General features: G+C 51.4%; 48 protein-coding genes and 4 pseudogenes (1 of these 52 running past the window's edge). 38 read left to right on the plus strand and 14 right to left on the minus strand.

What is annotated here, in order from left to right:
- Positions 1–380: 380 nt before the first annotated feature.
- The 4 genes from HV037_RS05115 (at position 381) to tviD (ending at position 6,011) form a co-directional block, all read left to right on the plus strand.
- Positions 381–908 carry a hypothetical protein gene (locus HV037_RS05115; protein ID WP_019077624.1) on the plus strand — a complete coding sequence of 176 codons (528 nt, stop codon included), beginning with the start codon at positions 381–383 and terminating at the stop codon, positions 906–908.
- Between the two features lie 257 nt (positions 909–1,165).
- A complete protein-coding gene (gene tviB, locus HV037_RS05120; RefSeq protein ID WP_016157409.1) occupies positions 1,166–2,443 on the plus strand; it encodes a Vi polysaccharide biosynthesis UDP-N-acetylglucosamine C-6 dehydrogenase TviB in 1,278 nt (425 codons plus the stop codon).
- A 2-nt stretch (positions 2,444–2,445) separates the two neighbouring features.
- Positions 2,446–3,486 carry a Vi polysaccharide biosynthesis UDP-N-acetylglucosaminuronic acid C-4 epimerase TviC gene (tviC, locus tag HV037_RS05125; protein WP_103284190.1) on the plus strand — a complete coding sequence of 347 codons (1,041 nt, stop codon included), beginning with the start codon at positions 2,446–2,448 and terminating at the stop codon, positions 3,484–3,486.
- 29 nt (positions 3,487–3,515) lie between these two features.
- Positions 3,516–6,011, plus strand: coding sequence for a Vi polysaccharide biosynthesis protein TviD (gene tviD / locus HV037_RS05130; protein ID WP_181624250.1), 2,496 nt, complete (start codon positions 3,516–3,518; stop codon positions 6,009–6,011).
- 180 nt (positions 6,012–6,191) lie between these two features.
- On the opposite strand, the gene HV037_RS05135 is transcribed toward tviD, so the two are convergent.
- Positions 6,192–7,172: an IS5-like element ISKpn26 family transposase gene (locus HV037_RS05135; RefSeq protein ID WP_000019445.1), complete on the minus strand. Its 981-nt coding sequence runs from the start codon at positions 7,170–7,172 to the stop codon at positions 6,192–6,194.
- A gap of 44 nt (positions 7,173–7,216) precedes the next feature.
- On the opposite strand from HV037_RS05135, the gene tviE reads away from it, so the two are divergent.
- The 8 genes and pseudogenes from tviE to vexE all read left to right on the plus strand — a co-directional run bounded on the left by tviE (position 7,217) and on the right by vexE (position 16,114).
- Positions 7,217–8,947 (plus strand): Vi polysaccharide biosynthesis glycosyltransferase TviE, encoded by a 1,731-nt coding sequence (gene tviE, locus HV037_RS05140; RefSeq protein WP_181500355.1) that lies wholly within the window; start codon positions 7,217–7,219, stop codon positions 8,945–8,947.
- Between the two features lie 45 nt (positions 8,948–8,992).
- Positions 8,993–10,060 (plus strand): Vi polysaccharide ABC transporter protein VexA, encoded by a 1,068-nt coding sequence (gene vexA / locus HV037_RS05145; RefSeq protein ID WP_181500198.1) that lies wholly within the window; start codon positions 8,993–8,995, stop codon positions 10,058–10,060.
- A 9-nt stretch (positions 10,061–10,069) separates the two neighbouring features.
- Entirely contained in the window at positions 10,070–10,864 is a 795-nt protein-coding gene (gene vexB, locus HV037_RS05150; protein ID WP_016154312.1) for a Vi polysaccharide ABC transporter inner membrane protein VexB, read from the plus strand.
- A 25-nt stretch (positions 10,865–10,889) separates the two neighbouring features.
- Positions 10,890–11,384: pseudogene (vexC, locus tag HV037_RS05155) on the plus strand (Vi polysaccharide ABC transporter ATP-binding protein VexC); the annotation flags it as partial.
- 69 nt (positions 11,385–11,453) lie between these two features.
- Positions 11,454–12,434, plus strand: coding sequence for an IS5-like element ISKpn26 family transposase (locus tag HV037_RS05160; protein WP_000019445.1), 981 nt, complete (start codon positions 11,454–11,456; stop codon positions 12,432–12,434).
- Positions 12,435–12,578: 144 nt separating this feature from the next.
- A pseudogene (locus HV037_RS05165) lies at positions 12,579–12,785 on the plus strand (Vi polysaccharide ABC transporter ATP-binding protein VexC); the annotation flags it as partial.
- A 22-nt stretch (positions 12,786–12,807) separates the two neighbouring features.
- Positions 12,808–14,112, plus strand: a pseudogene (gene vexD, locus HV037_RS05170) (Vi polysaccharide ABC transporter inner membrane protein VexD).
- Between the two features lie 19 nt (positions 14,113–14,131).
- Positions 14,132–16,114: a Vi polysaccharide transport protein VexE gene (vexE, locus tag HV037_RS05175; RefSeq protein ID WP_137367395.1), complete on the plus strand. Its 1,983-nt coding sequence runs from the start codon at positions 14,132–14,134 to the stop codon at positions 16,112–16,114.
- A 228-nt stretch (positions 16,115–16,342) separates the two neighbouring features.
- On the opposite strand, the gene HV037_RS05180 is transcribed toward vexE, so the two are convergent.
- A complete protein-coding gene (locus HV037_RS05180; RefSeq protein WP_047414402.1) occupies positions 16,343–16,879 on the minus strand; it encodes a GNAT family N-acetyltransferase in 537 nt (178 codons plus the stop codon).
- A 1,201-nt stretch (positions 16,880–18,080) separates the two neighbouring features.
- On the opposite strand from HV037_RS05180, the gene HV037_RS05185 reads away from it, so the two are divergent.
- The 8 genes and pseudogenes from HV037_RS05185 to HV037_RS05215 all read left to right on the plus strand — a co-directional run bounded on the left by HV037_RS05185 (position 18,081) and on the right by HV037_RS05215 (position 25,965).
- Entirely contained in the window at positions 18,081–19,061 is a 981-nt protein-coding gene (locus tag HV037_RS05185) for an IS5-like element ISKpn26 family transposase (protein ID WP_000019445.1), read from the plus strand.
- On the plus strand, positions 19,043–19,285 hold the full coding sequence (locus HV037_RS24795) for a hypothetical protein (protein ID WP_326926179.1): 243 nt from the start codon (positions 19,043–19,045) through the stop codon (positions 19,283–19,285). The genes HV037_RS05185 and HV037_RS24795 overlap by 19 nt, the downstream gene beginning before the upstream one ends.
- Positions 19,209–21,503: pseudogene (pgaA, locus tag HV037_RS05190) on the plus strand (poly-beta-1,6 N-acetyl-D-glucosamine export porin PgaA); the annotation flags it as partial. The gene HV037_RS24795 and the pseudogene pgaA, both read left to right, overlap by 77 nt.
- Before the next feature lie 9 nt (positions 21,504–21,512).
- Complete coding sequence (pgaB, locus tag HV037_RS05195) at positions 21,513–23,534, plus strand: poly-beta-1,6-N-acetyl-D-glucosamine N-deacetylase PgaB (protein WP_016157399.1); 2,022 nt, start codon at positions 21,513–21,515, stop codon at positions 23,532–23,534.
- Entirely contained in the window at positions 23,531–24,865 is a 1,335-nt protein-coding gene (gene pgaC, locus HV037_RS05200) for a poly-beta-1,6-N-acetyl-D-glucosamine synthase (RefSeq protein ID WP_103284188.1), read from the plus strand. The genes pgaB and pgaC overlap by 4 nt, the downstream gene beginning before the upstream one ends.
- Complete coding sequence (gene pgaD, locus HV037_RS05205) at positions 24,862–25,368, plus strand: poly-beta-1,6-N-acetyl-D-glucosamine biosynthesis protein PgaD (RefSeq protein WP_016154304.1); 507 nt, start codon at positions 24,862–24,864, stop codon at positions 25,366–25,368. Before pgaC ends, pgaD begins: the two co-directional genes overlap by 4 nt.
- Positions 25,369–25,450: 82 nt before the next feature.
- Positions 25,451–25,681: a 4Fe-4S mono-cluster protein YjdI gene (gene yjdI, locus HV037_RS05210; protein ID WP_103284187.1), complete on the plus strand. Its 231-nt coding sequence runs from the start codon at positions 25,451–25,453 to the stop codon at positions 25,679–25,681.
- Between the two features lie 11 nt (positions 25,682–25,692).
- On the plus strand, positions 25,693–25,965 hold the full coding sequence (locus HV037_RS05215) for a GNAT family N-acetyltransferase (RefSeq protein WP_016157396.1): 273 nt from the start codon (positions 25,693–25,695) through the stop codon (positions 25,963–25,965).
- Positions 25,966–26,007: 42 nt separating this feature from the next.
- On the opposite strand, the gene HV037_RS05220 is transcribed toward HV037_RS05215, so the two are convergent.
- Complete coding sequence (locus HV037_RS05220) at positions 26,008–26,937, minus strand: LysR substrate-binding domain-containing protein (RefSeq protein ID WP_046276120.1); 930 nt, start codon at positions 26,935–26,937, stop codon at positions 26,008–26,010.
- Positions 26,938–27,328: 391 nt separating this feature from the next.
- On the opposite strand from HV037_RS05220, the gene HV037_RS05225 reads away from it, so the two are divergent.
- The 7 genes from HV037_RS05225 to HV037_RS05255 all read left to right on the plus strand — a co-directional run bounded on the left by HV037_RS05225 (position 27,329) and on the right by HV037_RS05255 (position 35,833).
- Positions 27,329–27,934: an ankyrin repeat domain-containing protein gene (locus HV037_RS05225; protein WP_016157395.1), complete on the plus strand. Its 606-nt coding sequence runs from the start codon at positions 27,329–27,331 to the stop codon at positions 27,932–27,934.
- 126 nt (positions 27,935–28,060) lie between these two features.
- Positions 28,061–28,849: a DUF2877 domain-containing protein gene (locus HV037_RS05230; RefSeq protein ID WP_047414397.1), complete on the plus strand. Its 789-nt coding sequence runs from the start codon at positions 28,061–28,063 to the stop codon at positions 28,847–28,849.
- Complete coding sequence (gene fdrA / locus HV037_RS05235; RefSeq protein ID WP_103284186.1) at positions 28,827–30,374, plus strand: acyl-CoA synthetase FdrA; 1,548 nt, start codon at positions 28,827–28,829, stop codon at positions 30,372–30,374. Before HV037_RS05230 ends, fdrA begins: the two co-directional genes overlap by 23 nt.
- Entirely contained in the window at positions 30,374–31,792 is a 1,419-nt protein-coding gene (locus HV037_RS05240) for a DUF1116 domain-containing protein (protein WP_016154297.1), read from the plus strand. Before fdrA ends, HV037_RS05240 begins: the two co-directional genes overlap by 1 nt.
- Before the next feature lie 118 nt (positions 31,793–31,910).
- Positions 31,911–33,461 (plus strand): xanthine permease, encoded by a 1,551-nt coding sequence (locus HV037_RS05245; RefSeq protein WP_103284185.1) that lies wholly within the window; start codon positions 31,911–31,913, stop codon positions 33,459–33,461.
- Between the two features lie 26 nt (positions 33,462–33,487).
- Positions 33,488–34,438, plus strand: a complete 951-nt coding sequence (locus HV037_RS05250) for a carbamate kinase family protein (RefSeq protein WP_016154295.1) — start codon at positions 33,488–33,490, stop codon at positions 34,436–34,438.
- A gap of 12 nt (positions 34,439–34,450) precedes the next feature.
- Entirely contained in the window at positions 34,451–35,833 is a 1,383-nt protein-coding gene (locus HV037_RS05255; protein WP_080859174.1) for an amidohydrolase family protein, read from the plus strand.
- Between the two features lie 45 nt (positions 35,834–35,878).
- Here HV037_RS05255 and HV037_RS05260 read toward each other — a convergent pair whose 3' ends face one another.
- Positions 35,879–36,766 (minus strand): nickel/cobalt efflux protein RcnA, encoded by an 888-nt coding sequence (locus HV037_RS05260; protein ID WP_103284184.1) that lies wholly within the window; start codon positions 36,764–36,766, stop codon positions 35,879–35,881.
- Between the two features lie 120 nt (positions 36,767–36,886).
- On the opposite strand from HV037_RS05260, the gene rcnR reads away from it, so the two are divergent.
- Positions 36,887–37,159 carry a Ni(II)/Co(II)-binding transcriptional repressor RcnR gene (gene rcnR, locus HV037_RS05265; protein WP_016154292.1) on the plus strand — a complete coding sequence of 91 codons (273 nt, stop codon included), beginning with the start codon at positions 36,887–36,889 and terminating at the stop codon, positions 37,157–37,159.
- Between the two features lie 53 nt (positions 37,160–37,212).
- On the opposite strand, the gene HV037_RS05270 is transcribed toward rcnR, so the two are convergent.
- A complete protein-coding gene (locus tag HV037_RS05270; protein ID WP_029139645.1) occupies positions 37,213–38,442 on the minus strand; it encodes an amino acid permease in 1,230 nt (409 codons plus the stop codon).
- 142 nt (positions 38,443–38,584) lie between these two features.
- On the minus strand, positions 38,585–39,040 hold the full coding sequence (locus tag HV037_RS05275) for a multidrug/biocide efflux PACE transporter (protein WP_016154290.1): 456 nt from the start codon (positions 39,038–39,040) through the stop codon (positions 38,585–38,587).
- Positions 39,041–39,141: 101 nt separating this feature from the next.
- On the opposite strand from HV037_RS05275, the gene HV037_RS05280 reads away from it, so the two are divergent.
- From HV037_RS05280 to kduD, 4 genes are all read left to right on the plus strand, one after another.
- Positions 39,142–40,026 (plus strand): LysR family transcriptional regulator, encoded by an 885-nt coding sequence (locus HV037_RS05280; RefSeq protein WP_103284183.1) that lies wholly within the window; start codon positions 39,142–39,144, stop codon positions 40,024–40,026.
- Between the two features lie 102 nt (positions 40,027–40,128).
- The gene (locus tag HV037_RS05285) at positions 40,129–41,307 is read left to right on the plus strand and encodes an acetyl-CoA C-acetyltransferase (RefSeq protein WP_103284182.1); all 1,179 of its coding nucleotides are present in this window, start codon (positions 40,129–40,131) and stop codon (positions 41,305–41,307) included.
- Between the two features lie 484 nt (positions 41,308–41,791).
- Positions 41,792–42,628, plus strand: a complete 837-nt coding sequence (gene kduI, locus HV037_RS05290; RefSeq protein WP_103284181.1) for a 5-dehydro-4-deoxy-D-glucuronate isomerase — start codon at positions 41,792–41,794, stop codon at positions 42,626–42,628.
- A gap of 57 nt (positions 42,629–42,685) precedes the next feature.
- The gene (gene kduD, locus HV037_RS05295) at positions 42,686–43,447 is read left to right on the plus strand and encodes a 2-dehydro-3-deoxy-D-gluconate 5-dehydrogenase KduD (protein WP_016154286.1); all 762 of its coding nucleotides are present in this window, start codon (positions 42,686–42,688) and stop codon (positions 43,445–43,447) included.
- A gap of 144 nt (positions 43,448–43,591) precedes the next feature.
- Here kduD and HV037_RS05300 read toward each other — a convergent pair whose 3' ends face one another.
- Positions 43,592–43,918: a cupin domain-containing protein gene (locus HV037_RS05300; RefSeq protein WP_016154285.1), complete on the minus strand. Its 327-nt coding sequence runs from the start codon at positions 43,916–43,918 to the stop codon at positions 43,592–43,594.
- A gap of 137 nt (positions 43,919–44,055) precedes the next feature.
- Here HV037_RS05300 and HV037_RS05305 point away from each other — a divergent pair, with 137 nt between their 5' ends.
- The gene (locus HV037_RS05305) at positions 44,056–44,763 is read left to right on the plus strand and encodes an aspartate/glutamate racemase (RefSeq protein ID WP_103284180.1); all 708 of its coding nucleotides are present in this window, start codon (positions 44,056–44,058) and stop codon (positions 44,761–44,763) included.
- Here HV037_RS05305 and HV037_RS05310 read toward each other — a convergent pair.
- Entirely contained in the window at positions 44,735–45,670 is a 936-nt protein-coding gene (locus HV037_RS05310) for a LysR family transcriptional regulator (RefSeq protein ID WP_016154283.1), read from the minus strand. The two genes, HV037_RS05305 and HV037_RS05310, sit on opposite strands and share 29 nt — an antisense overlap.
- Before the next feature lie 118 nt (positions 45,671–45,788).
- Here HV037_RS05310 and lysA point away from each other — a divergent pair, with 118 nt between their 5' ends.
- Positions 45,789–47,045 carry a diaminopimelate decarboxylase gene (gene lysA / locus HV037_RS05315; protein ID WP_016154282.1) on the plus strand — a complete coding sequence of 419 codons (1,257 nt, stop codon included), beginning with the start codon at positions 45,789–45,791 and terminating at the stop codon, positions 47,043–47,045.
- Positions 47,046–47,096: 51 nt separating this feature from the next.
- Here lysA and HV037_RS05320 read toward each other — a convergent pair whose 3' ends face one another.
- Positions 47,097–48,107 (minus strand): LacI family DNA-binding transcriptional regulator, encoded by a 1,011-nt coding sequence (locus HV037_RS05320; protein WP_008785715.1) that lies wholly within the window; start codon positions 48,105–48,107, stop codon positions 47,097–47,099.
- A 13-nt stretch (positions 48,108–48,120) separates the two neighbouring features.
- Positions 48,121–49,149 (minus strand): HTH-type transcriptional regulator GalR, encoded by a 1,029-nt coding sequence (galR, locus tag HV037_RS05325; protein WP_181500200.1) that lies wholly within the window; start codon positions 49,147–49,149, stop codon positions 48,121–48,123.
- Positions 49,150–49,755: 606 nt separating this feature from the next.
- On the opposite strand from galR, the gene aas reads away from it, so the two are divergent.
- A complete protein-coding gene (aas, locus tag HV037_RS05330; RefSeq protein ID WP_103284179.1) occupies positions 49,756–51,915 on the plus strand; it encodes a bifunctional acyl-ACP--phospholipid O-acyltransferase/long-chain-fatty-acid--ACP ligase in 2,160 nt (719 codons plus the stop codon).
- A complete protein-coding gene (lplT, locus tag HV037_RS05335; RefSeq protein WP_016154279.1) occupies positions 51,908–53,113 on the plus strand; it encodes a lysophospholipid transporter LplT in 1,206 nt (401 codons plus the stop codon). Before aas ends, lplT begins: the two co-directional genes overlap by 8 nt.
- A 100-nt stretch (positions 53,114–53,213) precedes the next feature.
- On the opposite strand, the gene HV037_RS05340 is transcribed toward lplT, so the two are convergent.
- The 4 genes from HV037_RS05340 to mutH all read right to left on the minus strand — a co-directional run bounded on the left by HV037_RS05340 (position 53,214) and on the right by mutH (position 56,208).
- Positions 53,214–54,254 carry an NADP(H)-dependent aldo-keto reductase gene (locus tag HV037_RS05340; RefSeq protein ID WP_016154278.1) on the minus strand — a complete coding sequence of 347 codons (1,041 nt, stop codon included), beginning with the start codon at positions 54,252–54,254 and terminating at the stop codon, positions 53,214–53,216.
- Between the two features lie 106 nt (positions 54,255–54,360).
- Positions 54,361–54,579, minus strand: coding sequence for a lipoprotein YgdR (gene ygdR / locus HV037_RS05345; protein ID WP_000758660.1), 219 nt, complete (start codon positions 54,577–54,579; stop codon positions 54,361–54,363).
- 144 nt (positions 54,580–54,723) lie between these two features.
- The gene (locus HV037_RS05350; protein ID WP_016154277.1) at positions 54,724–55,437 is read right to left on the minus strand and encodes a TerC family protein; all 714 of its coding nucleotides are present in this window, start codon (positions 55,435–55,437) and stop codon (positions 54,724–54,726) included.
- Positions 55,438–55,512: 75 nt separating this feature from the next.
- Positions 55,513–56,208 carry a DNA mismatch repair endonuclease MutH gene (gene mutH, locus HV037_RS05355; RefSeq protein WP_047499360.1) on the minus strand — a complete coding sequence of 232 codons (696 nt, stop codon included), beginning with the start codon at positions 56,206–56,208 and terminating at the stop codon, positions 55,513–55,515.
- A 684-nt stretch (positions 56,209–56,892) separates the two neighbouring features.
- On the opposite strand from mutH, the gene rppH reads away from it, so the two are divergent.
- Complete coding sequence (rppH, locus tag HV037_RS05360; protein WP_003825602.1) at positions 56,893–57,423, plus strand: RNA pyrophosphohydrolase; 531 nt, start codon at positions 56,893–56,895, stop codon at positions 57,421–57,423.
- A gap of 12 nt (positions 57,424–57,435) precedes the next feature.
- Positions 57,436–57,671: the 5' end (the start) of a phosphoenolpyruvate--protein phosphotransferase gene (gene ptsP, locus HV037_RS05365; RefSeq protein WP_016157379.1), read on the plus strand. The gene runs 2,011 nt beyond the window's last position; only the first 236 of its 2,247 coding nucleotides appear in the window; it begins with the start codon at positions 57,436–57,438; the stop codon falls past the right edge of the window.

A 57,671-nucleotide genomic window follows, 5' to 3' on the forward strand; every position in this document is an offset into this window, starting at 1 on the left:
AGGCTACCTTTAACCCCAGTATGTATGCTGGTAATTTGTAAGAAAATGTTTCCTTGTGTTTTGAGAATTTTCTCATTTTGAATAAAAGATGAAAGTGCGATTTCACAGGTGGTACTAATAATACAACCAATAATCGCATTAAAATGCCGATATCCATTAGTAATTCAAATCTAAGAATGAATAATTGATAGTTTTTAGCTATGAATGCCGAGGGGTTGATATCACATCCTTGTTGTGTAAAAGTTCATCTCATGTATTTAGCAATATTAATAAAATTAATTACTCGATTGTTAGGTATTTTTTAGAGGGTCGGTGTGCTTAAAAGTACGCACTTACCTTTCCATGGATGAAATAGAGTTTTTTGAGGTTATGGAGGCTTCATGAAGTATCAACATTTCTGGCCACCTAATGATATTTATTTTGGGGGGGGCGTCGCTAGTGTTATTGATGAAATGTCACTGATTACAAACGAAAGAAATTATTTATTCGTGAATCTTAATCAATACAGCTTACGTAGTACCTTGGTTTTTTTCTCACGTAATAAAGATATCAATAAAATTATAATCATCATTTCCAGCTCACGGTTGATGCCTTTGGCTCTTTTTTGGCTGGATAATATCAAAAATGTTATTGCTGTTTTCGATACCTCAACACCTGTGTCGGAGATGATTAAGAAAATAAGCCTATATCGACGAAATGGTGACAAGATAACGGCAGGGCGAAGGGAATGTAACTTTAAGATTAGCAACAAAGATATCATGAAGATGAAGTACTTCTTAACCGAAAGCGGTATGGAGGAGCTTCAGGATAGATTTATGAACTCGCCGTCAACATTGTATCGTTGGAGAAAAGAAATCGCTCTTAAATTCGGCGTGCGAGACCCTCGATATCTTCTATTGCCAGAATAAAAAACTATGCGTTTTCTCATTAAGAATTACAATTAAAGATCCGATCTTTAATTGTTGTTTTAGAACGGATACTGCATACGACCTCCATTTAACTAAAATTAGGAAATATAAAATTTCTAGCCTTGCTTAGACTAGAAACTGTCGTGATTTCGATAAGAATAGATACGCTGGCTAAGAACGTCAGGGGCGGTAGCGTTCCAGAAAACATCTGGGATTTATTTAAAGTTAATAATTATTAAATAAGGGACTTATCAGTAATGATCAGCAAAGATGATGTAAAAATTGCCATTATTGGACTCGGGTATGTTGGCTTACCATTGGCTGCTGAATTTGGGAAAATTCGTCAGGTGGTTGGTTTTGATGTTAATCATAAACGTATACTCGAGCTAAAAGAAGGGATCGATGTCAATCTCGAAACCACAGAAGAAGAGCTACGTGATGCTCGCCATCTGACGTTTACCTCATCAATTGATGAAATCAGAGAATGCAATTTTTACATCATTACCGTCCCGACGCCGATCAACGATTATAAGCAACCAGATCTCACTCCTTTGATTATGGCAAGTGAAACTGTTGGCAAAGTATTGAGGCCGGGGGATATCGTGGTGTATGAATCTACGGTATATCCAGGGTGTACTGAAGAAGAATGCGTGCCGATCCTTGAGCGTATGTCAGCGATGACATTTAACAAAGACTTCTTTGTCGGATATAGCCCAGAGCGCATCAATCCCGGCGATAAAAAATATCGTCTGACAACTATCAAGAAAATTACCTCAGGTTCAACTGCAGAAACGGCCTGTCTGGTTGATGAGATCTATCGACAGATCATCACGGCTGGAACGTACAAAACGGAAAGCATTAAGATCGCGGAAGCGGCAAAGGTGATTGAAAATACCCAACGCGATCTCAATATCGCGCTGGTAAATGAATTGGCGATTATCTTTAACCGATTAGAGATTGACACTGAAGCCGTGCTGCGAGCAGCGGGAAGTAAATGGAACTTCCTGCCATTCCGTCCTGGACTGGTTGGTGGTCACTGCATTGGCGTCGATCCCTATTATCTGACTCATAAATCTCAGGGCATCGGTTACTATCCGGAAATTATCCTCGCGGGTCGTCGACTGAACGATAATATGGGTAACTATGTTTCGGGACAGTTGATCAAAGCCATGATCAAAAAAGGGATTAATGTTGAGGGTTCTAACGTTCTGATTCTGGGGTTCACCTTTAAAGAAAACTGCCCGGATATCAGGAATACCCGCATTATCGATGTTGTAAAAGAGTTGGGCAATTACAGCTGTAATGTTGATATTTTTGACCCTTGGGTGGATGCTGAGGAAGTCGAAGAGGAATACGGGATTATACCTGTATCGGAAATCAAGGCGGCTTCTTATGATGCCATTATTGTTGCCGTTGGCCATGAGCAGTTTAAGAAGATGGGGAGTACTGATATTCGTGGCTTTGGAAAAGATAAACATGTGCTTTATGATTTGAAGTATATCCTTTCGCCTGAGCAGTCAGATGTGAGGTTATAATCATGACAGCCTATGATGAATTAAAAATACAACTCGTTCTTGAACCAAAACGTTGGCTTATTACTGGCGTAGCAGGTTTTATCGGCTCTGGATTATTAGAAGAACTACTCTATTTAAATCAAACAGTAATTGGGTTGGATAACTTTTCAACTGGCTATCAACATAATTTAGAGGATGTGCGTGCCGCTGTCAGTGAAGAACAATGGTCGCGGTTTACCTTTGTTCAGGGGGATATCCGGTCGTTTGCCGATTGTCAGGCTGTTTGTGAGAATGTCGATTACGTTTTACATCAGGCCGCTCTGGGAAGCGTACCACGTTCCTTGCAGGATCCTATCACGACAAATAGCGCTAACATTGATGGTTTTTTAAATATGTTGACGGCGGCGAGAGATGCACATGTATCTGGTTTCACCTATGCCGCAAGCAGTAGTACTTATGGTGACCATCCCGATTTACCTAAAATTGAGGAACGGATCGGCAGGCCATTAAGCCCGTATGCGGTTACAAAATACGTCAATGAATTGTACGCCGAGGTGTTTGCTCGCAGCTATGATTTTAACGCTATTGGCCTACGCTACTTTAATGTATTTGGCCGTCGCCAAAACCCTAACGGAGCATACTCTGCAGTCATTCCTCGCTGGATACTATCGCTTCTTAAAGATGAACCAATTTATATCAATGGCGATGGTTCAACAAGCCGGGATTTTTGCTATATAGAAAATGTGATTCAGGCCAATTTATTATCAGCAACGACTAATGATTTAGCCTCAAAAAATAAAGTCTATAATGTGGCTGTTGGAGACAGAACTTCGCTAAATGAGCTTTATTATCTCATCCGCGATGGGTTGAATTTATGGCGGGATGAACAAATTAGTGCCGAACCAATTTATAAAGATTTTCGTGACGGTGACGTTAAGCATAGTCAGGCAGATATTACCAGAATAAAAACATTTCTTTCATATGAGCCTGAGTTTGACATCAAAGAAGGACTTAAGCAGACTCTAAAATGGTATATCGATAAAAAGACTGCTTTGTATTCCTGAGTAAAACTACTCACTTTCCTTTCACGTGGATGAATTTAATGAAATCGTCAGGGATGTTTACGCTTACAGCCATTGGTAGTTGCCGTATTGTGAGTCCGGTAAAACGAGCTCAGCCTTATTTTAATTTCAAGGCTAATTTTAAAAGGATATATGGTTTTACGCATACGAGTAGCGAGGCATTACAGCAGGTTCGTTTTATTTTAGGCTTGATAGATATTCCTGAAAAGGTCCGGCCTTTTATTTTTAGACCTGCCGTAAATTATTCAAATACCGACGTTCATAGTCGTTCTGATTTCTATATCGTTGAGATTTCAAGTCAGAAGAAGATTATGGCCTATGGGTTCTGCTTACAAATAAATTATTTAACTCGTCATTTCTATGAGTTTTTTAGCCAAACAGAGCGGGCGCGTGTGTACTGGTCGCTGGCCACGCAAGGAAATCAACACAAACTGCTGGCCTATCTCAAAGACGATCCCTGTTTTGCCGGAATGTCGGAAGACGATCGTGCCTTATTAAGCAATATCAATGTCGAGCAGATGGATGAGCATGCTATCGAACAGGATATGATGGAAATCGTTCAGCTGCTTGGTCGCGATCGCGTTATGTTTATGGCCCATGTTGATGCCGTGACTCGTGCTGGAACCGTCATTCAGTCCCGCAGTCGGTTGATTAAAAATGTCGAGACCATCGCCACCAGGATGGATATTCCCTGCGTTAATCCGACAAATTTGATGGAAAAGTGGGGGCAGAAACGAGCCCTGGAAAAAAATGGCGACGATCTTACTCATTATACCGACATGTTTGGTGACGCGATCGTTGCGGCTATTTTTAAGGGAGTGATCAATAATACTAATCATCATCTTGATGAGGGGCGACAAGAGAAACAGGACCAAATACGTGAGATTACCCTATCGATCACTAAGCTGCTTGCCGATGGCGACATTATTACTGCATCACAGCAACTTTTTGCCGCATTAAGAAATCAGCAGCAAGAGCCTGTTCTAATCCAACTTCGGTCCGTAATCTTCAGCCGTTTAGGTTATTATGAACAGGCTTATCAGGATATTAGTGATGTTGAGAAAATTATCGGTACGACGGACAGTACATTACGTTGTCGGCTGAGGTCTCTGCATGGATTAGCGCGTTGGCGGGAAGCCTTATCGACGGCCGAGATGATGCTTTCCAATGAAATTGAAGATGAAGAAGTCCTTACCGTTGCCGCCGGCTCAGCCGATGCTTTAAAGCTGTTTGATAAGTCATATCAATACTGGAAACGTGTACTGTTATTGAATCCTGAAACCCAAAGCGGATGGGTTAATTTCCTGAGCAGCACGCAATATTTCAATGATGGCAACGCATTCTCCGAAGCTTTCCATGCCGGCATTCAATCGCAGCGCCTAAATGATGCGTTTATGGAAACAGCGTTATCTTTGGCAATCAAATTCAGTGATGAATTGATTTTCATGCATGCGCTCGAGCAGCTACTCCGCCATGAGTCAGAATTTGCGCTGACGGTATTGTCGACGATTCATGATACCGGTCTCGTTATCCGCACAGCTTTCTGCATCAAGAATATGAGCTATCATCAGGCGCTTAGCACCTCGTATAAAGATAAACTCCACGACGTTTTTGAGGCATGGAACAATACTGCGCTGTCGCTACATTCGGTTGATGATTTTGTCTCACTGAGTACTTCGCTGGTCTACAGCTACTCTGCATTTATGGTTTATCCCCATGCACGTATTTCTCGCTTTAATAATGAAGTTAAAATGGCATGGCGCGAGAAATTAAGAGAAATGTATGAGCGTGAGGATTATGAAAATATCCTGGCAGGGGCGAAAATAGTGTGGCCACTTCTGGAGTTCGATCCCGTTAGCACCGTATATTGTGCAAGAACGCTGGTGAATCTTGGTGCCTGGAAAGACGCGTGCACGTTGGCCCATATGACCTTGATTCGTAATTCGAACATTACCAGCCTGCAGTCGATTATGTTACGCAGTATACGTCATATTAACGACATTCCGTTCCTCATTGATTTGATTGCTAACGTCATGAGCATTTCTCCATCATTCCAGAATGCCTCGATGAACGAGTTGTTTGAGAAAGAGTGTCGCAATGTTGCAACCAGAGCCCTTAAATATGTACGCCAGAAGAAAACGGAAGGGCGTCTGGATGAAGCATTGTCTGTATTGATTAGCTTGAAACGAATTGATCCTGATGTTTCTCGCCTGATGCGTGAATATAAGCAAATTATCAGATTATTTAATGAGTCACTGAAGGATGGCGGTAGCACTATCGCGTCTTATGAACATCTAGATTATGCGAAAAAATTACTCGTTTTTGATAGCGAAAATGCCTATGCCTTGAAATATGCCGCATTAAATGCAATGCATTTACGCGACTACACCCAGGCTTTGCAGTATTGGCAGCGACTGGAGAAAGTGAATGGGCCAACGGAGCCGGTGACAAGGCAGATCTCGACCTGCATAACCGCATTACAAAAAAATACATCAGGGAAGTCGTAATGATTACGCAGGAAGAAAAGTTAGCTGCGCTAGGGAAGGTGCGAATAAGCAGGTCATTTCTTCCCAAGCTGACTCGCTGATTAAAATTTCGCGGATCTGGGCCGATTTTTTTCCCGCAAACACATCGAATCAGCCTATTTAGGCTATTTTTTCCACCATTTCTGGCGTTATTTCCGGTTTTTACTGAGATCTCTCCCACTGACGTATCATTTGGTCCACCCGAAACAGGTTGGCCAGGGTGAATAACATCGCCAGTTGGTTATCGTTTTTCAGCAGCCCCTTGTATCTGGCTTTCACGAAGCCGAACTGCCGCTTGATGATGCGAAACGGGTGCTCCACCCTGGCACGGATGCTGGCTTTCATGTATTCGATGTTGATGGCCGTTTTGTTCTTGCGCGGATGCTGCTTCAAGGTTTTTACCTTGCCGGGACGCTCGGCGATCAGCCAGTCCACATCCACCTCGGCCAGCTCCTCGCGCTGTGGCGCTCCTTGGTAGCCGGCATCGGCTGAGACAAATTGCTCCTCTCCATGAAGCAGATTACCCAGCTGATTGAGGTCATGCTCGTTGGCCGCGGTGGTGACCAGGCTGTGGGTCAGGCCACTCTTGGCATCGACACCAATGTGGGCCTTCATGCCAAAGTGCCACTGATTGCCTTTCTTGGTCTGATGCATCTCCGGATCGCGTTGCTGCTCTTTGTTCTTGGTAGAGCTGGGTGCCTCAATGATGGTGGCATCCACCAAAGTGCCTTGGGTCATCATGACGCCTGCTTCGGCCAGCCAGCGATTGATGGTCTTGAACAATTGACGGGCCAGTTGATGCTGCTCGAGCAGGTGGCGGAAATTCATGATGGTGGTGCGATCCGGCAGGGCGCTATCCAGGGATAATCGGGCAAACAGGCGCATGGAGGCGATTTCGTACAGGGCATCTTCCATGGCACCGTCGCTCAGGTTGTACCAATGCTGCATGCAGTGAATACGCAGCATGGTCTCCAGCGGATAGGGCCGTCGGCCATTGCCCGCCTTGGGATAAAACGGCTCGATGACAGCGGTCATATTCTGCCATGGCAGAATCTGCTCCATGCGGGAGAGGAAAATCTCTTTTCGGGTCTGACGGCGCTTAGTGCTGAATTCACTATCGGCGAAGGTGAGTTGATGGCTCATGATGTCCCTCTGGGATGCGCTCCGGATGAATATGATGATCTCATATCAGGAACTTGTTCGCACCTTCCCTAGGGAAAACGCTTTTAACATTGAAACAAGAGAAGAAGCTTGCGCAAGCTGTTGCGTTAATTGACAGCGAATTACCGGCTGAGGCTTTAACTTCATTAGCGATGCTAAAAAAAGCAGAATTTCTTCATGATTTCAATGAAACGGCGCGTGCATACGCTCTCTACGAAACGCTGATTGCACAAAACAATGATGAAGCACGTTATGAGTATGCGCGTCGTTTATATAATACGGGGCTAGCCAAAGATGCGCAGCTAATTCTTAAAAAGGTTAGCACCGGCGTGCAGAAAAAATATAACAATTATTTAGGCAAAATAAATAAGATCTGCGATTTGCTTGAACGCCTTGAAGGGGAAGCGATCCCTGTGGGGACCAACACCCGTATTATTGCAATGAAGCATGCCATCTTGTTCTATCGAAATCGTCAGCCGCGGCAGCTTCCCGTCGGATCTTTTGGTCGCCTTGCGCTCTGTACAGGCTCGCTAGGTAGCGGCGGTGCAGAGCGTCAGATTTCCAGGCTGGCTATTGAGATCGCCAGAAAATATCGGCAACAGGGGAAAATTGGCGGCCTGAAAGTAGAAGAGCCGGTAGAGCTCATTATTCGCTCCCTGGCACCGGAACTCAGGCAAGACTTTTTCCTGAAAGAAGTGCTGGAAGAACAGGTCGAGGTGCTTGAAATCGCGAAGATTACCGGAAACTTCTTTGACGATACGACAATAGAATCTCCGGAGTTGCGCTTATTGCTCTCTCATCTGCCGCCGGTGTGTAACTACGGTATCAAGCATCTGGTCCCCCACTTATGCGAGCGCAAGCTGGATTATCTCTCCGTTTGGCAGGATGGCGCTTGTCTGATGATTGCGCTTGCAGCGCTGATTGCTGGCGTGCCCAGAATTCAGCTGGGATTACGTGGCTTACCGCCGGTGGTGAGAAAGCGTCTGTTCAAGCCGGAATATGAGCCTCTCTACCAGGCGCTGGCGGTCGTGCCTGGCGTTGATTTTATGAGTAACAACCATTGTGTGACCCGGCATTATGCCGACTGGCTAAAGTTGGAGGCGAAGCACTTCCAGGTTGTATATAACGGCGTCTTACCGCCATCTACCGAACCCTCTTCTGAGGTGCCACATAAAATCTGGCAGCAGTTTACGCAAAAAACACAGGATGCGGACACGACTATTGGTGGCGTTTTCCGCTTTGTAGGCGATAAGAACCCTTTTGCATGGATTGATTTTGCAGCACGCTATTTACAGCACCACCCCGCCACACGCTTTGTGCTGGTAGGCGATGGTGATTTGCGCGCTGAAGCGCAGAAACGCGCCGAACAGTTGGGGATTCTGGAGAGAATACTATTCGTTGGCGTCTCGCGTGACGTGGGGTATTGGCTGCAAAAAATGGACGTATTTATTTTGTTTTCGCGTTATGAAGGGCTACCCAATGTGCTCATTGAAGCACAAATGGTCGGGGTGCCGGTGATTTCAACCCCTGCAGGTGGATCGGCAGAATGCTTTATTGAGGGTGTTTCGGGTTTCATTCTTGATGATGCACAGACGGTCAATCTTGACCAGGCTTGCCGCTATGCAGAACAGTTGGTCAATTTATGGCGCAGCAGAACCGGTATTTGCCAACAGACGCAGTCATTTTTACAAGAACGCTTCACCGTGGAACATATGGTGGGAACGTTTGTACAAACCATTGCCTCTCAGCCTCGTTAATTAATGGGCAGCATTTTTTCAGCTATTTCATTTATAAAATAAGTTATGAAAAAAATTATTATATTATTAACGACGTTTTTTCTGCTTTCGGGATGCACTATTCCCAGGGCGGTATTTAAATCCAGCCTGATTAATCAGGACGATCCTCATTATCATCTGGTTGAAGTCACACCGACATTAAAACTGAGTGATGCCGATACTGTGCCGAAAACTATTGTCGATCCGGTCTTTGCCGAAAATAACTGGCACTGGACATCTTTGGCTAAAGGCGATGTGCTGCATATCACTATTTTATCCTCGGGCGGGGCGGGGTACTTATCCAATAACGCGAGCGGCGACCGGGCGGATTTTGAAAATATTCTTGTGACTGACGGTAATATCGTTCAGGTGCCTTATGCCGGGATAATCCCGGTTACCGGGCTGGATGTGACACAACTGGCTGAAGAGATCAGAAAGCGACTTTCGCGCGTTGTCCTGAATCCTCAGGTGCTGGTGACGCTTACCGCCCGCACCGGAGCCATGGTGACGGTCGAGGGCAGCGGGAAAACGGGTCGCTACCCTCTCGAACAGAGTATGAATCGTCTTAGTCATTTTTTGGCAACGGCGGCGGCAGTAGAAAATACCAGCGCAGAGATGATGGAAGTTCACGTGACGCGCCAGCAGCATTATTTCAACGCGCGACTGTCAGATATTTATCAGTATCCCGGGTTGGATATTGTCTTACAGCCGGATGACCGTATCACTCTGCGTCAAGTGACCGAGTATGTTAATGTGCTCGGCGCGGCGGGTGTTCAGGGAAAACATGCTCTGGTTCAGCGTCATTCCAGCGTAGTGGATGCTTTGGCGCTGGCGAAAGGATTAAACGACAATCTTGCCGATCCGCAGGCGGTTTTTCTGTACAAGCATGACGAAGCGGAACAGGCGAAACAGCAGATGCGTAAGCTGAATATCTATCATATCGATATGAGCCAACCTGACTCGGTGTTTTTAGCACAGGCCATGCGGGTGGAAGACGGCGATGTTATCTATATCTCGAACGCCTCTTTGACTGATTTCGCTAAGGTGAAAGCCGCATTCGATAGCTTTTTGATCCGCGGCTCTAACTCTTTCTAACGTCGCCATATGAATATTTTGAAAAATAATACTTATTATTTTATGAAACTCATTACCGTCTGTGAGTTAATCATTTTGTTAATGTCACGCGATATCAAAACACGCTATAACGGTAATTTGCTAAACTATATGATGGTGCTGGCCGTACCACTGGTATGGATAACCATTACCGTTATTTCTTTTCAATATTTAAATCGCACCGTACCAATATTTACTGACGATATCAGCTTTGTTATTGCAGGTATATTACCGTATCTGTTATTTCGTTATACCATTACCGCAACCATGCGCACCCGTTCATTCTTTACATCGCTGGCGGTTGTCTCGCAGGTTAAGAAAAGACATGTGATTTTTGCTCTTGCCGCAGTCGAATTTGTTAATGCGGTTATCATTTATATTATTGTTTCATTAATTAACTTTCTTATCTTCTCCCGTTGGGAAGCCCAGAAACCGATCCTGATTTTTGAAGGGATGGTTATCGCATGGCTTCTGGGATTATCGTTTGGTTACTTTTGTGACGCACTGTCTGAACGGTTTCCGCTGGTCTACAAAGCCGTTCCTGTAGTGCTAAGACCGATGTTTTTGATTTCAGCTGTCTTTTATACGGCGAATGAATTGCCCTATTCATTATTAAGCATATTCAGCTGGAACCCTCTACTTCATGCTAATGAGATAGTCAGAGAAGGAATGTTTGAGGGGTATAACTCCTTGTACCTTGAACCTCTTTACCCTCTGGCATTTTCCGCAACGTTATTCCTCGCGGGCATCATTTTTCACCTGATTTGTGACACTGAAAATCACTGACTTTAGCTTCAGGAGAGACGCGTTCGTGTTCGGTTTATTAGGTTGTACACGCTATTTTGAGTCTGATAAGGGCCCGCGGGTGGTCCTTGATAAAACAGATTTTGTCATGGATTACCATGAGCATATCGGTATTCTGGCGGCCCCTGGTTCAGGCAAAACGACGCTAACCCGATTGCTGTGCGGTATAGATGCTCCTGATGAAGGGGATTTTATTGGGCTACGGGGTGATGCGCTCCCACTGGGGGCAAATGCTTTTGTTCTGCCGGGGTTAACCGGCGAAGAGAATGCGCGCATGATGGCCAGTCTTTATGGCCTGGATGGCGATGAATTTTCACATTTCTGCTATCAATTGACCCAGCTTGAACAGCGCTATACCGACAGGGTGAGTGAATATTCTGTCACGATGAAAGCGCATCTGGCATTTGCCATTAATTTACTGCTTCCCTGCCGCCTTTATATTGCCGATGACAAGCTGTACACCGGGGATAATGCCACACAGTTGCGTATGCAGGCGGCGCTAGGGAAGGTGCGAACAAGTTCCTGATATGAGATCATCATATTCATCCGGAGCGCATCCCAGAGGGACATCATGAGCCATCAACTCACCTTCGCCGATAGTGAATTCAGCACTAAGCGCCGTCAGACCCGAAAAGAGATTTTCCTCTCCCGCATGGAGCAGATTCTGCCATGGCAGAATATGACCGCTGTCATCGAGCCGTTTTATCCCAAGGCGGGCAATGGCCGACGGCCCTATCCGCTGGAGACCATGCTGCGTATTCACTGCATGCAGCATTGGTACAACCTGAGCGACGGTGCCATGGAAGATGCCCTGTACGAAATCGCCTCCATGCGCCTGTTTGCCCGATTATCCCTGGATAGCGCCCTGCCGGATCGCACCACCATCATGAATTTCCGCCACCTGCTCGAGCAGCATCAACTGGCCCGTCAATTGTTCAAGACCATCAATCGCTGGCTGGCCGAAGCAGGCGTCATGATGACCCAAGGCACTTTGGTGGATGCCACCATCATTGAGGCACCCAGCTCTACCAAGAACAAAGAGCAGCAACGCGATCCGGAGATGCATCAGACCAAGAAAGGCAATCAGTGGCACTTTGGCATGAAGGCCCACATTGGTGTCGATGCCAAGAGTGGCCTGACCCACAGCCTGGTCACCACCGCGGCCAACGAGCATGACCTCAATCAGCTGGGTAATCTGCTTCATGGAGAGGAGCAATTTGTCTCAGCCGATGCCGGCTACCAAGGAGCGCCACAGCGCGAGGAGCTGGCCGAGGTGGATGTGGACTGGCTGATCGCCGAGCGTCCCGGCAAGGTAAAAACCTTGAAGCAGCATCCGCGCAAGAACAAAACGGCCATCAACATCGAATACATGAAAGCCAGCATCCGTGCCAGGGTGGAGCACCCGTTTCGCATCATCAAGCGGCAGTTCGGCTTCGTGAAAGCCAGATACAAGGGGCTGCTGAAAAACGATAACCAACTGGCGATGTTATTCACCCTGGCCAACCTGTTTCGGGTGGACCAAATGATACGTCAGTGGGAGAGATCTCAGTAAAAACCGGAAATAACGCCAGAAATGGTGGAAAAAATAGCCTAAATAGGCTGATTCGATGTGTTTGCGGGAAAAAAATCGGCCCAGATCCGCGAAATTTTAATCAGCGAGTCAGCTTGGGAAGAAATGACCTGCTTATTCGCACCTTCCCTAGCTTATGAGCTGCAACAGAAAGGGTTGATTGTGCTAACGCGCAACCCTCGGCTTATTAAAGAACACTGTCATGCGTTTGGCGTACTGCTGCATGGAAAAATTACGATGTGTGAAGATTTAGCACAGGCATCTGCGCTTTTTGAACAATATCAGTCAAATCAGGCGACGATTCAAACTGATGATTATTCCTTTGATATATAATTAGAAAATATACGGATAGAGTGTGGAAAATTCAGAACGTATTAAAAAATGGAAAGAGGAAAGGGCGAAGGTAGCAGAAGAAAGCCGAGCCTCGCGACTACAACAAAAAGAGAATGAACGCGCCCTTCGCCAGACGGAAAAAACGGCCGATGCGAAAAGTCATCATCGCCCAGACGCCGGGTGGTCCGCGACGGATGCTGATTCCGTCCGTAGAGCGTCATTGGTTATTAAAGAGCGACGTGTTCAGCAAGCCAAACAATCGCTACGTCGGCTCTTTCTTTATATTGCTTTGCCGCTGCTGGTTATTATGCTTATGTCGTGGCTATTAACTTCGCGTTTTTATAGCGCGGATGCCACCTTTATTGTGCAAACTGATGCCAGCCAGGATAATTTTTCTGGAACAGCTTTCTTTGGTGCAGGCAATGAGATGTCGGAGGGTTTTCAGGTTCGCGAGTTTATACTTTCGAAAGAAATGATGGAGCGGATGGAAAAAGAGCTCGGTTTTTTATCTTATTTCGCGCAAGACGATATCGCATTATTTTCCCGCTACCACGCGCCGCTGGGTATTAATGATGATCCTTATCGTTACTATTTATCGAAAGTCTCGGTTGCTGTCGATATTCAACAGGGCATGCTGCGTTTAAACGTCAAGGCGCGGAGTGCGAAACAGGCTGAGTTTTTTGCCCAGCGCATTCTGGCTTTTGCTGAACAGCACGTTAATACCGTTTCAGCGCGGATGCAGCAGGAACGGATTTTATGGCTGGAAAACGATGTTAAATCGGCCCAGGAAAATCTGGGGGCCGCTCGGCTTGAATTGCTAAAAATACAGCATATACAGAAAGATATTGAACCGCAGGAAACCGTGACCGCGATTTATCAATTAATTGCTGGCTTTGAAACGCAGTTGGCGGAGGCGAAAGCGGAATACGCGCAATTAATGGTTAATGGTTTGGATCAGAACCCCCTTATTCCTCGCCTGTCGGCCAAAATCAAGGTCCTGGAAAAGCAGATCGGCGAACAACGTAACCGCCTGTCAAATAAGTTAGGGTCGCAAGGTTCTTCAGAAAGTCTGTCCCTGTTTGAAGATCTTCGCCTGTAGAGTGAGATCGCCAAAACACGCTGGGAATCTGCCTTGCAGACCTTACAGCAAGGGAAGCTTCAAGCGCTACGTGAGAGACGGTATTTGCTGATCATTTCTCAACCGATGGTGGTGTCTGACACCACTCGCTATGCCGATGGAACAAAGTGGTTACTGTTCTTCGTGTTGCTGGGCATCGCGTACCTGGTGACTTCTCTCCTGATAACCATCAGGCGGATGCGTGAATAAGGCGGAGTAAGGAAATACGATGAACTTGCACTCTACATGTAAAAAAATATCGCCAACCACCCTGCTCAAACAAGAGGATTGGGAGGGGCTATGTCACTATTTCGGTCAGCATCCCGAAAAAGTACGAGATAGTGCTGGAAATGAGCAAAACATTCTTCTCTTCGCTATCGCGTGTTTGCGTAAAGATGAAACAGATGCCGCGCTGACTTTGTTGTCAGACCGTGTGCTGACGGCAAAGAATAGCCGTGATTTATTGCGACGCTGGATTATTTCGCCGCTGGCATCACATCATCGGGACGCTGTACTACAGGTGGTTAACAAACTGCTGGCGGTGAATGTGTGCCAGCCGGAGGATGTCCTGCTGGTCGCAAGCGTGCTGCTTAAGAGTAAACAATATGCGACTGTTGCTGACTTAGCCGAGCGGGCATGGCTCGCTTTTTCGGGCAATAGCAAAATTTTTGCCCTCCATCTGCGCAGCCTGACGCTGGTGGATAAAGAGTTACAGGCAATCTCGTTGGCCAGAACACAGGCGCAGGAAGCTCCCCCGCGGGGAGATATGATTGAGACCTGCCTCCGTTTCTTAAATAAAAGCCGCCTACCAGAAGATCATGACCTGGCCCGCGCATTGCTCCCTTTCTTCGTGTTAGAAAGCCAGGAGTCGGCGGGGCTGGCGGTTGATACGCTGTGCGCTGTCGGTAAATATCAGGAAGCCATTCAGACTGGGGAGTCCGCATTAGCCCGTGGGTTGGATGGTGCGGCGCTGCGTCGTAGCCTGGGGCTTGCCTACTATCAATCCGGTCGCAGCCGGGAAGCGAAGCTTCAGGCCGCTGAGCATTGGCGTCATGCCCTGCAATTTAACCCTGATAATTTACGGATCGTGACCCTGTATGCCGATGCCTTAATCAGAACGGGTCAGAATGAGAAAGCCATTCCGTTACTGCAGCAGTCGCTCGCGACTCATCCTGATCTTCCTTATGTCAGAGCCATGTATGCCCGAGCACTGCGCCAGGTTGGGCAATACGCTGCTGCCAGCGATGAGTTTGTACAACTGGCAAGGGAAAAAGGGGCGACCAGTAAATGGAACCGTTATGCCGCGGCGGCGTTGTTACAGGCGGGGAAAACAAGCGAAGCGGAAAGCGTCTTTGAGCACTATATTCAGGCCAGAGCAAGCCATCTGCCTCAGTCATTCGAAGAGGGGCTGCTGGCGCTTGATGGGCAAATATCTGCCGTTAATCTACCGCCTGAGCGCCTTGACTGGGCATGGGAAGTTGCCGGCAGACAGTCCGGTATCGAGCGCGATGAATGGGAACGCCGGGCGAAGTGGGGGTATCTTGCCGATAATTATCTCCTCGACTGGCTTGAATGCCGTGGAGAGCAGGCCGACGAACCGATGTATCGGTTGGCCGATATATCGCATGTCGAGCAGTTTTTCCAACGGCTGCAGCTCGATAAGCGTGGTTGCATTGTTGTATCGGCTCATATGGGCGCAATGTATGCCGGGCCGATGATCCTCTCCTTGCTGGAAATGAACAGTAAATGGGTGGCTTCCACGCCTGGCGTGCTCAAAGGGGGCTACGGTGAGCGGTTGATTTCGGTTAGTGACAAAAGCGAAGCGGACGTGGTCAGGGCCTGCATACAGACCTTACATAGTGGGCAGTCGCTTGTTGTAGCGATCGACGGCGCGCTGAATTTGAGCGCGCCGACTATCGACTTTTTCGGCCAGCAGATTACCTACTCCACCTTTTGCTCTCGACTTGCCTGGAAAATGCACTTACCCACCGTATTTGGTGTTCCGGTGTGGCGAGACGGGCGCATCCATTTTGTTTTGGAGAAAATGGTCGATCCGCAGAGGTTCGAAAGCCAGTCTTCTTTTATTGAGCGCTGGAAAGACAATTACCTGAAATGTGTAACCCAAATCCTGAATAGCGGGCCTGAAAATCTGAGACTGTCGGGGGGGATTTGGCGAAATATCACGCGCAGGGATGAAACATCTTCGGGCTGAAAAGACATTTGCCCCGCGATGCCTTTGGCGCACCAGGCGGGGCCGCCCGCTAAGTAAAACTGAGTTATTCTATTTAGAAAGCATCCGTTCATTAACGTTCGGGTGCTTTTTTCGTTCTAACGAGCTGAAAAACGGAGAATTATATAATAGCTACGTTATACCTGATTGTGGTTCTGTTTGTCTGAGGGTTACCAGAAGACAGTATCCTGAAGTCACCCCTTAGCAATGTTAAATAGCGGCATCGAAATCCGCTGGTAGCGTACTGTTACCTGTACCCAGGCTGCGTTGCATTAATACCGTATCAAGCCAGAGCCCATGCTTGAATCCAATGTTCGTCAGCGTACCTATTTTCGTAAATCCGGCCTGCTGATGGACTTTCAGCGATCCCTGATTATTGCTGTCGCCGACGATAGCGATCAACTGCCGATAACCCTGCGTTTCAGCCCACTCAATTACATGGCGTAGCAACGCTTTTCCCACCCCCTGACGCTGTGCCGTCGGGTCAATATAAATCGAATCTTCGAGGGTATAGCGATAGGCATAACGCTCGCGGTAGCGGGTGAGATAGCAATACCCGATGACCTTATCTTCTTGCAATGCGACAACCCACGGCAGTCCCAGACTGCGGATTTTTTCCAGACGATCCTGCATCTCGCGGGTATCCGGCGGGTCAGTTTCAAAGCTGCCGGTACCGTGAATAACATGATGGGCGTAGATATCGCGTATGGCGGGGATGTGTTTTTTTTCAGCGTTAACGATTTTCATTGACCAGCTCCCATTGGCATCTTTGTCCAAATTACCTCAAAGGCTGGAGGGAAGGTAAGTGCAAAAAATTATGTGTCTATACCCGTCATTCTTTAAGCTGCATGTATCTTGGCTACGCTAGCTCACTTCGGTCACATAGTTCGCTAAACTCCTGGGGATTTACTCACTTGCCGCCTTCATGTAACTCGAATTATTTAGGGTATATAAATTATTTTCAATGTAAATAAGCTTTCAAATTGTAAGGGTAAACGGGGTGTGGTTGATACTGTCAATAATACGCAAGGTTGGTAAATACTTTAGCGAGTTGAGCAATGCACAATTCTTCGCGCACGTATTATGGCGGATACCAAAATACCAATTTTGGTAGATTTCTATGATAGGTCAAGAAGTCATTTGATTTTATTGAGTTTTTACTGTTTTTTTTACTGTACTTAGTTCTGCTTATGACTGTACCTTTAATTTCATTTTATCGACCCTGTTCGAAACTTAAAATTAGGTTATATTATTTACATTGTTATCTTTGTTGTTATCAGGGGCATTATTATCAGAACTTTCTCTATCCGCACACAATAGTTACCATGCAAACAGTTGCGCGGTGTAGCTATGCCAACCAGCAATAGTTATCATCGTCACAAGGTTTCGTCATGCAAACTTAATCTAAATCCAGAATTCAATCCCAAGAGTATTAGGATTATTTAGTCTAAAATACTTTTTTGTCTAAGAGTTTTCGTATCGCATAGCCACGAACTACGCTGAGTGATAAAATTTTCGAGTTTACGCCTGCTTTCCCACGATTAGAGGGCGAGGCGCGGGTAGTCAATAAGACGAAAGAATTAATTGCTTCATAACCCTATTGCAAAATAAGCGGCATTGCATCTTACATGGTCGGGTATCGTAAGTAACTGACTGTAATATATTGAAAACGCTTATTTTTACTCTGATGTAAGTTATAAGGGCAGATATGTTAAGTATGCGTCGACATGCCAACTTCATTAAACGTTTTAAGTCTTTAAGCTGTTTATTTACGGCAAGCGTTCTTTTCCCTATGCAAATCTCTGCAGCGACATCAGATTATGACGCTTTGGTTATTGAAGCGCGGGGTGGTAATAGTGCACCGTTATTGCGTTATCTAGGGAAGGTGCGAACAAGTTCCTGATATGAGATCATCATATTCATCCGGAGCGCATCCCAGAGGGACATCATGAGCCATCAACTCACCTTCGCCGATAGTGAATTCAGCACTAAGCGCCGTCAGACCCGAAAAGAGATTTTCCTCTCCCGCATGGAGCAGATTCTGCCATGGCAGAATATGACCGCTGTCATCGAGCCGTTTTATCCCAAGGCGGGCAATGGCCGACGGCCCTATCCGCTGGAGACCATGCTGCGTATTCACTGCATGCAGCATTGGTACAACCTGAGCGACGGTGCCATGGAAGATGCCCTGTACGAAATCGCCTCCATGCGCCTGTTTGCCCGATTATCCCTGGATAGCGCCCTGCCGGATCGCACCACCATCATGAATTTCCGCCACCTGCTCGAGCAGCATCAACTGGCCCGTCAATTGTTCAAGACCATCAATCGCTGGCTGGCCGAAGCAGGCGTCATGATGACCCAAGGCACTTTGGTGGATGCCACCATCATTGAGGCACCCAGCTCTACCAAGAACAAAGAGCAGCAACGCGATCCGGAGATGCATCAGACCAAGAAAGGCAATCAGTGGCACTTTGGCATGAAGGCCCACATTGGTGTCGATGCCAAGAGTGGCCTGACCCACAGCCTGGTCACCACCGCGGCCAACGAGCATGACCTCAATCAGCTGGGTAATCTGCTTCATGGAGAGGAGCAATTTGTCTCAGCCGATGCCGGCTACCAAGGAGCGCCACAGCGCGAGGAGCTGGCCGAGGTGGATGTGGACTGGCTGATCGCCGAGCGTCCCGGCAAGGTAAAAACCTTGAAGCAGCATCCGCGCAAGAACAAAACGGCCATCAACATCGAATACATGAAAGCCAGCATCCGTGCCAGGGTGGAGCACCCGTTTCGCATCATCAAGCGGCAGTTCGGCTTCGTGAAAGCCAGATACAAGGGGCTGCTGAAAAACGATAACCAACTGGCGATGTTATTCACCCTGGCCAACCTGTTTCGGGTGGACCAAATGATACGTCAGTGGGAGAGATCTCAGTAAAAACCGGAAATAACGCCAGAAATGGTGGAAAAAATAGCCTAAATAGGCTGATTCGATGTGTTTGCGGGAAAAAAATCGGCCCAGATCCGCGAAATTTTAATCAGCGAGTCAGCTTGGGAAGAAATGACCTGCTTATTCGCACCTTCCCTAGAGGATCAGGGAAAGCAAAGCGCGCTAACGCCAAATCAGGTTGCCGACTGGCTGCAAGTTTCCAGTTGGGTTGATAACAACGATAAAGTCACTATTGAAATCTGGCAGCGCTATCGTGGGCAGATGGATGTGCCTGCACGCGGCAAAGTCGCCGCTGCACGTGCGTACCGTAACCAGAAAAACTGGAATGATTCATTGGCGGTATGGGAAAGCGTTTTACAGGAAGAGCCTGACAACGTTGACGTACGCACCGGCTGGATAATGACGTTGGCAGATGCTCGCTACAATCAGCAAGCCCTTACTGAAGCGAATAAATGGGCACAGGCACATCCGGGTGCTGACTCCGATGCGCTACTTGCCTACGTATATCATTCTCAGGGAAAAAACTGGGATGCGCTGTTGGTTGCCAGCCAGGCGGATGACGTTGATCCTGGCAACAAAAATGCAAAATCTACGCTGCTGTCTGCTCTGTCAGCAAACCGTGTTTCCGGACCCGCCTTAAATATGGCGGAGGTAGTGCCTACGGCAGATCCTGTGAAGCGCCGCCTTGAGCTTGATGCGGCCGCCGAAATGGTACGCTCCTCCTATACGTCTGCACGTAATGAAGAAGAGCGGTTTATCGTGGCGGATAAAGCGCTGGCCCGCTATGACCAGTTGCTGGCTGCCTGGAAGGATGAGCCATCCGCGCAGAATGATGTCCGTCGGGCGAGAATTGACCGCATGGGGGCTTTGCTGGTTCGTAAGCGAACGTCTGAAGTGATTAAGGAATACGAATCGCTTTCTGCGAGCGGCGAAGTGCCAAACTACGCAAAACGCTGGGTAGCATCGGCATGGTTAAGCGAACGCCAGCCAGAAAAAACCGAAGCGATGCTGATGAGCATCTACTACCCGAATGGACCGATTCCCGTTACGCCGCTTGGTCCTGAGGATCAACAGGATCTGTTCTACGCGCATATCGATAATGAAAACTTTGATGCCGCTAAAAAACAGGCCGAAAACCTAATTAAAGAGAGTCCGTACCTGCGACGCATCTATGGTTCGCCAACGCCACAGCCTAACGATAACTGGCTGCTCGGACAGTCGATGCTGACGCAATATTATATTGCTGCCAATGAACTACCTGAGGCTGAAAAGCTCGCAGAGCATCTGGCGCGAACAGGTTCAGGTAACCAGGGGCTGCGCATATCTTATGCCTCCGTTCTTGAAGCACGTGGCTTGCCGCATGCGGCGGAGAAAGAGCTGAAGCTGGCGGAAGTGATTGAGCCAAGTAACCTGGAACTGGAACGTCAGCAGGCTTATGTTGCGTTGGATCTCCAGGAATGGAGGCAGGCCGATGAACTGACGGATGATGTCATCGCTCGTAGCCCGGATGATGAAGCGACGCTGCGCCTCGCGCGTATTCGTGATGTCCACAAAATGTCGGAAGTGCGCATTAGCGGCACACAAGGGATCTCGTCCGATAGCCCGGTCAGCGGTAAGAATGACTTCAACATCAATACTGCCATTTACAGTCCGCCAATTAACGACAACTGGCGCTTGTTTACTGGATTCAACTTTGCTACCGGCGAATTTGAGGAAGGTAAAGGCATCAGCCGCGATCTGGCGGCGGGGGCGGAATGGACTTCCCGCGACTACTGGGCAGAAATGGAAGTCTCTGGCCGAAATTATGGCGATGGTCAGAAAATTGGCGGTCGTCTTTCCGGCTGGCATGACTTCAATGACAACTGGCGCGTAGGCGGTTCGGCCGAGCGCTTGTCGCGTAATACGCCACTGCGCGCGCTGCGTAGCGGCGTGTATGCCAACGGCGGCGATATGTTTGTTCGCTGGTATCAAAACGAACGACGTGAATATCAACTGTCGTTTGCCGCATCACATTTCTCAGATGGTAACGATCGCATCGAATACGGACTCAGCGGAAAAGAGCGCATGTGGACAACGCCGCGCTTCACCCTGGACTTTACCCCGGGCATCGGCGGGAGCACCAACACCAAAGAGAATGTGCCGTATTACAACCCGAAGAGTGATTTTTCCGTGGTACCGGCTCTGAGCGCGGAGCAGGTTCTTTACCGCCATTATGACACCGTGTGGACGCAGCAAGGTCTGGCTGGCGTAGGTGGCTATTGGCAGCAAGGCCAGGACGCTGGTGCCATCGTTCAGGTGGGATACGGACAACGGCTCAAATGGAACAACGTCGTAGATGGCGGGGTGATGCTGATTTGGGATAAACGCCCCTACGACGGTAAACGTGAGCGGAATATCTCCCTCGCTTTCGATTTAAATGTCAGGTTTTAAGGATTGTTCATGCTGAAAAGATGCCTGTGGCTTAGCGCATTAATCGCTGGCTGGTTGATGATTACCGCGTGCAGTAGCGCGCACAATACAACGCCTCGCTACGTTCCTCCCGCAGAGAGAACGCCGCTGACGGCGGATCATCCGTGGCCGAAAAATAGCTTCCTGGTGCTCGGCTACCACGATGTCGAGGATGGTGCCGCCGACCAGCGCTATCTTTCTGTGCGCACCAGCGCGTTGAGCGACCAAATGGCCTGGCTGCGTGATAATGGCTATAACCCGATCAGCGTGCAGCAAATCCTGGACGCCCATGACGGTAAAATCGTGTTGCCGGAAAAAGCGGTATTACTCACCTTTGATGACGGATATAGCAGTTTTTATACCCGCGTCTGGCCGCTGCTGAAAGCCTACAACTGGCCTGCGCTTTGGGCGCCGGTGGGGAGTTGGGTTGATGCTCCCGCCAACAAAAAAGTCGATTTTGGCGGCTTAATGACGGCGCGAGATAAATTCGCCACCTGGAAAATGGTCGAAGAGATGGGCAAATCACCGTTGGTGGAAGTCGGTGCGCACACCTGGAATTCGCATTTCGGTGCACAAGCCAACCCGCAGGGAAGTAAAGAACCGGCGGTGGCGAACCGCCTGTATGATAAGAAAACCGGCACTTACGAAACGGATGAACAGTACACGCGCCGTATAAACGCGGATATCTCTCTCATCACCAACAAGATCAAATCGGTGACCGGGAAATCACCGCGCGCGTGGGTCTGGCCTTACGGTGCGGCCAATGGCACAACGTTAAACCTGGCTAAAGAGCATGGCTATAAGATGGCCTTCACGCTCAACGAAGGGTTGGCGAATGCCGCGTTTCTTGATGACATCCCGCGCGTGCTAATCTCTGATAACCCCTCTCTTAAGCGCTTTGCCAGCCAGGTCGCTCAGGTACGTGAACCGCAGACGATGCGCGTGATGCATGTCGATCTGGATTACGTGTATGACAAGGACCCTGCTCAGCAGAAGCGAAACATCGACAAACTCATCCAGCGCGTTTATGACATGCGTATTTCTCATGTCTTCCTGCAGGCCTACGCCGATCCGCAGGGCGACGGAAATATTCGCGAGCTCTATTTCCCTAACCGCTGGCTGCCGATGCGTGCCGACCTCTTTAACTATATCTCCTGGCAGTTACAAACGCGGGCAGGGGTGACGGTGTATGCCTGGATGCCGGTTCTGGCTTTCGATCTCGACGCTTCCATCCCACGCGTAACTGCCTGGGATCCGAAAACGGGACGTACAGCGATCAACCGCGAGAATTATGTCCGTCTGTCCCCCTGGAGCAGCGAAGCGCGTCAGCGCATCACTGAAATCTATGAAGACCTGGCCAAACACGCCAGCTTCAAAGGGATTTTGTTCCATGACGATGCTTTCCTGACGGACTTTGAAGACGCGTCACCGGAGGCGTTGGCTGCCTACCGCGCCGCAGGGCTTCCCGGAAGCATTGAGCAAATCCGTAGCAATCCACAGGCGTTCGAGCGCTGGACGCGACTGAAAAGTAAGGTGCTGATCGACTTCACCAAACAACTGACCCAGGCGGTGCGTAATATTCGCGGTCCGCAGGTGCAGACGGCGCGCAATATTTACGCCATGCCGGTACTGGAGCCGGAGAGTGAAGCCTGGTTTGCGCAGAACCTGAATGATTTCCTCAATACCTATGACTGGACGGCACCGATGGCGATGCCTTTCATGGAGCAGATCCCGGCTAATGATGCCAACGCCTGGCTCGACAGATTAGTGAATGCCGTTGCACAAACGCCCGGCGCGCTGGACAAAACCGTGTTTGAACTACAGGCACGAGACTGGCGTAAATCCGGGGACGAGGCTGAAATCAGCGGAAAACAAATAGCCGAATGGATGCGCCAGCTGAAATTAAGCGGTGCAGGTAACTACGGCTATTACCCGGATGATTTCATCAGCGACAAACCTGAGATGTCAGAGATTCGCTCGACGTTCTCCTCATACTGGTACCCGCAAAAATGACCGATCGCATAATTGCTTTCCTGATACTTTGCCTGATGTTCAGCCTGCCGTTTGGCGTGGCGGTCATCTTTACAGGTGAAGTGATGTTGAACTTCGTCTTCTTCTGGCCTTTGTTTATGTCTGCTTTGTGGATAAGCGGCGGGGTCTATTTCTGGTTCTACCGTGAGCGTCACTGGAAATGGGGAGATGACACACCGCCACCGACGCTGGAGGGGAATCCGCTGGTTTCCATTCTGATCCCCTGTTTTAACGAAGGGATCAATGCGCGCGAAACCATTGAGGCCGCGCTGGCGCAGCGATATAAAAATATTGAAGTGATTGCCATCAACGATGGTTCAACGGATGACACCCACGACGTGCTGGAACAACTGGCGGTGGAATACCCCAGTCTGCGGGTGATTCATCTGGCTGAAAACCAGGGCAAAGCGCTGGCGCTCAAGACCGGGGCAGCAGCGGCGCGCAGTGATTACCTGGTGTGTATTGATGGCGATGCGTTACTGGACCGTGATGCCGTTGCCTATATTGTGGCGCCGCTGATCCAGTTCCCGCGCGTCGGTGCGGTGACCGGGAACCCACGTATTCGAACCCGCTCCACCTTAATCGGTCGGGTGCAGGTCGGGGAGTTTTCTTCCATTATCGGCTTGATTAAGCGCACTCAGCGAGTTTATGGGCAGATCTTTACCGTTTCCGGCGTGGTTGCTGCGTTTCGTCGTCGCGCGCTGGCCGAGGTCGGTTACTGGAGCTCGGACATGATCACCGAAGACATCGATATCAGTTGGAAGCTGCAATTGCGCCACTGGTCGATATTCTTTGAGCCGCGCGCACTGTGCTGGATCCTGATGCCTGAAACGTTAAGAGGGTTATGGAAACAACGACTGCGCTGGGCGCAAGGCGGTGCGGAGGTGTTTATCGTGAACATGCGCCGCCTGTGGTCATGGGAATATCGCCGTATGTGGCCGCTGTTTTTTGAGTTCTGTTTTTCTACCACCTGGGCGTTTGCCTATGCGATCAGTATCGTGCTGTTCCTGTTAGGGCTGATGATCCCGATGCCGGACTCGCTGTATGTACAACATCTGTTCCCGCCGGCCTTTACTGGGCTTATCCTCGGTGTGGTGTGCTTGCTGCAGTTTGCGGTGAGTCTGATGATTGAGCGGCGCTATGAAAAAGGCATTGGCGCGTCGTTGTTCTGGATTATCTGGTTCCCGGTGGTGTACTGGATGCTAAGCCTGTTCACCACGCTGGTCGCCTTCCCGAAAGTAATGCTCAAACGCAAACGCGGCAGGGCGCGTTGGGTGAGTCCCGATCGTGGAATTGGGAGGATCGAATCATGAGCCAGCCGCTGATCTTTACGGAGCAGCGTTTGCTGCCGCGCATCATTGACGTGTTGTTAACGCTTTTTGCCTGGGTTGGTTTTTTATATTTGATCTATAAAGGGCTGATCACCGCTCTGGCGCACTCACCTTATATAGGCGTGCGACCCTTTTTCACCACGCTGGATACGGTCACGTTTTACATCCTTGTCGCGCTGGTCAACGGACTGGTGCTGATTGGTTGGGCGAAGTACAACCAGTTTCGTTTTCGGGTGGAACGTCGCAGTCGCAGGCCCGGACTGGAAGACCATGAGCTGGCGGAAAGTTTACGTATTACCCGGGAACTGGTGACAGAGCTGAACAAAGCGCGGGTGCTGACGGTTCACCATCATGAAAGTGGTGAAATCAGTCATATCGATGTGGACAGGGACATCGCCGATAACCGTCTACCGCCGCCGACGCCTGCGATGCTGGAGTATTTGCCGCCAGAGCCGCAGCCGTTGTTGCAGAAAAGGCCTGAGTGATATTTCTACTTTCAGTTGCTTCCTTCAGCCTCGCACAGGTCTATGATTAGACCCAGACAATAAAAAAATGCGAGGCAATGTCGTGGATAAGGAACTACTGGATGCCGGTTACCGGGCCTATACCGGCGAGAAGATTGACGTCTACTTCAATACGGCGATATGTCAACACTCGGGCAACTGCGTCCGGGGAAGCGCAGCGCTTTTTAACCTGAAGCGTAAACCGTGGATCATTCCGGATGAAGTGGATGTCGCGACGGTCATTAAAGAGATTGATACCTGTCCGAGCGGTGCGCTGAAATATCGCCAGAAATGAGTGAGGGGACCATGGAAATTCTTGCAGGCCACAACAAATTTTATGTTAACGATGCCGAAGGCAATCAGGTTGCCGAGATTGTCTTCGTGCCGACGGGTGAGCATCTGAGCATCATTGAACATACCGATGTCGACCCCAGCCTGAAAGGCCAGGGGGTCGGTAAACTGCTGGTGGCGAAGGTGGTGGAGAAAATGCGCGCCGAAAACCGCAAAGTTATTCCGCTGTGCCCGTTTGCCAAACATGAGTTTGATAAAACCCGCGAGTATGACGATATTCGCGCCTGATAATCTTACGTACGCCGGAAGGCATGACCGCCGTCCGGCGCATCACTCCCGATGCAGCAAATCCTGATAAATTCCCGTCAATACCCCTTGTGGGCCAAACTCTTTTTTAATCCACTGGGTTACACGACCGGTGGCCGAATGCTGGGTCGCCAGCAGCATCCTTGAATCCTGACGCGGGTTGTGGATCTGCCGCGTGACCAGCAACGACTTTTCCATCGCCTCGCGTACCATATAGTCCGGCAGAAAACCGATGCCCTCACCCAGGATCTGGCACTGGCATTTGGTATTAAAATCAGGAACCAGAATCGACTCCTGTCCGTGTAACAGCCAGCCGACCTTCTTGTTGATGGTGTGCGCGGTGTCTTCCACCATGATGTTCGGGTACAGGCGCAGCTGGCTCTCAGAAATCGGTTCAGGCATAAAAGCCAGCGGATGATCCGGGGCAATCGCAAACGACCAACGGATCGCGCCGATCTCGGTGTAATCAATCCCCCCGCCGTCCAGTAACGTATCCGGCGCGCCGATAGCGATGTTGGCGAGGTTGTTAATGATCGAATCCCAGACGCCGTTATACACCTCGGTGGTGACGGTTATCTGGCAGGTTGGAAACTGTTTCTTGAGTACCTGCAGCAGTCGTGCCGTATGTTGAGGGGTATACAACAGTTGATTAATACAGATGCGTACCCGGGCTTCAATGCCCTGAGCAATGGTATCAATACTGCGCTTGATGGCGTGGAAATCGTTGAGCAGGTCGGTCGCCTTGCGAAACAGATAGCGTCCGGACTCGGTCAGCTCAATGCTGCGGGTACTGCGGGTAAACAGCACCACGTCGAGCCCCACCTCCATGCGCTTAATGGTGTAACTAATTGCTGATGTGGTTAAGCCAAGTTCCTCAGCCGCCTTGCTGAAGCTGCTGTAGCGGGCTGCCATCGTAAATGCCAGCAGGTTTTCCTCGGTAAAAATTGAATTCATCTTCCTCCCCTCCGGCGACAAACGCGCATCCGCGACGCGATGATTATTGAATGTATTTGTAATCCTTATGCAGAGCAATCAGTTTTGAACAGAATTTAACACTAGTTTTACAATTGATTTGAAGGCAATCACACTTCTGTATATTAATTGCAGGCCGCTATCCGTGTAGCATCACGCCTGATTTTCCTGACAACTGATTAATGGCTAAAAGCGGCTCTGTCATAAGGAAAAGATTGCACTACAGCACGTTTTGTTCTCATTGTTAAATTTGATTCAATAATCGACACGCTTACGATGAATGAAATTTAAGCGGATATTATTCTCTGCACTCTGTTGCTATTCTCAACTTATCGGATATTTAAAAAGTCTAAAAAACTGCAGGAGAGCGATTATGTCAGAGAAAGAACTCATTACTGAATTTCTGCTGGCGGCAGAGCAGGGTGATGCCGATGGATTAAAATCCTGCCTGGCAAAAAATGTGGATATTAATGCCACTAACCGCCAGGGGCGCACTGCCATAATTATTGCCAGCCTGAATAAACATTATGACTGTGTTTCTTTATTGATTGCCGCCGGTGCCGATATTAATAAACAGGATCAAACCTGTTTTAATCCATTCCTGATTAGCTGTCTGACTAACGATTTAACGCTGCTGCGTACCGTATTACCGGCCAATCCCGATCTTAATTGCCTGAGCCGTTTTGGCGGCGTCGGTATTACGCCAGCCAGCGAAAAAGGTCATGTAGAGATCGTGCGCGAACTGCTGCTGCGTACCGATATCAATGTTAATCATACCAACTTTGTCGGCTGGACGCCGTTACTGGAAGCCATCGTGCTTAATGACGGCGGCGCGAAACAGCAGGAAATCGTCAAGCTGCTGCTCGACCATGGCGCAAACCCGCACATGACGGATAAATACGGTAAAACCCCGCTGGAGCTGGCGCGGGAGAAAGGATACCACGAAATTGCCGAGCTGCTGATTGCGGCCGGAGCCTGACAGAGGAGCGCTACTATCGCTACGCCATCACGGCGATGCGTACGGGCGCTAACCGCAGACGGCGCGTTTCTCGCTTTCCGGGGAACGGGACGGGTTGAACAGGTTTTTTCCCGCGCGGTAAACCTGTTGATACCCGAACAGCAGCGGTTGCTGACGTTACTGAGTGAAGGTTGTGATAACGCGCCTAACAGCTGTCGGCTGGCGCTGACGCATTGTGAAGAGCTGTTTCACCCCGGTGAGAGAGTCAGTTTTACCGAATCGGGGATAGCCGTTGGCAACGATAAATGGATAGAAACTTCCGGTTGTCTGCCGTGGCGCATACCACGGTGGAGGCTTGATGCAATAAGCCTTGCTGCAATCCGCTGGCTGCGCTGGGAAGAGGTTATCCGCCAACAGCTAAGAAGCGCTGACACATTATTTCTGTACCAGGGGGATAACCCGTTTTATCTGGAAATCACCCGCCAATTACTTAATCGCCGACAAACATTACTGGCGGCGTTGCATACAGGAGAAAATATCTCTACAGCGGTCAGCCATTTAATTGGTCTGGGGATTGGTCTGACGCCCTCATCTGATGACTATTTAGTGGGTTTAAGCACTATTTTATTTATTCCTGGACATCCGCTGGGGAAATATCGTGATGATTTTTTAGCAGCCTTACAACGTGCCGGAAATAATACCACGCTACTCAGCAAAATAACGCTAGAGGAAGCCTTTCATCAACGTTATCGGGAAAGCGTCGGACGGCTGCTGAACCATATTATTACTGAGCAACAACCCGTTTCTACGCAATATATTACTGACATTAAAAATATCGGCTCAAGTTCTGGCTGCGACATGCTGTATGGCATGGCGGATGCCTGCGCCCTGAGCCACAGGTCCGGAGGGAATTATGTCGATCAGGATAGTTGTTAAAAAGAACACGTATTTTGATTCTGTCTCACTGATGTCTATCTCCACACGCGCAAATAAGCTCGATGGCGTTGAGCAGGCGTTCGTGGCTATGGCGACAGAAATGAATAAGGGCGTACTGAAGAATCTCGGTCTGCTCACGCCTGAACTTGAAGAGGCGAAAAGTGGCGACCTGATGATTGTCATTAAAGGTGCCAGCGAGGCGGCGAACGATCAGACGCTGGTGGCGATTGAAGACTTGTTTACGCATAAAGAGCAGGGGGGGCAGCATGAAGCGCGCTATGCCACGCTTGCCAGTGCGAAGAAGCATGTTCCTGACAGCAACCTGGCGGTGATCTCGGTCAATGGTCTGTTTGCCGGGCGTGAAGCGCGTCAGGCGCTGCAAAATAACCTCAACGTGATGCTGTTCTCTGACAACGTCTCTCTTGAAGACGAACTGGCGCTCAAGCAGCTGGCGCATGAAAAAGGGCTGCTGATGATGGGGCCCGATTGCGGAACCGCCATTATTAACGGCGCGGCGCTGTGTTTTGGCAATGCGGTGCGTCGCGGCAACATCGGAATTGTTGGTGCCTCCGGTACCGGTAGCCAGGAGCTGAGCGTACGCATTCACGAGTTTGGCGGCGGGATTTCCCAACTGATTGGCACCGGTGGACGCGATCTGAGCGAAAAGATTGGCGGCCTGATGATGCTTGACGCGATTGGTATGCTGGAGGCCGATCCGCAAACCGAGATCATCGCGCTTATCTCCAAACCTCCTGCGCCAACAGTGGCGCGCAAGGTGCTGGAACGTGCGCGCGCCTGCCATAAGCCCGTCGTGGTGTGTTTCCTCGGACGTGAAGCCGCGCCTGCGGATGAAAACGGTCTGCTGTTTGCACGCGGCACTAAAGAGGCGGCGCTGAAAGCGGTACTGCTGACTGGCGTGAAAAAAGAGAGTCTGGATCTGCATCCGCTCAACTGGCCGCTGATTGAAGAAGTCCGCGTCCGCCTGACCCCGCAGCAAAAGTACATTCGCGGCTTGTTCTGTGGCGGCACGCTGTGCGATGAGGCGATGTTTGCTGCCATGGAAAAACATGCGGAGGTTTACAGCAACATTCATCCGGATCCGGCTTTTCGCCTGACAGATCTCAACCGCAGCGTGGGACATACCTTCCTTGATTTCGGAGATGACGATTTTACCAACGGTAAACCGCACCCGATGATCGATCCAACCAACCGCATTAGTCGTCTGTTGCAGGAAGCACGCGATCCTGAAGTCGGCGTGATCGTTATGGACTTTGTTCTTGGATATGGATCACATGAAGATCCGGTTGGCGTGATGATCGAGGCGATCGTCAAAGCCAAAGCGATCGCCGCCGCAGAGGGGCGTCCGCTTGAGATCCTCGGCTACGTGCTGGGAACCGATCTCGATACGCCGTCGCTGGAAAAACAGTGCCAGATGCTGACCGATGCAGGCGTGATCTGGGCGAGCAGTAGCACCAATACCGGATTGCTGGCGCGTGAATTTATCTGTAAAGGGGAGGAAGCCTGATGAGCCAGACACTGTTTAACCAGCCGCTGAACGTGATTAACGTCGGCATCGCGATGTTCAGCGATGACCTGAAAAAGCAGAATGTTCCCGTGACCCAGCTCGACTGGACGCCGCCGGGCCAGGGCAACATGCAGGTCGTGGCCGCACTGGACGAAATTGCCGATTCGCCGCTGGCTGACAAAATCGCTGCCGCTAACCAGCAGGCGCTGGAACGCATTATCCAGTCGCATCCGGTGCTGATTGGCTATGACCAGGCGATCAACGTCGTGCCGGGCATGACCCGCAACACCATCCTGCACGCCGGACCGCCCATCTGCTGGGAAAAAATGTGCGGCGCAATGAAGGGCGCGGTCACCGGGGCTTTGGTGTTTGAAGGACTGGCGAAAGATCTGGATGAAGCCGCCGACCTGGCCGCCTCGGGTGAAATCATCTTCTCACCGTGCCACGAGCATGACTGTGTCGGTTCGATGGCGGGTGTGACGTCGGCGTCGATGTTTATGCACATCGTCGAGAACAAAACCTACGGCAACCGCGCATACACCAATATGAGCGAGCAGATGGCGAAGATCCTGCGCATGGGCGCGAACGATCAGAGCGTTATCGATCGCCTGAACTGGATGCGCGATGTGATGGGACCGATGCTGCGCGACGCCATGAAGCTGGCGGGCGAAATCGATCTGCGCCTGATGCTGGCGCAGGCGCTGCACATGGGCGATGAGTGCCATAACCGCAATAACGCCGGGACGGCGCTACTGATACAGGCACTGACGCCGTGGATTATTCAGACCGGCTATCCGGTTGAGCAGCAGCGTGAGGTATTCGAGTTCGTCCTCAGCAGCGATTACTTCTCCGGACCGACCTGGATGGCGATGTGTAAAGCCGCAATGGACGCCGCACACGGGATCGAATACAGCACCGTAGTCACGACGATGGCGCGTAACGGCGTTGAATTCGGTCTGCGCATCAGCGGCTTACCGGGTCAGTGGTTTACCGGTCCGGCGCAGCAGGTGATTGGCCCGATGTTTGCGGGCTATAAGCCCGAAGATTCCGGACGTGATATCGGTGATAGCGCAATTACCGAAACCTACGGCATCGGCGGTTTTGCCATGGCCACGGCACCGGCCATCGTGGCGCTGGTGGGCGGTACGGTTGAAGAGGCGGTCGATTTCTCTCGCCAGATGCGTGAAATCACTCTCGGCGAAAACCCCAACGTTACTATTCCGTTACTTGGTTTTATGGGCGTACCGACCGCTATCGACATTACGCGCGTGGGTAGCACCGGCATTCTGCCGGTGATTAACACCGCAATTGCGCACAAAGATGCGGGGATCGGCATGATCGGCGCCGGAATAGTCCATCCGCCGTTCGCCTGTTTTGAAAAGGCGATCCTCAACTGGCGCGACCGCTACTGCCAATAACAACAATCGGGGCTAACGCTGTTAGCCCCACAGTAGCGAAGCAAAAAAACGTTGCTTACCTGCAGGGCTGGGCGATCCCCGGGATCGCAAACGATGCTTAACCTGTTAAGGATATTCCATGAACAGCATAAAACTAGAATGGAAACGTGGTGACTGGGCTGCTTACTTTGGGCTGATGACCAACAACCTGACTAACCTGCTGACAATGATGGGGCTGCTCATTTTTTTCGTCGGGATCCCTACCGAAATTGTCTATGGTCGCATTGCGCCTGCCTTTGGTCTGGCGGTGCTGGTGGCCAGCGTCTGCTACGCCTGGTTTGGCCTGCAGATGGCAAAGCACACCGGGCGTAAAGACGTGACGGCGCTGCCGTCCGGGCCGAGCGCACCGTCAATTTTTACCGTGACCTTCCTGGTGCTAATGCCGGTATATCAGCAAACCAAAGATGCCAACTTTGCTATCCAGATAGCCCTGGTGTGGTGCTTTGTAGAAGCGTTGATCCTGGTCGGCGGCTCCTTCCTGGGCGAGACCATCCGCAAGATGATCCCGCGTACGGTTTTACTTTCTTGCCTGTCCGGTCTGGGACTGTTGCTGCTGGCGATGAACCCGATGCTGCAGGCATTTGAAGCGCCGACCGTCTCTTTCATCGTCTTGTTGTTGATCTTCATTAACTGGTTCGGTAAGAAGCCGATTTTTGCCCGCATCCCCACCGGTTTGCTGTTGCTGATTGCCGGTACAGCGTTGGCGTGGATCTCCGGTTTGCAAAGCCCGGAAGCCATTAAATCTTCGATGTCTTCCTTTGGCTTCAACCCGCCGGAAATCCATGTCGACAGCTTCCTGCAGGGTTTGCCGCACGCGCTGCCGTACCTGGCTTCTGCGGTTCCTCTGGGTCTGGCGAACTACATTTTTGACCTTGAGAATATTGAAAGTGCGCATGCGGCGGGTGATGAGTACAACACCCGTAAGGTCATGATGGCGAACGGTTTTGCCTCCATGCTCGGCTGCATGCTGGGCAACCCATTCCCGGTGACCGTATATGTTGGGCATGCGGGCTGGAAAGCGATGGGGGCCAGCATCGGTTATACCCTCGCTTCAGGCATCACCATGTTCCTGGTACCGCTGTTTGGGCTGGGGGCGTTTATGCTCGCGATTATTCCGATGACTGCGATAGTGCCGATTCTGGTGTTTATCGGCGTGGTGACCGCCAACCAGGTGGTGCGAGAGACGCCCAAAGTCGAGGTTCCCGTTATCTTTATCTGCTTGTTCCCGTGGATCGCTAACTGGGCGTTGACCATCGTCAACAGCGTGATGGGCGCCGCCGGAACATCCGCGGGGAAACTGGGCAGCGACCTGCTGCACAGCAAAGGTGTCTATTACGATGGGCTGGTGCATCTGGGAAGCGGCGCGCCGCTGGCCAGTATGCTGTGGGGCTGCGTCGCTATCTTCGCCATTATGAATAAGCCGCTGCGTGGGGCGATTGCCGCAGCTTTTGGCGCGCTGTTATCGCTGTTTGGTGTGATCCACTCTCCGGCGGTTGGCTTTGCAGAAGGCAGTTCGATGATGTTTGTTGTGGCCTACCTGATGATGAGCGGCATGTTTGTCCTCAAGCATGTTCTTGATAGCCGTGAAGCGGTGACTGCGCCTGAGCAGGAACCGACGAAAACGACCTGAATCGCCTGTAAGCGGAAGATAACACTATGAAAGAACTTGTGGTCGTTGCCATTGGCGGCAACAGCATTATCAAAGATAACGCCAGCCAGTCGATTGAGCACCAGGCTGAAGCGGTGAAAGCGGTGGCGGACACGGTGCTGGAGATGTTGGCATCGGACTACAACATTGTGCTGACGCACGGAAACGGGCCGCAGGTGGGGCTGGATCTACGGCGTGCGGAAATCGCGCATGAGCGTGAAGGGTTGCCGCTCACCCCGCTGGCAAACTGCGTCGCCGATACGCAGGGCGGGATCGGCTATCTGATCCAACAGGCGCTGAACAACCGCCTGGCGCGGCGCGGTGAGCAGAAGGCGGTTACGGTGGTCACGCAGGTGGAGGTCGACAAAAACGATCCGGGCTTCGCTAACCCGACCAAGCCTATCGGCGCGTTCTTTAGCGAAGCGCAGCGCGATGAACTGCAGCGGGTCAATCCGGGCTGGCGCTTTGTTGAAGATTCGGGACGCGGCTACCGCCGGGTCGTCGCCTCTCCGGAACCGAAGCGTATTGTCGAGGCGGAGGCGATCAAAACGCTGACCCAGCAAGGCTTTGTGGTGATTGGCGCGGGGGGCGGTGGGATCCCGGTGGTGCGTAGCGATCAGGGGGATTATCAGAGCGTGGATGCGGTGATTGATAAAGATCTCTCCACGGCTCTGCTGGCGCAGGAGATCCGCGCTGACATTCTGGTGATCACCACCGGCGTCGAACAGGTCTGTATTCATTTTGGCAAACCCAACCAGCAGGCGCTGGATAAGGTGGATGTCGCAACGATGACCCGTTACATGCAGGAGGGACATTTCCCGCCGGGGAGCATGTTACCCAAAATCGTTGCCAGTCTGGCGTTCCTGGCGCGTGGCGGTAAGCGAGTGATCATCACCACGCCGGAATGCCTGCCGGCCGCACTGCGCGGCGAAACGGGCACCCATATTGTCCATTCCTGAGAGGAAATGTGAATGAAGGAAAGTAACAGCCGCCGTGAATTTTTAAGTCAGAGCGGAAAAATGGTGACCGCTGCCGCGCTGTTTGGCGCAGTGGCTCCGGTCGCGTATGCTGCTAATCCTGTCGGGAACACCTGCGGGGCGAAGAGCACAATGACGATTAACGATAAGCACTATTACCTGGATAACGTCCTGCTGGAAGCGGGGTTTGATTACGAAAACTCGGTGGTGGTGCATACCCATACCGCGCTGCAAACCGTTGAAATTCAGGACGGGAAAATTGTTGCACTGCGTGAGAATAAGCAGCATCCGGATGCGACGCTGCCGCACTACGATGCGGGTGGAAAGCTGATGCTGCCCGCCATGCGCGACATGCACATCCATCTGGATAAAACCTTTTACGGCGGTCCCTGGCGTTCGCTGAATCGCCCGGCTGGCACCACCATTCAGGATATGATCCGCCTTGAGCAAAAGCTGCTGCCTGAACTCCAGCCTTACACGCAGGAGCGCGCGGAAAAGCTCATCGATCTGCTGCAATCAAAAGGCACCTCGATCGCCCGCAGCCACTGCAATATCGAACCGGTTTCCGGGCTGAAAAACCTGGAAAATCTGCAGGCGGTGCTGGCGCGTCGCCAGCCGGGTTTTGCCTGTGAAATCGTGGCGTTTCCGCAGCATGGCCTGCTGTTATCGAAGTCTGAACCGTTGATGCGTGAAGCAATGCAGGCGGGGGCGCATTACGTCGGCGGTCTGGACCCAACCAGTGTGGACGGGGCGATGGAAAAATCCCTCGACACCATGTTCCAGATTGCGCTGGATTACGATAAAGGCGTGGATATCCATCTGCATGAAACCAGCCCGGCGGGCGTTGCGGCGGTGAATTACATGGTGGAAACGGTGGAGAAAACGCCGCAGTTGAAGGGCAAACTGACCATCAGCCACGCATTTGCGCTGGCGACGCTGAACGAACAGCAGGTGGATGCGCTGGCGAGCCGCATGGCGGCGCAGCAGATTACCATTGCCTCGACGGTGCCGATCGGTACCTTGCATATGCCGCTCAAGCAGTTGCGTGACAAAGGCGTGGAAGTGATTACCGGGACCGACAGTGTGATTGACCATTGGTCGCCGTACGGGCTTGGAGACATGCTGGAGAAGGCTAATCTGTACGCGCAGCTCTATATTCGTCCCAATGAACTCAACCTGTCGCGAGCGCTGTTCCTCGCCACCGGCGATGTGCTGCCGCTTAACGATAAAGGTGAGCGCGTCTGGCCGAAGGCGCAGGATGAAGCCAGCTTTGTACTGGTGGATGCCTCCTGCTCAGCGGAAGCGGTCGCGCGAATCTCCCCACGCACCGCGACCTTCCATAAAGGCCAACTGGTGTGGGGGAACGTCGCAAGCTAGCCTGGTTTGATGCGCAGCGGCAATCGCTGCTGCGCTCTCTGCTCGTTAACCGACGATCCCCATATAGCCGTGAATCCCCATATATAAGCCGACCATCGCGATAAGCGCGCTGGAAAAATAGGGGGCTTTGCGTGCCAGTGTGTTAAATCCGCTCCAGCGTTTGGCCGCCTGCTGCACGCTGATTGCCGCTCCCACGCCCACCGTTACCAGCGTTAGCGCCAGCCCGAGGCTGAAGCACAGCACCATGGTGGCACCCAGCGTGAAGGCTTTGAGCTGGATGCAAATCAGCAGTACCGTAATGGCGGCAGGGCAGGGGATCAACCCGCCGGTCAGACCAAACAATAATATTTGGCCGTTGGTGACCTCTTTGCCTGCAAAGCGGCGCTGAATATCGGTAGCATGTGCCCGCTCGTGCGCGTCCTGATACGCTTTCGAACCCTCGCTCAGCCCTGCTAACGCAGCATGGTTATGATCGTGGTCGTGTTCGTGATGATGATGGTGAGCTTCATCGTGGTTATGATGGTGGTGATGGTCATCATGATCATGGTGATGCTCATGATCGTGGTCATGATGCGTCTGGGTCAGCCAGTTCTGTTCTCCCTGCCAGGTTCGCCAGAACATCCAGAATGCGGTCCCGAGAATAATAATCGCCGAGACAAACTGCAGCCACGGCTCAACGGCCTGGGCAGTAAACGCTTTGCTGATATACATCCCGCCGAGCGCAATCAACCATACCACTGCGGTATGCGACAGCGTTGCCGCCAGCCCCAGCATCACCGCCTGTTTGATGGTCCCCTTAATGGCAATAATAAAGGCCGCCATCATCGTCTTGGAATGCCCCGGTTCCAGACCGTGTAACACTCCTAATAGAATCGCGCTGGGAATGAAAAACCAGGCGTTGCCTTGCTGAAGAAGCGTAGAAAACTCACCCATGAGAATGATTCTTCGTTGTTTAATTTTGCCAGATTCTACTCCCCCCCAGTATTAAATACTACCCCCCAGTAGAATGACGATGGTATTGTCGCTACAGCCAGACGTTGAAAAGGTATTGCTATGTCACACACGATCCGCGACAAACAAAAGCTGAAAGCCCGAGCCAGTAAGATTCAGGGGCAAGTAGCGGCGTTGAAAACCATGCTGGATGAACCGCATGAATGCGCGGCGGTATTGCAGCAAATAGCGGCGATCCGCGGTGCGGTAAACGGGTTAATGCGCGAGGTGATTAAAGGTCATCTGACCGAGCACATTGTGCATCAGGGCGATGAAATTAAGCGCGAAGAAGATTTGGATGTGGTTTTGAAAGTACTCGATTCGTACATCAAATAAGTCAGTTTAACGGCTCATCCACATACTGATGAATGAGCCGTTAAAAACACGTTCTAGCCAAAAAACATCACAGATACGCACAGCAGACCGACAATCAGGGTGATCAGATTACCCACTGAACGGTACGGCTTTAGCGCCGGGATCAGATAAGTAGATAATGTCGGCATGATAAACAGAATCATGGCAATCAGCGGCCCGCTAATCGCGTAAATCATTGAAATTGCATTAGGGTTAATGCAGCAAATGATAAACGTAATGGTCGAAACCAGCATAATGGACAGGGCGCGGTTAAAGGCCCGGCTTTTCTTCACTCCCACCTGATGCAACGATGTTTTTACCACCTCCGTTGCCCCTTCAATCACGCCAAAGTAGGTGCCGAGGAACGATTTTGACATCGCCACGACGGCGACAATGATCCCAGAAATCGACAGCCATGCTGGTGCGTTTGGCATCATCGATAGCGCTGACAGAATGGTCACCCCTTCATTTTTCGCGTCCTCGATATAGTTTGTCGGAATCGAAAGCAAACAGCTGAAGACGAAAAACAGCACGCTCAGGCAGATGATGACGTAGGCTACCTTCATGATTTTTTTGCATTTACCCATGGCCTGCTCGCCATATTTCTCACGTCGGTCGATGGCGAACGTCGAGATAATTGGCGTATGGCTAAAAGCGAAAACCATCACGGGAATAGATATCCAAACCTGATGAAGCGTGTGCTGATCGAAAGACATCTGGCCGGTGAGTAGCGTTGGCTGCCAGCTTCCGGTCAGGTAGAGCGAAAGGAACAAAAAGTACGCGATGAGCGGGAACACCAGAAAGCCCATTACCCGAATGGTTGCTTGTCGGCCCATCAGAAAAATCAGGTTCAGCACCAGCACCACGCCAAGACTGACCAGCATGCGAACACGCAGATCGATGGCGATATGTTTTGCCAGTTGTTCAGTGAGTGAATTGGTTATCGCCACGGCGTAGATCAGTACCACCACAAAGAAGGCAATAAAATAGAGGGTCGTGATCAGGCTGCCTATCTTTTTGCCGTAGTAGTGCGTAACTGCACCAGTGATCCCTTCACCTGCCGAGGTTTTTGAGGACAGGATAAACTGGCACAGCGCCTTGTGCGGCCAGTAGGTTAAAGGCCAGGCGACGAGTGCGGTGATAAACAGTACCACCGCGCCTGCAGAACCCAGCTGTATGGGGAGGAAGAGGGTTCCTGCGCCGACGGCAGTCCCATATAGTGCGAAGCTCCAGAGAGTCTCTTCTTTTGACCAAAATTTCGACATTATTTGAACGTATCAACTATAAAATAAACAAAAAGAAGCGCAATTTACCACAAATGGCAGGGGCTGGGGGAGGTGTCAACAAGCGGGCGAGTGAATGGATCAAAAGCCGGAACCGAGAAGATTCCGGCTATTGTTTGAATTATCAGGCAGTAACGCGCTGCTGGCGACGCTTCATAACGCGCTCGCGTAAAGTGTCATAAGCCCAGTTATAGAACATGGTGTATGGCAGGAAGAACAGGAAGAAACCTATTTCCAGCGTGAATGCCTGGAGCAGGCTGACGTTCAGCACATACGCCACGATGCTCACCCCGATGACAATAAAACCGCTCTCGAAGCCTAAGGCGTGGAATGCCCGCACTTTAGCCGTACGTTTTACCAGGTGCGACGGCCACAGTCGGTCAAACAGGGCGTTATAAATGATATTCCAGATCATCGCCGTGGTGGCGAGAAGGATGGTCAGTCCGCCCATTTCCAGCACCGAGCGCTGCATCAACCATGCGGTGGTTGGTGCGAGAATCGCGGTGGCAATGCCCTCAAAGCAGACGGCATGAAAAATTCGCTCCAGTAACGAGCGGCGTTGGACTGTATCGTGTTGCATAATCTAAAACCTTCTTTGATGCCCGGATAACGGAATTGTGGCAATTTTATCGTTTTATGTGATATCTAAAAGATAGTATCCATCGATAAAGTAGATAGTTCATGCGTTACTCCCCTGAAGCGTTAACGGCATTTGTGGAGACCGTTTCCTGCGGCTCATTTTCTGCTGCGGCCCGGCGGCTGCGTAAAAGTCAGTCCACCATCAGCACGGCCATTGCGCATCTGGAAGCCGATCTCGGTTTTGCGCTGTTTGACCGCTCATCCCGTCAGCCGACGCTAACCGAAGAAGGTAAGCGGGTGCTGGGCTATGTGCAGGCAATTTTGACGGCCAGCGAACGTCTTGATGAGGCAGCGATTTCGCTGTCGGGTGAAACGGAAGCGCGTCTGACCTTCGTTTTGTCTGATACGCTGCATCCGGATGTGCTGGAAGAATTGATGGTGCAGTTTGACCACAAGTTTCCCCATACCGAGTTTGAATGTTTGATTGGCGAAGATGAAGACGTGATCGATCTGCTGCAAAAAGGACGTGCTCAGGTTGGGTTGATCGAAGCGCGGGAGGATTACCCGACCGACATGGGCGTCACGCGTCTGCCGATGCAAACCTGGATGGGATTATACGTTGCGGCATCACATCCACTGGCGACTCAAGAAAAACTGCAGTGGGAACAGCTACATACCTGGCGAGAGCTGCGGCTGAATACCTATCTGGAGAGCGGCACTAACGTGGCGCGCGGCCCCGTCTGGTCGGCGCCTAACTATTTGTTGCTGCTGAGTATGGCGGTGCAGGGATTCGGCTGGTGCGTGCTCCCTTGTGCGCTGGTGGAGGAGTTTGCGGCAGAAAAACCGCTGGTCCAATTGATGCTGCCCGGCTGGCCAAAGGCTATCTCTATCGATCTGCTGTGGAATAAGAAATCACCGCCTGGCGTGGCGGGAAGTTGGCTGCGCGACCATTTACAGCAGAGTGGCGTTCAGATGACCAATAAATGATACGAATTTCCTTTGTGATAAAAATCACCATTTTTAAACAACCTTGATAACTCTTTTTAACAATCATCTACTATTGCGGTGTTATTTTGCGCTGAGGTGGTGATGAAAGAGGTTGTGATAGTCGGGGCGTTACGGACACCAATCGGCTGCTTCCAGGGGACGCTGGCGCGCCACTCTGCCGTTGAATTAGGTAGCATGGTGGTCAGGGCGTTACTGGAGCGCACGGGCGTGGACGTTCACGCTGTGGATGAAGTGATCCTCGGACAGGTGCTTACCGCAGGTGCCGGGCAAAATCCGGCGCGTCAGTCCGCCATCAATGGTGGGCTACCCAATACCGTCTCCGCCATCACCATTAACGATGTCTGCGGCTCGGGTCTGAAAGCGCTGCATCTGGCGACCCAGGCTATCCAGTGCGGCGAAGCCGACATTGTCATTGCGGGCGGACAAGAGAATATGAGCCGTGCGCCGCATGTCCTTACTGATAGCCGTACCGGCGCACAGTTGGGCAACAGTCAACTGGTCGACAGCCTGGTGCATGACGGCCTGTGGGACGCTTTCAACGATTACCATATGGGCGTTACCGCGGAAAATCTGGCGCGGGAATATGGCATCAGCCGTGAACTGCAGGATGCCTACGCACTGCATTCGCAGCACAAGGCGCGGATGGCAATTGACGCCGGGCGCTTTAAAGATGAAATCGTGCCGGTGGTAACGCAGCGTAATGGGCAATCGTTCGTGGTGGATACCGACGAACAGCCGCGCACCGATGCCAGCGCAGAAGGGCTGGCGCGTCTGGATCCGACCTTCGACAGGCTCGGTTCAGTAACCGCGGGCAACGCGTCATCCATCAACGATGGCGCCGCTGCGGTGATGATGATGAGCGAGGTTAAGGCCCAGGAGCTGAATTTGCCGGTGCTGGCCCGCATCCGCGCCTTTGCCAGCGTCGGGGTCGATCCCGCGCTCATGGGAATTGCGCCGGTGTACGCGACGCGCCGTTGCCTTGAGCGTGTGGGCTGGCAACTGGCTGATGTTGATCTTATCGAGGCCAACGAAGCCTTTGCCGCACAGGCATTGTCCGTTGGGAAAATGCTGGAGTGGGATGAACGTCGGGTGAATGTGAACGGCGGAGCCATTGCGCTCGGTCATCCGATTGGCGCATCTGGCTGCCGTATTCTGGTTTCACTGGTGCATGAAATGGTGAAGCGTAGGGCGCACAAGGGCCTGGCAACGTTATGTATCGGCGGTGGTCAGGGCGTGGCGCTCGCTATCGAGCGAGATTAACCCCCCGAAGTTTTCTCTGCTTAAACGCCTTTCCCGCTGTATATCCCCTGCATCTATAAAAAAGCCCTCCAACAGGAGGGCAAGGCCAGTTACAGAAACATACACTCTAAACTCTGCCAACGTATCAAAACGGCGTTTCATTTCATGTGATTAACAGCGCACTTTGCTATAAAAGGTGTGTGAACGGCGTGTGAGGCTGGCTGTATTTTCAATGTCTTATCCCTACCCTTCATGAACTACTCTTGTTTATTTTTATCTATCTAATTGTTTTAAATGATTTTATTGAAATTACTTCCGCGATTTATATGCGCTAGCGTGATCGCAATTACACTTTTGATAATAAGATGCAGAAAAAGTGAAACGTTGTTTTATTTGTAATTGAAAACCCATTCCGGGAGGGATATCATGAGCGCATAAGATAAAACGGAACAGCGTTTTGCTATTCGTTTAAGCATTCACGGTCAATTTATCACTGGAGGTAAATGTGGACGTAAGACAAAGCATCCATAGTGCGCATGCGAAAACCCTGGACACTCAGGAGCTGCGTAATGAGTTTTTGGTCGAAGAAGTGTTTGTCGCAGATGAATACACCATGGTCTACAGCCACATTGACCGCATCATTGTTGGCGGCATTATGCCAGTGGCCAAAACCGTCTCTGTGGGTGGCGAAGTCGGCAAACAGCTGGGCGTAGCCTACTTCCTCGAACGTCGTGAGCTGGGTGTGATTAACATCGGTGGCCCGGGCACGATTACCGTTGACGGCCAGTGCTATGAAATTGGTCATCGTGACGCGCTGTACGTCGGGAAAGGGGCCAAAGAAGTGGTATTCGCCAGCATCGATACGGCGAAACCAGCGAAGTTTTACTATAACTGCGCGCCGGCCCACACGACTTATCCAACCAAAAAAGTCACGCCAGCAGACGTTGCGCCAGTAACGCTGGGCGATGACCTCACCAGTAACCGTCGTACCATCAACAAATATTTTGTGCCGGATGTGCTGGAAACCTGCCAGTTGAGCATGGGTCTGACCGAACTGGCGCCGGGTAACCTGTGGAACACCATGCCGTGTCATACCCATGAACGTCGTATGGAAGTCTATTTCTATTTCAATATGGAAGAAGATACCTGCGTCTTCCACATGATGGGGCAGCCTCAGGAAACGCGTCATATTGTGATGCACAACGAGCAGGCGGTGATTTCGCCGAGCTGGTCAATTCACTCCGGCGTTGGCACAAAAGCTTATACGTTCATTTGGGGCATGGTCGGCGAAAACCAGGTCTTTGATGATATGGACCATGTAGCGGTCAAAGATCTGCGCTAGTTGCGGGCGATAGCCGTGCCTGCTGCGGCGGGCATTATAAAAAATTAAGGATTTACAATGATTTTGAATGCATTCTCTCTTGAAGGTAAGGTCGCCGTTGTGACCGGTTGTGACACTGGCCTGGGTCAGGGTATGGCGTTGGGTTTGGCTGAAGCGGGCTGCGATATCGTGGGGATCAACATCGTTGAACCGACGGAAACTATCGAACGCGTGACCGCGCTGGGGCGCCGTTTTTTAAGTCTGACCGCCGACCTGCGTCAAATTGACGGCATTCCGGCGCTGCTGGAGCGCGCAGTGGCAGAATTCGGTCATATCGATATTCTGGTCAACAACGCAGGTCTTATCCGTCGTGACGATGCGATCGACTTCAGCGAAAAAGACTGGGACGACGTGATGAACCTGAACATTAAGAGCGTGTTCTTTATGTCTCAGGCCGCGGCGAAGCACTTTATCGCTCAGGGTAACGGCGGCAAAATTATCAACATCGCCTCTATGCTTTCCTTCCAGGGCGGGATCCGCGTGCCGTCTTACACCGCGTCTAAAAGCGGCGTAATGGGCGTCACCCGCCTGATGGCGAACGAGTGGGCCAAACATAACATCAACGTCAACGCAATTGCGCCGGGTTACATGGCGACGAACAACACTCAACAGCTGCGCGCTGATGAGCAGCGTAGCGCAGAAATTCTCGATCGTATCCCGGCGGGTCGTTGGGGTCTGCCGAGTGACCTGATGGGGCCGATTGTGTTCCTGGCATCCAGCGCATCTGACTATATCAACGGCTATACCGTTGCGGTAGACGGCGGCTGGCTGGCGCGTTAATCCGCTTTCCAGAACCGACAAACCCTGCCCTTTGGCAGGTTTTGTCGGTTAAACATAAGGTGAATGTAGCAATACACCGGAGGCGACATATTCATTCCCTCTGGAACAACATTATGCCGCCAGGCAGATTACGAACAGATAAAATTACGCAGGCAGAAAATCTTCGCGCATGGGCGTAAAGGTATCGAGTAGTGTTCCCGGTTTTAAACAGACGCAGCCATGCATAATGTTGGGCTGTTTATATAGGGTATCGCCTGCCCTAACGACATGCTTTTCTTCGCCGATGGTAAATTCAAACTCCCCAGACAAAACGTAAGTCAGCTGCTCATGCGGATGATTGTGCATCGGACCAATCGCGCCTTGCTCGAAGTTCACCTCAACCGCCATCATTTTACCGTCGTGAGCAAGAATGCGTCGGGTAACGCCATTGCCCAGATCTTCAAGGGTGGTCTCTTTATGAAAAATAAACATTCGGCCTTCCTGTAATTAAAACAATGTTTCATTAAACCTATATCAGAAAATTAAAAAAAGAAATGCACGCCAACAGATGTGGAAAGTTGATCACATCTTTGGTTCACTGGAGAGATAACAACAAATCAGGGGAAATGATGAAAACGATCGGTCTGTTAGGCGGTATGAGCTGGGAATCCACCATTCCTTATTATCGACTCATTAATGAAGGGGTAAAACAGCGTCTGGGTGGCCTGCACTCGGCACAGATTCTGTTGCACAGCGTAGATTTTCACGAGATCGAAGCCTGTCAGTCTGGCGGTGACTGGCAGCGAGCTGGGGAGATCCTCGCGCAGGCCGCCGCAGGGCTTCAGCAAGCCGGAGCGGAGGGGATTGTGCTGTGTACCAATACCATGCACAAAGTTGCTGAGGCGATTGAAACCGCCTGTGACGTGCCGTTCCTGCATATTGCCGATGCGACGGGTCGGGCCATACAAAAACAGCAGATGAGCAACGTGGCGCTACTGGGTACGCGCTACACCATGGAGCAGGATTTTTACCGCGGGCGCTTACAGACTGTATTTGGTATTAGCACGCTTATTCCTGAGGCTGATGACCGTCAGAAAATAAACCAGATTATTTTCGACGAGCTGTGCCTCGGTGAGTTCAGCAACGCCTCCCGCGACTACTACCTGAGCGTAATTGATCAGTTGGCTAAACAGGGCGCTCAAGGGGTTATCTTTGGCTGTACCGAGATTGGTTTGCTGGTTCCAGCCGAGCTAAGTCCATTACCGGTTTTCGACACCGCGGCAATCCATGCGCAAGATGCGGTGGCGTTTATGCTTTCGTCTGTGGATACAAAATAGCCTCCAGCGGATCGATAAGTCTCGGGAGTTGAGCTTGCAGATGCGCCGTAAAAGCATCGACCAGCGCCGAGGCAGGGCGATGAAGTGGGTGGATCAGGCTGACCGTAAAGGGTACCGAAATGCTGAAGCGGCGGATAACCACTCCGCTGCTGGCATAATCCAGCGCGGTCAGTGGGTTTACCACCGAGATCCCCACGCCCGCCCGCACCATTGCACAAATTGAAGCGGCGCTGTGGGTTTCAATCACCATGCGGCGCTTCACCTGATGTTCGTTAAACAGGGTGTCCAGTAGCTGACGGTAACTGTCGGTCCGCGACAGGCTGATGTAGTTCTCTCCCTGAAAATCCTGCGGCGTTAATACCGCTTTCTCGGTCAGCGGATGCCCCTGCGGCAGTACACACACTTCATCCAGCGCCAGCAATTCGGTGCGTTTCGTTCCGGCAGGCGTATGCAACGTTTCCGTTAACCCCAGATCGTGGCGCTGCGCCGACAGCCACTCTTCCAACAGTGGTGACTCCTGCGGCACTATCTGAATGTTGACCTGCGGATAGCGTGCAAGAAATGGCTGCAGCAGCGGCGGTAAAAAGGACTGCGAAAATACCGGCAGGCAAACAATCGACAATTCACCTTGACGAAATTCGCGCAGGCTTTCGGCGGCGCTCACAATTCTGTCCAGGCCGTACCACGAACGTTGTACCTCTTCAAACAGACGTAAGCCTTGCACGGTTGGATGCAGTCGGCCACGCGTGCGTTCAAACAGCGTTAATCCCAGGACTTTTTCGAATCGGGCCAGTTCACGGCTGACGGTGGGCTGCGAGGTATGTAGCATGCGCGCGGCCTCCGTCAGATTGCCTGCGGTCATGATGGCGTGAAAAATTTCAATGTGGCGCAGGTTAACCGCGGGCATAGGCAATCCTCGAATGAGCTAATCCATATCATTTTTGCATAGACTAACGATAAAACGATATTTTTTATTCTTTTTGAGCTGTGGCGTAATCATAAAAAAGCCAATACCGGAGCACGCCATGCCACGCCCACTCAACAACACAGACACTGACCTGACCGCCGACAACCTGTTGCGCCTGCCTGCCGAATTCGGCTGCCCGGTGTGGGTCTATGATGCGCAGATTATTCGCGCGCAGATTGCCAAACTGAGTCAGTTTGACGTGGTGCGTTTTGCCCAGAAGGCATGTTCGAATATTCATATTTTGCGCCTGATGCGCGAGCAGGGCGTGAAGGTCGATTCCGTCTCGCTTGGCGAAATTGAACGCGCGCTGGCGGCAGGTTTTGTACCGGGCAAAGATGAGATTGTCTTTACCGCCGATATGATTGATGAAGCGACGCTCGCCCGGGTGCATGAATTGAGCATTCCGGTAAATGCCGGGTCGGTCGATATGCTGGAACAACTGGGCCAGCTCTCGCCGGGCCATCGCGTCTGGCTCCGCGTAAACCCTGGCTTTGGGCATGGACACAGTCAGAAAACCAATACCGGGGGAGAGAACAGCAAGCACGGCATCTGGTACAGCGATCTTCCGGCGGCGCTGGAGGTAATTCAGCGCTATAAGCTGAAGCTGGTAGGTATTCATATGCATATCGGCTCTGGCGTGGACTACGCGCATCTGGAGCAGGTGTGCGGCGCGATGGTGCGTCAGGTGGTGGAATTTGGTCAGGATCTGGAGGCGATCTCCGCAGGCGGCGGTTTATCAATCCCGTATCGCGAAGGTGAGGAGGCGATCGACACCGATCACTATTTTGGATTGTGGAACGCCGCGCGCGATAGTATTGCGCGTCATCTGGGTCATGCCGTCAAACTGGAGATCGAACCAGGGCGTTTCCTGGTCGCGGAAGCTGGTGTGTTAGTGGCGCAGGTGCGCAGCGTAAAAGAGATGGGCAGCCGTCACTTTGTGCTGATCGATGCGGGCTTCAACGATCTGATGCGCCCGGCCATGTACGGTAGCTATCACCATATCTCCGCGCTGGCGGGGGATGGTCGTTCTCTGCAACAAACTCCTCAACGGGAAACCGTGGTGGCCGGACCGCTGTGCGAATCAGGCGACGTGTTTACCCAGCAGGAAGGCGGAAATGTGGAAACCCGTCTGTTGCCTGCGGTGGTGCCGGGTGATTATCTGGTTTTGCATGATACCGGGGCGTACGGAGCGTCAATGTCGTCAAACTACAATAGCCGCCCGCTGCTGCCGGAGGTCTTGTTTGATAACGGCGTGGCGCGACTGATTCGTCGTCGCCAGACCATTGATGAGCTGTTAGCGCTGGAATTAATCTGAGTAAAGCTGGCCGGATAAGGTGCTTGCGTCGCCATCCGGCTCTTTTTCATATTACTTAAAGTACGGTCCGAGCGTTACTGAGTCACGTAATACCAGTTTGCCGGTAAACGGAGGGATCGGCTCCACGCTCTCACCGTTGGCCAGACGTATAGCCTGGTCGATTGCCGTGGTTATCATGGTATCAATCGGCAGATAAACGGTAGATAACCCCGGTTCCAGCCATTTGGCGCTGGGCGCATCATCAAAACCAAACAGCGAGACGTCCGTCGGGATCCTCAGTCCGGCCTGATGTAACGCTTTTGATGCACCTAATGCCATGTCATCGTTACAGGCGAAAAGGGCGCTGAATTTCACCCCTTCCTCCAGCAGTTCTCGACAGGCTTCATAGCCTCGCGTCATCGTGGAGTCGCCGTATTTAACCTTATCAGGATCCCAGGGAATACCGTTTTTTTCCAGAGCCTTACGATACCCCATCAGGCGGGATTTACCGGTAGGCGTATGGCCTGGCACGGTGATACAAGCAATATCGCTGTGCCCCTGCGAGATCAGATAATTGACCGCCTGATACGCCGCGTCTTCCTGCTCAAAGAAAATCGCGCGATCGCGGGCCTGACTGACATCACGGTTGATGACCAGCAAGGGCATCGCAATGCTGTTCATCAGCGACATAATCGCCTTTTCACTCATATAGCGGGTATAGAGAATAATGGCGTCGCACTGCCTGTCGGCCAGCATTTGCACGGCTTCCTGCTCACGCTCCGGCGTGTCGTGACCATCGGTGACGATCAACTGCTTGCCGTGAGACTCCGTCTGGCGCGAGGCCTGTTGCAGCAGGCGGCCAAAGTAGAATCCATCAAATGTGGAAACCACCAGGCCAATGCTGTTGCTGGTGCGATTCGCTAAAGAGCGCGCTAAAAAGTTGGGTCGATAATCGAGTGCCTGCATGGCCTTGAACACTTTCTGGCGCGTGCTCTCTTTTACCTGACCCGTTCCATTTAGTACGCGCGAAACGGTCGCTTTTGAGACGCCTGCGTGTCGTGAAACGTCCAACATCGTAGTCATGACGCAATCCTGGTTAATCGTTTGACGATGAGTTCCCCGGCTCTGTTAGCGCCGAAACGGAATGGCGACGCACCAGAGTTGGGTTAAAGACGTGGGTAATTTCAGGTGCGGGTCGCTTCTCCGCCAGCGCGAGCGCCAGTTCGGCGGCCTGGGTTGCCATCGTCACGATGGGATAGCGTACCGTGGTCAGACGTGGGCGCACATAGCGGGAAATCAGCACATCATCAAAGCCAATCAGCGAGATTTCTCCCGGCACATCAATGCCGTTATCATTCAATACGCCCATGGCGCCAGCCGCCATTGAGTCGTTGTAGCAGGCTACCGCAGTGAAGTTTTTGCCACGACCAAGTAACTCGGTCATGGCCTGTTCACCGCCGCTTTCATCCGGTTCGCCGAACGTCACCAGTCGATCGCTTACCGGTATATTGCTCTCCGCCAGCGCGTCGTAATAGCCTTGCAGACGATCTTCCGCATCAGAAATACTGTGATTGGAACACAGGTAGCCAATGCGCGTATGGCCCTGTTGAATAAGGTGTCGGGTAGCGAGCCACGCGCCGAAACGGTCATCGAGGGCAACGCAGCGTTGTTCGAATCCCGGCAGAATTCGGTTAATCAATACCATGCCGGGGATTTGCTTCATTAATGAAGCCAAATCCGCATCCGGGATGATTTTGGCATGGACAACAAGGGCCGCGCAGCGGTGGCGAATGAGCTGTTCAATCGCCTGACGTTCCTTCTGTTCATTATGGTAGCCGTTGCCAATCAGCAAAAAATTCCCGGTGTTATAGGCCACCTGCTCGACAGCTTTAACCATTGCCCCAAAGAATGGATCGGACACATCACCAACGACCAGACCGATGGTTTCAGTGGATTGTTGCGCCAGTGCACGCGCATTCGCATTGGGGTAGTAGCTGAGTGATTCCATTGCACTCGTTACGGCCAGACGCGATGCTTCGCTGGCTTTGGGGGAATCATTGATCACTCGAGAAACGGTGGCGACTGATACACCAGCTAGTCGGGCTACATCCTTTATGGTCGCCATGATAGTACCTGTTGTGGGTAAACGCTTACATTCCGTCAGTGTTACGGAAAATGGCTGGCTGTTCAAGCAGATTGCCCGTCAGGACCTCGCAAATGTGAGCGCGCGCGAGCGAAGTAAGACAGAAAATAGAAAATGCTAATTTTTGCTTACACTTTGCGATGTGCTGTTGCGATTGTTCGCTGGTGGGAGAACTGAGCGGATTGCTAAAGTTGGGATCCCAGAGGTATTGATAGGTGAAATCAACTTTCGGGTTGATCACTAGAATTACACCAGCCTGCGCAGATGCGCAGGTTTTTTTTTGCCTTCAGCCTATCTGTAACAGTAACCGATAATTTACACAACTCGTTGCATTTGGGTTCATTCCTTTGCGTTTTCGTACTGGCGTATCTGGCTGCTGACGACCACAATCAAGATCCCAGAGGTATTGATTGGTGAGATTATTCGGTACGCACTTCGTACCTGTCTCTTGCACCGACCTGCGCGGATGCGCAGGTTTTTTTTCGGACTGTATTTACCTGTTTACCTGTTTACCTGTCGCGCCCATTCCCCAACTCGTATACTCTCCCACCATTAATGTTTCTATAATTAATGGCACAGGGAGTTGAGATGCTATTTGGCTTTTTTCGTAATCTGTTTCGCGTGCTTTTCCGCGTTCGCGTCACGGGCAATGTCAGCGCGCTACAGGGAGAACGCGTTCTAATCACTCCCAACCATGTCTCATTTATAGACGGCATCCTGCTGGCGCTATTTTTACCGATTCGTCCCGTCTTCGCCGTTTACACCTCGATCAGCCAGCAATGGTATATGCGCTGGCTAACCCCGCTGATTGACTTTGTGCCGTTAGACCCAACCAAACCGATGTCGATTAAGCATCTGGTCCGTCTGGTCGAGCAGGGCCGTCCGGTGGTGATTTTTCCCGAAGGACGCATTTCGACCACCGGTTCGTTGATGAAAATATATGACGGTGCCGGGTTTGTCGCCGCCAAGTCGGGAGCGACGGTCGTTCCTGTCCGCATTGAGGGGGCAGAGCTTTCCCACTTCAGCCGCCTGAAAGGTCTGGTTAAACAGCGATTCTTCCCGCGTATCCAACTGCACATTCTACCGCCGACTCAAATGCCAATGCCGGAAGCCCCGCGAGCTCGCGATCGCCGCAAAATCGCCGGTGAAATGCTACATCAAATTATGATGGAAGCTCGCATGGCGGTACGCCCGCGTGAAACGCTATACGAGTCGCTGCTGGCGGCAAAATACCGTTTTGGCGCGGGCAAAAACTGCATTGAAGATGTTAACTTTACGCCAGACAGCTACCGCAAACTGCTGACTAAGACGCTCTTTGTGGCCCGTATTCTGGAAAAATACAGCGCCGAAGGTGAAAAAATCGGCCTGATGCTGCCAAATGCGGGGATCAGCGCGGCGGTCATTTTTGGAGCCATTGCGCGTCGACGCATTCCGGCCATGATGAACTACACGGCGGGCGTGAAAGGGTTAACCAGCGCCATTACTGCGTCTGAAATCAAAACGATCTTCACTTCCCGACAGTTTCTCGATAAAGGCAAACTCTGGCATCTACCGGAACAGCTCACCCAGGTGCGCTGGGTTTATCTGGAAGATTTAAAAGCCGATGTGACGTTGAGCGATAAGCTGTGGATTTTCTCACATCTGCTGGCACCGCATCTGGCGCAGGTGAAACAGCAGCCGGAAGAGGCTGCTGTGATCCTCTTTACGTCTGGTTCGGAAGGCCATCCGAAAGGCGTGGTCCACAGCCACAAGAGTATTCTGGCGAACGTTGAGCAGATTAAAACGATTGCCGATTTCACCGCCGATGACCGCTTTATGTCGGCGCTGCCGCTGTTCCACTCCTTTGGCCTGACGGTGGGATTATTCACGCCGCTACTGACCGGTGCGGAAGTGTTTCTTTATCCCAGCCCGCTTCATTACCGCATTGTGCCGGAGCTGGTATACGACCGGAACTGCACCGTGTTGTTTGGTACTTCAACGTTCCTCGGCAACTATGCGCGTTTCGCGCATCCGTACGATTTCCACCGCCTGCGCTATGTGGTGGCAGGCGCGGAAAAACTGCAAGACAGCACAAAGCAGCTATGGCAGGAGAAATTTGGCCTGCGTGTCCTTGAAGGCTATGGCGTGACGGAATGTGCGCCGGTTGTGTCGATCAATGTACCGATGGCGGTAAAATCAGGAACGGTAGGGCGCATCTTGCCTGGCATGGATGCCCGACTGCTGGCTGTTCCGGGTATTGAGGATGGTGGGCGTTTGCAACTGAAAGGCCCGAATATTATGAGCGGCTATTTGCGCGTCGAAAAACCTGGCGTGCTGGAAGTGCCGACGGCAGAAAATGCGCAGGGTGAGATTGAGCGCGGCTGGTATGACACCGGAGACATCGTCCGCTTTGATGAAAACGGCTTTGTACAGATCCAGGGGCGCGCCAAGCGTTTTGCTAAAATTGCCGGAGAGATGGTCTCGCTGGAAATGGTTGAGCAACTGGCATTGGCGGTATCTGCAGACAAAATGCACGCCACGGCGATCAAGAGCGATGCCAGCAAAGGTGAGGCGCTGGTGCTGTTCACTACCGACAGCGAACTCACACGTGAAAAACTACAGCAGTATGCGCGAGCGCATGGCGTGCCTGAACTTGCCGTACCGCGTGATATTCGCCACCTGAAGCAACTCCCATTACTCGGCAGCGGTAAGCCGGATTTTGTTACGCTGAAAAGCTGGGTCGATGAGCCGGAAAAACAACATGATTGAGTCAGCGCACACTAACACTTCAATCTGGTCCAAAGGGATGATGTCCGTCATCGCCGCGCAGTTTCTGTCGGCGTTTGGCGATAACGCACTGCTGTTCGCCACGCTGGCGCTGCTGAAGGAACAATTTTATCCGGACTGGAGCCAGCCAATCCTGCAAATGGTGTTTGTGGGCGCTTACATCCTGTTTGCGCCATTTGTTGGACAGGTGGCGGATAGCTTTGCCAAAGGCAGAGTGATGATGTTCGCGAACGCCCTGAAACTGCTGGGCGCGGCGAGTATTTGCTTCGGCATTAATCCGTTTCTCGGGTATACGCTGGTGGGGATTGGTGCGGCCGCGTACTCACCGGCCAAGTATGGCATTCTCGGTGAATTGACCACCGGTGACAAACTGGTGAAAGCCAACGGTCTGATGGAAGCCTCCACCATCGCCGCGATTTTGCTCGGTTCTGTCGCCGGCGGCGTTCTGGCCGACTGGCATGTGATTGCCGCACTTTCTGCCTGTGCGCTGGCCTATGCTGGCGCCGTGGTGGCTAACCTGTACATCCCGAAACTGGCCGCGGCTCGTCCTGGCCAATCCTGGCATCTGGGGAAAATGACGCGCAGTTTCTTCTGCGCCGCCTCTTCGCTGTGGCGCAACGGTGAAACACGTTTTTCGTTGGTCGGAACCAGCCTTTTTTGGGGCGCGGGCGTCACGCTGCGTTTTCTGCTGGTGCTGTGGGTTCCGGTGGCGCTCGGCATCACCGATAACGCTACGCCGACCTACCTCAATGCCATGGTAGCGATTGGGATTGTCGTAGGTGCGGGGGCGGCAGCGAAGCTGGTGACGCTGGAAACCGTGTCGCGCTGTATGCCAGCGGGGATCCTGATTGGCGTCGTGGTGCTGATTTTCTCACTTCAGCATGCGCTGCTTCCGGCTTACGCGTTGCTGATGCTTATCGGCGTGTCAGGTGGCTTCTTTGTGGTACCGCTGAATGCGTTGCTGCAGGAGCGGGGCAAGAAAAGCGTCGGTGCGGGTAATGCGATCGCGGTGCAAAACCTGGGCGAAAACAGTGCGATGCTGCTGATGCTTGGGATTTACTCACTGGCAGTGCTGGTGGGGATCCCGGCGGTAGCGATTGGTATTGGATTCGGCGCGCTGTTTGCGCTGGCGATTGCGGCGCTGTGGATTTGGCAGCGCCGCCAGCCTGGTACGAGATGAATGAACAATGAATGTGCCGGATTGCAGCGTCGCCTTATCTGGCCTACAGAACGCAGCAATTTGTAGGTCTGATAAGCGTAGCGCCATCAGGCACTAACCGTCACGGTGCAGGATAGGTATACACCTGATGCACCGCTTCAATCTCTGCCAGTACTTCTTCGCTCAACTCCAGATGCAGGCTTTCAACGTTGGTTTTTAGCTGCTCCATCGTCGTGGCTCCCAGCAGGGTGCTGGCGACAAACGGCTGACGACGCACGAATGCCAACGCCATTTGCGCAGGATCCAGATTATGGCGTTTCGCGATATCCACATAGGCCGCAACGGCTTTTTGCGTTTGCTCGCCGCTGTAACGCGTGAAACGGCTAAACAGCGTATTGCGTGCACCGGCAGGCTTCGCGCCGTTCAGGTATTTACCGGTTAATGTACCGAAGCCAAGGCAAGAGTAGGCCAGCAGTTCAACGCCTTCATACTGGCTCACTTCCGCCAGTCCAACCTCAAAGCTGCGATTCAGCAGGCTGTAGGGGTTCTGGATGGTGGCGATGCGCGGCAGATCGTGTTTGTCCGCCAGGTGCAGGTAGCGCATCACGCCAAACGCGGTTTCATTGGACACGCCGATGTAGCGAATTTTCCCCGCGCGCTGAAACTCTGCCAGCGCGTCCAGCGTATCCAGCAGCGAAACGACTGGCGCAGAGTCCGTCCAGCTGTAGCCTAACTTACCAAAGCAGTTGGTCGGGCGCTGCGGCCAGTGAACCTGATACAGATCCAGGTAATCGGTTTGCAGTCTTTTCAGGCTGTCGTGCAGCGCTTCACGGATATTTTTACGGTCCAGCGCCTGATTCGGTCGAATACCGCTGTCGTTGTTACGTGAAGGTCCACTGACCTTAGAAGCAACGATTAGCTTTTCACGGCTGCCGTGTTTGGCGAGCCAGTTACCTACGTAGGTTTCGGTGAGACCCTGGGTTTCAGGACGCGGCGGTACCGGATACATCTCGGCAACGTCGATCAAATTTATGCCTTGTTCTACGGCATAATCGAGCTGTGCATGTGCGTCGGCTTCGCTGTTTTGTTCACCAAACGTCATTGTGCCCAGCCCCAGTGTACTGACTTCAAGCGAGCTGTGGGGTATACGGTGATATTGCATAGCCGTTTCCTTTTTATAATCACGACATAAGGATTATAAAAATGGCTGAGGGAAGAGAAAAAGGGAAGTAAAATTGTTAAGGCCAGCGCGCTGCTGACCTCAACCATCAGCGTTCAATGATTTGAGACACATCATCGCGATTAATCTGCATCGCATTGCCTTGCTGGTCGTGATAGCTCACCAGACCGGTATCATCGTCAATTTCTGGTTTTCCATCGGTCAGGATCATTCGACCATCTTTTGTCGCCATTACATAATCACTGCTGCATCCGGAAACGGCAAAAGCCAGTCCTACGGCGGAAATCAAAACTGCCCATTTTTTCATCTGCTTATCCTCACATAGCCTGCATCTGACAATAGTTTAGTAATAACGCGAAGTTGTGCATGGCGAAAGCAGTAAAATCTTAAACTGTGAGAAGAGGTAGGTGTGGCGCGCATTCGCTCCCCGTGCGGGGAGCGATGGATTTCATCAGAGCGGATTTTTTTTATTACGCCACAGGTTCAAGGTCTCTACCGCAATAGAGAAGAACATGGCGAAATAGATATATCCTTTCGGAACGTGGACGTCGAAACTTTCCAGAATTAGCGTGAAACCGACCAGAATCAGGAACGAGAGCGCCAGCATTTTTACCGAAGGATGGCGGTCGACAAAATCGCCAATCGGGCGTGCAGCAAACATCATCACACCCACGGCAATCACCACTGCCGCCATCATGATAAACAGATGATCGGACAAGCCTACCGCAGTAATCACGGAATCCAGGCTGAAGATTATGTCTAACAACATGATCTGCACAATCGCGCCCAGAAAAGAGGAAACGCGGGTTTTCAGCCCCTCTTCCTCACCTTCAATGGATTCGTGGATCTCCTTACTGGCTTTCCAGATCAGGAACAATCCCCCGAGTAGAAGGATCAGGTCGCGCGCTGATATTGCCTCGCCAAACACTTCGAATAGCGGGTTTGTCAGACGCGTTACCCAGGCGATAGAGGCCAGCAGTGCCAGACGCATGATCATCGCCGCCGCAAGCCCAATTCGTCGGGCATGATTGCGTTGCGCTGTCGGGAGTTTGGCTACAACCAGAGAGAGGAAAATAATATTGTCGATCCCAAGAACGATCTCCAGCAGCGTCAGCGTACCGAGCGCAAGCCAGGCGTTAGGATCGGTTATCCATGCAAATAACATCGAACAAAGTCCTGCCAAAAAAAAGAAGCGGTAATTATAGGCCCGTAACGCGGCGGGTGAAAGACCGGACGGTGCCTATTGCGCCTGGAACAAGAAATGTCGCTCAAGCAATGCGCGCGTGAAGTTCTTTTTCAAGTAAAAACCGCGAGGTAGGGTCAGGATGGGTTCGCCATGGGCGCCAATGGCCTCGGTAAGCGCTCGGGCGTTGGCGGCTTTAGGACGCAGCTGTAGCACTTCCCCATGGCGGGCAGTGATGCGTTCGACGTGGCCTAACACAATCATATCCATCAACTCTTCCCAGTCCAGACGCAATTGCCGGTCTTCTTCTTCATTCGGGCTCCACAGCAGGGGAGAGCCGACGCGGCGCTCTGCCAGCGGGATGCTGCGTTCGCCTTCTACCGGGATCCACAGAACGCGTTTAAGTTTGTGCCGCACATGGCTGGTTTCCCAGGTAACGCCGGTATTGCCGGTTAACGGTGCCACGCACACAAAGGTGGTTTCCAGCGGTCTGCCAAGGCTATCCACTGGGATTGTTTTCAGCTCCACGCCCAGCGCCGCAAAATCCTGCTCCGGTTTGCTGCCCGCACTAGCGCCGAGCCAGATTTCCAGTAACACGCCAATCCAGCCTTTATCGCGCTTGAGATCCTTGGGGGCGACGAGTCCTGCCATTGCCGCCAACTCTCCCAGCGCGTAGCCCGAAAGCAGCCGTGCCTGGCTCAACAACTGGGCTTCAGATTCAGGGGGAGAAAGCAGCGGATGGAGTTCTGACATCGGGTTAACCCTTAGGTGAAAAAATGAGCAAAGATTTTATACCGTGTGGACAGAGTTTATCTTTTTCCACATGCTTTATTCAATTCTATGATTTATATTGGTTTTTAGATTCACATACGCAGAGTTGCGCAACAGCGAAGCGGGTTTTCCAATTCTGGTCACTGACAATGAACAGGATCTTACACCATGTTATCCACAGAAAGATGGGATAACTGTGAAAAACCCCCACTACTGTTTCAATTTACAGCCTTGACGTGCGACGAAAATCGAATTTTCACACAAATTGTGCCTAACTTATTGGCATAATCTGTGGATAAAACCAACGCTGGTCGATCTTTCATCAGCCTGAAGATCGTGTGCGTGATATACGTCACGTTTCTATGGGTTTATTTGCGCTGAACGGTTTTAACTTTATGAATATAGAAGACTATTTTTGATATGTGACGAATGTCTTATTCGGACTGTTCTGGGTTTTCCCATAGTAATTCCGTACTTCTTCACAACTATATCCACAGAAAAGGTGAATAAAATCGCCTTGCTTGCCCTTCTTCTGTTTATAACTTCGCCCTTAGCTGTGAGTTATTCAATTGTTATTAGAGTATCGCGCCCTTAACAGAGTGGTTTACCGCCTCTCTGGAGTGTGAAACAATCGTTTGTATATAAGGTTTATATTGAGGTAGTCCGGTGATTGATGACGATGGCTACCGCCCGAATGTAGGGATAGTAATTTGTAACCGCCAGGGGCAGGTCATGTGGGCCCGGCGATTTGGTCAGCACTCCTGGCAATTCCCGCAAGGTGGGATAAATGCAGGAGAGACAGCAGAGCAGGCGATGTACCGGGAACTCTTTGAAGAAGTGGGTCTCAGTCGTAAAGATGTACGGATCCTTGCTTCTACTCGTAACTGGTTGCGTTACAAGTTACCGAAACGTTTGGTGCGTTGGGACACGAAGCCGGTTTGTATCGGCCAGAAACAAAAATGGTTTCTTCTGCAATTGGTCAGCAGCGATGCTGAAATCAATATGCAAACCAGCAGTACACCTGAGTTCGACGGCTGGCGCTGGGTGAGTTACTGGTATCCGGTTCGACAGGTGGTGTCATTTAAACGCGATGTCTATCGCAGGGTGATGAAAGAATTCGCAAGTGTTGTCATGGCGCTTCAGGAAAGCACTCCTAAGCCGCAAAGCGCACCTGCGTACAGACGTAAAAGAGGTTAAGCTACGCAAATTATGCTCACCCGCCTGCGCGAAATAGTCGAAAAGGTGGCCAGTGCTCCGCGTCTGAATGAAGCGCTGAATATTCTGGTTACCGACATCTGTCTTGCGATGGATACAGAGGTCTGTTCGGTTTATTTGGCCGATCACGATCGACGTTGTTATTACCTCATGGCGACCCGGGGACTGAAGAAACCGCGTGGTCGTACTGTCGCACTCGCGTTTGATGAAGGTATCGTTGGCCTGGTTGG

It is taken from the genome of Citrobacter sp. RHBSTW-00017 (assembly GCF_013797615.1).
In the GTDB taxonomy this organism is placed as follows: domain Bacteria; phylum Pseudomonadota; class Gammaproteobacteria; order Enterobacterales; family Enterobacteriaceae; genus Citrobacter; species Citrobacter braakii.

Coding starts and splice junctions, on each gene's coding strand:
- HV037_RS05115 (WP_019077624.1), top strand. CDS start 381: ATGAAGTATCAACATTTCTGGCCACCTAATGATATTTATTTTGGGGGG.
- tviB (WP_016157409.1), top strand. CDS start 1,166: ATGATCAGCAAAGATGATGTAAAAATTGCCATTATTGGACTCGGGTAT.
- tviC (WP_103284190.1), top strand. CDS start 2,446: ATGACAGCCTATGATGAATTAAAAATACAACTCGTTCTTGAACCAAAA.
- tviD (WP_181624250.1), top strand. CDS start 3,516: ATGAATTTAATGAAATCGTCAGGGATGTTTACGCTTACAGCCATTGGT.
- HV037_RS05135 (WP_000019445.1), bottom strand. CDS start 7,172: ATGAGCCATCAACTCACCTTCGCCGATAGTGAATTCAGCACTAAGCGC.
- vexA (WP_181500198.1), top strand. CDS start 8,993: ATGAAAAAAATTATTATATTATTAACGACGTTTTTTCTGCTTTCGGGA.
- vexB (WP_016154312.1), top strand. CDS start 10,070: ATGAATATTTTGAAAAATAATACTTATTATTTTATGAAACTCATTACC.
- HV037_RS05160 (WP_000019445.1), top strand. CDS start 11,454: ATGAGCCATCAACTCACCTTCGCCGATAGTGAATTCAGCACTAAGCGC.
- vexE (WP_137367395.1), top strand. CDS start 14,132: ATGAACTTGCACTCTACATGTAAAAAAATATCGCCAACCACCCTGCTC.
- HV037_RS05180 (WP_047414402.1), bottom strand. CDS start 16,879: ATGAAAATCGTTAACGCTGAAAAAAAACACATCCCCGCCATACGCGAT.
- HV037_RS05185 (WP_000019445.1), top strand. CDS start 18,081: ATGAGCCATCAACTCACCTTCGCCGATAGTGAATTCAGCACTAAGCGC.
- pgaB (WP_016157399.1), top strand. CDS start 21,513: ATGCTGAAAAGATGCCTGTGGCTTAGCGCATTAATCGCTGGCTGGTTG.
- pgaC (WP_103284188.1), top strand. CDS start 23,531: ATGACCGATCGCATAATTGCTTTCCTGATACTTTGCCTGATGTTCAGC.
- pgaD (WP_016154304.1), top strand. CDS start 24,862: ATGAGCCAGCCGCTGATCTTTACGGAGCAGCGTTTGCTGCCGCGCATC.
- HV037_RS05215 (WP_016157396.1), top strand. CDS start 25,693: ATGGAAATTCTTGCAGGCCACAACAAATTTTATGTTAACGATGCCGAA.
- HV037_RS05220 (WP_046276120.1), bottom strand. CDS start 26,937: ATGAATTCAATTTTTACCGAGGAAAACCTGCTGGCATTTACGATGGCA.
- HV037_RS05225 (WP_016157395.1), top strand. CDS start 27,329: ATGTCAGAGAAAGAACTCATTACTGAATTTCTGCTGGCGGCAGAGCAG.
- fdrA (WP_103284186.1), top strand. CDS start 28,827: ATGTCGATCAGGATAGTTGTTAAAAAGAACACGTATTTTGATTCTGTC.
- HV037_RS05240 (WP_016154297.1), top strand. CDS start 30,374: ATGAGCCAGACACTGTTTAACCAGCCGCTGAACGTGATTAACGTCGGC.
- HV037_RS05245 (WP_103284185.1), top strand. CDS start 31,911: ATGAACAGCATAAAACTAGAATGGAAACGTGGTGACTGGGCTGCTTAC.
- HV037_RS05250 (WP_016154295.1), top strand. CDS start 33,488: ATGAAAGAACTTGTGGTCGTTGCCATTGGCGGCAACAGCATTATCAAA.
- HV037_RS05255 (WP_080859174.1), top strand. CDS start 34,451: ATGAAGGAAAGTAACAGCCGCCGTGAATTTTTAAGTCAGAGCGGAAAA.
- HV037_RS05260 (WP_103284184.1), bottom strand. CDS start 36,766: ATGGGTGAGTTTTCTACGCTTCTTCAGCAAGGCAACGCCTGGTTTTTC.
- rcnR (WP_016154292.1), top strand. CDS start 36,887: ATGTCACACACGATCCGCGACAAACAAAAGCTGAAAGCCCGAGCCAGT.
- HV037_RS05270 (WP_029139645.1), bottom strand. CDS start 38,442: ATGTCGAAATTTTGGTCAAAAGAAGAGACTCTCTGGAGCTTCGCACTA.
- HV037_RS05275 (WP_016154290.1), bottom strand. CDS start 39,040: ATGCAACACGATACAGTCCAACGCCGCTCGTTACTGGAGCGAATTTTT.
- HV037_RS05280 (WP_103284183.1), top strand. CDS start 39,142: ATGCGTTACTCCCCTGAAGCGTTAACGGCATTTGTGGAGACCGTTTCC.
- HV037_RS05285 (WP_103284182.1), top strand. CDS start 40,129: ATGAAAGAGGTTGTGATAGTCGGGGCGTTACGGACACCAATCGGCTGC.
- kduD (WP_016154286.1), top strand. CDS start 42,686: ATGATTTTGAATGCATTCTCTCTTGAAGGTAAGGTCGCCGTTGTGACC.
- HV037_RS05300 (WP_016154285.1), bottom strand. CDS start 43,918: ATGTTTATTTTTCATAAAGAGACCACCCTTGAAGATCTGGGCAATGGC.
- HV037_RS05305 (WP_103284180.1), top strand. CDS start 44,056: ATGAAAACGATCGGTCTGTTAGGCGGTATGAGCTGGGAATCCACCATT.
- HV037_RS05310 (WP_016154283.1), bottom strand. CDS start 45,670: ATGCCCGCGGTTAACCTGCGCCACATTGAAATTTTTCACGCCATCATG.
- lysA (WP_016154282.1), top strand. CDS start 45,789: ATGCCACGCCCACTCAACAACACAGACACTGACCTGACCGCCGACAAC.
- HV037_RS05320 (WP_008785715.1), bottom strand. CDS start 48,107: ATGACTACGATGTTGGACGTTTCACGACACGCAGGCGTCTCAAAAGCG.
- galR (WP_181500200.1), bottom strand. CDS start 49,149: ATGGCGACCATAAAGGATGTAGCCCGACTAGCTGGTGTATCAGTCGCC.
- aas (WP_103284179.1), top strand. CDS start 49,756: ATGCTATTTGGCTTTTTTCGTAATCTGTTTCGCGTGCTTTTCCGCGTT.
- lplT (WP_016154279.1), top strand. CDS start 51,908: ATGATTGAGTCAGCGCACACTAACACTTCAATCTGGTCCAAAGGGATG.
- HV037_RS05340 (WP_016154278.1), bottom strand. CDS start 54,254: ATGCAATATCACCGTATACCCCACAGCTCGCTTGAAGTCAGTACACTG.
- ygdR (WP_000758660.1), bottom strand. CDS start 54,579: ATGAAAAAATGGGCAGTTTTGATTTCCGCCGTAGGACTGGCTTTTGCC.
- HV037_RS05350 (WP_016154277.1), bottom strand. CDS start 55,437: ATGTTATTTGCATGGATAACCGATCCTAACGCCTGGCTTGCGCTCGGT.
- mutH (WP_047499360.1), bottom strand. CDS start 56,208: ATGTCAGAACTCCATCCGCTGCTTTCTCCCCCTGAATCTGAAGCCCAG.